The organism is Blautia sp. DFI.9.10 (assembly GCF_024461705.1).
Classification (GTDB): Bacteria; Bacillota; Clostridia; order Lachnospirales; family Lachnospiraceae; genus Blautia_A; species Blautia_A fusiformis.
On record NZ_JANGAA010000012.1, the window covers coordinates 1 to 57,671 of the forward strand.

Here is a 57,671-nt window from a genome sequence, read left to right on the forward strand (position 1 = left end):
TTTTTACCATACATTGCAATCTTTTGGAATACTATGTTCTAACTAAATGGCATTGGCCCGTTTCCCCTCCCCACACCCCACCCCTCCGGGCACGCCGCTGTGCTACGCCTTGGAGTGTGTTAATTTATCGGCTTAGTCCTGTATGCTGCTGTATTGGCAGTGTCAGGCTGAGCCGATTTTTATTTCGTCGGACGGGAAAGCGGCCCGCGCAGCGGGCCTGTTCCCTGTTGTTAACGGGAGCGGGTTTATGCCAGTGATGCGACAACAGACGGAAGCGGGTGAGCGTCGGCAATACAACAACAGACAGAAGTAGGTCTATGCCAGTGATGCGACAACAGACGTGAGCAAGTGAGCGCCGGCAATACAGCAACAGGCAGAAGTAGGTCTATGCCAGTGATGCGACAGACGGGAGCAAGTGAGCGCCGTCAATACAGCGACAGGCAGGAGCAGGTCAGCACCAGCAATACAATAGGCAGGAGCAGATTAGCACCAGCAATACAACAGGCAGGAGCAGATTAGCGCCAGCAATAGAACAACAGGCAGGAGCAGATTAGCGCCAGCAATACAACAACCACCAGGAACAGGTCTGCTGCGCAGACCGCCTTCCGTCCGGCGGAACAAAAAAATCGGCTCAGCCTGACGCTACCAATACAGCAGCATACAGGCATTTACCAATACACTACCCCATACCACAGCGTAGAACAGCGACGTGCCCGGAAAGGGGGAGCGCGAGGGGGAAAAGCGGGCTTCGTAACTCCGAGCGCCTTTCCCCCTCGCAAACCTGCCCACGCCAAAGTGTCCCTCCGAAAGGGAAAGAGCTCCACTGCCCAAAGTGTCCCCCCCCCTGGAAAGAAACTATCCGTCAGAAGACACAGGCTCTCCGCCCAGGAGCGTCCGTCAGACGCCCGACATTGTACAATATCTGGTACAATTTTCTCATTATTTTTATCAATAATACAATTACATGTATATTATAAAGAACATACTTCCAAGCTGTTGACTTTAAATTCGGAATCTGTTATCTTATGGTCGTCATGAGAAATGTTATATATTGCTAACTGCGCGGACAGTGAACGAAATATTGAGACAACAGGAAAGGATGTGTAACAAATTGGCAAAAGTTGATTTTGAACAGTGGAATGGTTTTAAGGGTGATCGTTGGAAAGAGAAGATCGATGTTCGTAATTTCATCAGTATGAACTATACACCATATGATGGAGATGCTTCCTTCCTGGAAGCACCAACAGAGGCAACAGATAAACTCTGGGGCAAGCTTCAGGAGCTTCAGAAAGAAGAGCGTGCTAAAGGCGGCGTTCTTGATATGGAGACAGAGGTAGTAACAGGAATTACAGCATACGGTCCTGGATATATCGATGAGGAACTCAAAGACCTGGAGCAGGTTGTAGGTCTTCAGACAGACAAACCTCTGAAACGTGCTTTCATGCCATACGGCGGAATCAAAATGGCAGAGCAGGCATGTGAGACTTACGGATACCATGTAAGCGACAAGATCAAAGATGTTTTCAACAACTATGAGTTCAAAACACACAACCAGGGTGTATTCGATATCTACACACCGGAGATGAAGAGAGCACGTCACAACAAGATCCTTACAGGACTTCCGGATACTTACGGACGTGGACGTATCGTAGGTGATTACAGACGAGTAGCTCTTTACGGAATCGATCATCTGATCGCATGCAAGGAGAGAGATTTCGCAGCATGCGACCGTCAGGGTATGAGACGTTATGACTTCCAGCTTCGTGAGGAGATCGCAGATCAGATCCGTGCTCTGAAGAAGATGAAAGAAATGGCTCAGATCTATGGCTTTGATATTTCCCAGCCGGCTAAGAATGCAAAGGAAGCATTCCAGTGGCTGTACTTTGGATATCTTGCAGCAATCAAAACTCAGAACGGAGCTGCAATGAGTGTTGGACGTATCTCCACATTCCTTGATATCTATATTGAGAGAGACCTTGAGAACGGAACTCTTACAGAGAAAGAGGCACAGGAGCTTGTTGACCATATCGTAATGAAATTCCGTATGGTTAAATTCGCTCGTATCCCGTCTTACAACCAGCTCTTCTCCGGTGACCCGGTATGGGCAACTCTGGAAGTAGCAGGTATGGGACAGGACGGACGTTCCATGGTAACAAAGAACGACTATCGTTTCCTTCATACACTTGAGGATATGGGACCGGCTCCGGAGCCGAACCTTACAGTTCTCTACTCTTCAAGACTGCCTGAGAACTTCAAGAAATATGCAGCAGACATCTCTGTTACAACAAGTTCCATCCAGTATGAGAACGATGATGTTATGCGTCCGGTATGGGGCGATGACTACAGCATCTGCTGCTGTGTATCTGCTACAGAGACAGGTAAAGAGATGCAGTTCTTCGGTGCTCGTGCAAACCTTGCAAAATGCCTTCTTTACGCGATCAACGGTGGTGTTGATGAGAAAACAAAACAGCAGGTAGGACCGCAGTATCAGCCGATCACTTCCGAGTACCTTGACTATGATGAGGTAATCGCAAAATATGATCAGATGATGGACTGGCTTGCACATCTGTATGTTGGAACACTGAACATGATCCACTACATGCATGATAAATACTACTATGAGGCAGCTGAGATGGCACTTATCGATACAAAGGTTGACCGTTCCTTCGCAACAGGTATCGCCGGATTCTCACACGTAGTAGATTCCCTTTCCGCTATCAAATATGCAAAAGTAAAAGCAATCCGTGACGAGGACGGAATCACAACAGACTTCCAGGTTGAGGGTGACTTCCCACGTTATGGTAACGATGATGACAGAGCAGACGAGATCGCAACAACTCTGCTTTCCACATTCCTTGAGAAACTGAAACACATCCATACCTATCGTGATTCCAAGCCAACCACATCCATCCTTACCATCACATCCAACGTTGTTTATGGTAAAGCTACAGGATCTCTTCCGGACGGAAGAAAAGCCGGCGAGCCTCTGGCACCGGGAGCAAACCCGTCTTACGGCGCAGAGCAGAACGGACTTCTTGCTTCCCTGAACTCTGTTGCAAAGCTTGACTATGAGGATGCCCTTGACGGAATCTCCAATACTCAGACGATCAACCCGGATGCACTTGGCCATTCTGAGGAAGAGCGTACAGAGAATCTTGTAAATGTACTTGACGGATACTTTGATCGTGGTGCACATCACCTCAATGTAAACGTATTCGGTAAAGAGAAACTTATCGATGCTATGGAGCATCCGGAAAAAGAGGAGTATGCAAACTTCACGATCCGTGTTTCCGGATACGCTGTTAAGTTCATCGACCTTACAAGAGAGCAGCAGCTTGACGTTATCGCAAGAACCTGCCACGAAAGGATGTAATAAAAAATATGGACGACCAGAAAAAAATCACTGGCTACGTCCACTCACTGGAGAGCTTCGGCTCTGTTGACGGACCAGGAGTCCGGTATGTGATCTTTTTGAGCGGCTGCGCCATGCGCTGTCAGTTCTGCCACAATCCGGACACCTGGCAAATGAAAACAGGGACGGAGTACACAGCAGATGAGCTGCTTGAAAAAGCCTGTCGATACCGCTCTTACTGGGGAAGTAAGGGCGGTATTACTGTGAGTGGAGGCGAGCCACTGTTACAGATCGATTTCCTCACTGAGCTGTTCAGAAAAGCAAAAAAACTTGGGATCCACACAACACTTGATACCAGCGGCAACCCTTACACAGAAGAGGGTCCGTGGTATGAAAAATGGGAAGAGCTGATGAAGTACACAGATCTTGTCATGCTGGATATCAAGCACATTGATGAGGAACAGCATAAGATCCTCACAGGATGTACCAATAAAAATATCCTTGCCATGTCCCGGAAGCTTTCCGATATGGGCGTATCCATGTGGATCCGTCACGTACTGGTTCCAGAACGCAATGACCGGGATGACTATCTCCACCGGCTGGCTGACTTTATTGCAACACTGAAGACAGTTGAGAGAGTGGAGGTTCTTCCATATCACACACTCGGAACCTTTAAATGGGAAAATCTGCATATTGATTATCCGCTGAAGGGAATCAATCCGCCAACGAAAGAACGCATCGAAAATGCGGAAAAAATCCTGGGAGCAGGTACACAGTAATAAAAAAACCATATCTTATGTCGAAAAACAGACATAGATATGGTTTTTTTGATGTTCACACCAGTTCTTTGTTTTTGATCAGCATTTCTTTGATGATATCCTGTGTATAGGAACCTAAGCGGCGCTGAGTATCCCGGTCAAGCTCTGAAGGAATGATAGGCTTGCCATATTCGATCACTACGTGTGTAGGTGTCATCTTCGGGAAATTGGCCTCCCAGATATTGGCAGAGTTGCTGATCGCAATAGGAATGATCGGGCTTTTGGCTCTGGCTGCGATCTTGAAGCTACCGTCATGGAAAGGTAGCATTTCTGTTTCATCAGCATTCTTATTTCTGGTTCCTTCCGGGAAGATACATACGGAAATGCCGGATTTCACATAGTCTGCGGCCTGAAGGATCGTTTTCAGACCCTGCTTGATATCCTCTCTGTCGAGAAAGAGACAGTAGAGATTGCGCATCCAGTTGGAGAGCAGCGGATAATGCTCCATTTCCTTCTTGGCAACATAGCCGGTGCGGATCGGACAGCGGCTGTAGGTGAGCAGGATGTCGAAATAGCTCCGGTGGTTTGCTACATAGAGAACAGCCTGATCCTTTGGAACGTTTTCTTCGCCGATGACGGTGACTTTGGCGCCTGTGATCCACAGGATGAATTTGAATATGGCCTGTACCATGCGCAGAGAGCTGATATCCTTAGTCATGGGAGAAAATTTCCCGATGATCCATTCTACAAGGAGAACCGGAATGGTCAGCACCAGATAGGCGATCACCACGATACAGACAAGTATGAATCGAATCATGTCTTTTGTCCTTTCTGTTATAGATACTTGCGGAGAGTTCCGCAGTAAGATGGTATTTTTATATTATACGAAGAAAATCCGATAGTTGCAATAAATCTTTCCCTGCTCACATAGAATAAATACTGAATAATGGTTACTGTTTACTGGTGATCTTCCGCAAAGCGTGTTACTGAGAACGGAGTGAACAGTAACGAATCATGCAGGTGGCTTATATTATGAAAAAAGCAGTATTTCTGCGGATCGTGCTGACAGCTGCCGTGCTGGCACTGCTGCTTTCCGGGTGTCGATTTGTCCGGGTGGAGGAAGAAGAACGAAAACCGGTAGATTACACCGTTGTGGAACGCCGGGATATCCCGGAGGAGCTTTCCAGGCTTATGGAAGAAAAAAAGGAAAAGGAATTTCAGCTGAGTTATGAAACCGGAGAGGATCTTTACCTGGCCAAAGGGTACGGGCGGCAGATGAGTGGCGGATACAGCATCCAGGTAGAGGAGCTTGGAGAATCCTCGAATGGGATATTTTTTGTTACAAAACTTCTTGGACCGGAGGATCTTAAGGAGGCAGGAGTTCCGTCCTATCCCTGCATTGTGATAAAAACCCGGAAACAGGAAAAGCCGGTAACGTTCCGGGAAAGCAGCAGTCCGGTGAAAAAAGAGTCGGAGAAAGGGGAATAGACTGTGGAATTAAAAAAAGAAAGCATGCAGATATTAAAGGAAAAAAGCAGGGCAAAAAGTCAGATCACTTTTGATGAGGATTTTAATGTACCGGATGCAAAACCGGATGCAGGAAGACTGATCCAGAATAAGGGCAGGATCATTATGGATGATGTCCGTCTTACTGACGGGAAAGGTATTCTTACGGGAAATCTGCAGGTAGATATCCTTTATGTGGGGGAAGAAAGAGGGATCGTCAGCAGTCTTACTGCAAAACTTCCATTTGAGGAAACCTTGAACCTGAAGAATATCATAAACGGGGATAAAATGTGTCTGAAGTGGGAAATTGAAGATCTTACGATCCGCCTGATACATTCCAGAAAGCTCAATATCAAAGCTTTGGTAACTTTTTGTGCGACTGTGGATGAAACGGAACAGATCCGCCTGCCGGTGGCGCTGGATGCAGAAGAGGTATCCGTCAGAAAAAAAACAGTCCGTTTTCTTGGACTTACCGTACATAAAAAAGATACACTCCGGATCAAGGATGAGTATACCATTGCCTCCAATCGTCCGGATATCGCCAGCCTGATCTGGTATACTATGGATGTACGGGGACTGGATCTGAAGCCGGAGGAAAATGTGGTAAAGGCAAGGGGAGAGCTGTCTGTTTTTGTGCTGTACGGAGCAGAAGATACAGAAGCCCCGGTGCAGTGGCTGGAATATTCGCTGCCTTTTTCCGGAGAAGTGGAATGTCCGGACTGCACGGAGGAACTGATCCCGCTGATTGAAGCTTCGGTGATGCATCAGAGTCTGGAGGCCAAACCGGATGTCGATGGGGAAGAACGGATCCTTGTTTCGGATGTTGTGCTGGAGCTGGATATGAAATTTTTCAGGGAAGAGGAATATGATCTCATTACCGATGTGTATACACCGATTCGTGAATGTGTTCCGGAAGGAAAGAATGAGGTACTGGAACGGCTTCTGGTACGTAATTTTTCCAGATGCAGGATCAGTGACAGGATCCAGGTAAAGGAGACTCAGGGAAAAGTCCTCCAGCTGTGTCACAGTCAGGGAAAAGTGAAGATCGATAAGACCAGGATCGTAGAGAACGGTGTGCAGGCAGATGGCGTGGTCATGCTGAAGATCCTGTACATTATTGGAAATGATGATATGCCGTTTTATTCCATGGAGGCAATGATACCGTTTTCCCATATGGTGGAAGCAAGAGGGATCCGACAGGACAGCTGTTATCAGTTAAAAGCAAAGCTGGAGCAGCTTTCCGCAGCCATGGCAGATGGAAATGAGATCGAGATCCGGGCAACTGTAGGACTGGAGCTTCTGGCAGTTGCCAGAGAGCCGGTATTTATCATTGAGAAAGTAGAGGAAAAACCACTGGATATGAAAAAACTCCAGGCTATGCCGGGAATCCTGGTTTATATGGTAAAACCGGGAGATGAATTGTGGGATATCGCAAGGAAATATCACACATCTATCCAGGAGATCCGGACGATCAATGCTCTCAAGGAAAATCAGGAACCCTCTCCGGGAACTCCGCTTCTTGTTGTGAAAAAAGTGGAAGGTCAGATCAAATAAAAAGTGAAATATTTTGCTGTTGAAAAGAATGTAAAAATCATATAAAATACATGTATAAATACTGTATACAAAGTACAAATGGAGGGGCTTATGCGTTTAAAAGCAATGGCAAAGATCAATCTCGGACTTGATGTTCTGGGAAAGAGAGAGGACGGTTATCATGAGGTACGCATGATCATGCAGACCATCCGTATGTATGATATCCTGGATATCAGAAAGACCAGACGGCCGGGGATCGTACTGACGACCAATCTTCCGTTTATTCCTACAGATCAGAGAAATCTTGTATATAAGGCAGCACAGATGCTGATGGAGGAGTTCGATGTTGAAGAGGGACTTTCCATCAAGCTTCGTAAATTTATCCCGGTGGCAGCAGGCATGGCAGGAGGCAGCTCCGATGCAGCGGCCGCATTTGTGGGTGTGAACCGGATGTTCCATTTAGGGCTTACTGAAGAACAGCTGATGGAACGTGCAGTAAAGGTCGGAGCAGATGTTCCGTATTGTATCATGCGGGGAACAGCTCTTGCGGAGGGAATCGGAGAGAAGCTGACCAGACTTCCGGAAGTTCCGAAATGTTATGTTCTGATAGGAAAACCGGGAATCAATGTTTCCACAAAAACAGCCTATGAGAATCTGAATCTGGAAGGGATCGGAAAACATCCGGACATCGATGGACTCATCGGAGCTATCAGAAATAATGATCTGTATGCCATGGCATCCAGAATGGAGAATGTATTTGAACCGGGGATCATCCGACAGTATCCTGTGATCGGCAATATCAAGAACCTTATGGAAGAAAAAGGTGCGCTGAAAGCCGTGATGAGCGGAAGCGGTCCTACTGTGTTTGGAATCTTTGATAACAGGGATAAGATGGCCGCGGCAGCCAGAAGCCTCAGAAAGAGCGGGCTTGCAAAGACTGTATTTGCCACGGATATTTACAATAGAGATGGAGGAGTTACAAATGACAAGTGATTTTTCTGTGGATATGAATGAATATCTGCCGCTTCGGGATGTTGTTTTTAACACCTTGCGGCAGGCAATCCTGAAGGGAGAGCTGAAGCCGGGCGAAAGACTTCTGGAGATCGCCCTTGCAGAGCGTCTTGGCGTGAGCAGAACACCGGTGCGTGAGGCTATGCGCAAGCTGGAGCAGGAAGGTCTTGTAGTGATGATCCCACGCAGAGGTGCACAGGTAGCCAGCATCACAGAAAAGGATCTGAACGATGTTCTGGAGGTGCGTATCGCCCTCGAAAATGTTGCCATAGAAAAAGCGTGCAAGCTGATCACAGAGGATGAGCTGGGAAGGCTCTGGGTGGCAGCCAAGGAATTTGAAAAAACAAAAGCAGAGGGAAATCTGGTCCGTCTGGCGGAAACCGATGTGGCTTTCCACGAGATCATATATCAGGCTTCTGATAATAAGCGTCTGAATCAGGTCCTGAATAATCTCCGTGAGCAGATGTATCGTTATCGTGTAGAGTATCTGAAGGAGGAGCAGACAAGAAATCTTCTGGTTAGTGAGCATGAAGAGCTGGTAAAAGCCATCCGTGAAGGAGATGTGCAAAAGGCGCAGGATATTTCTTTCCATCATCTGGAGAATCAACGAAAAGCGATCATCCGTACTATCCGCGCGGAGAATGAGGCCAAAGAGGCCGAGAAAAAAGAATAAGAACCGGATATGCGGGAATATTAAGAGAGATGTCATTGGGGCATCTCTTTTTTTAACCGAATCAAGTAAGTCCCCTGTTTCAATTGCGAAAAGCAATAAGCAGTGGGGGAACTTGCTGTAAAGGATGGTGACTTTATGGAAACAAGGAAGATATCGATATCTCTTCATGAAAATGAATCGTATATCCGGAAACGGTGTGAAAACTGCGATGATATCCTGATCAGGCCCATGCGCCTTGGTGAGGGACATAAGGCGGACTGTCTGATGGTCTATATTGAGGTTGCGGTTTCAAACATGATGCTGGATGATTCTGCTATCGGAAAAATGATCAATCATTTCTGGGAGATCCCGGAGGAAAAGATCCGGGAATTTATCCGCCGAAACAGTCTTGGAATTGCAGATGTGAAGGAGCTGTCTTCCATGGAGGAGGTATTTGGTGCCATTCTTTCGGGAAATGCAGTTTTCTTTCTGGATGGATACGACAAAGCAATGAAAATTTCCAGTAAAGGATATCCGGGGCTGGCTGTATCAGAGGTGAAAACGGAAAAGGTCCTCAGAGGCTCCAAGGAGGGGTTCTGTGACAGTGTAAAAACCAATACGGCCCTTGTGAGAAAGCGGATCCGGGATACCAGGCTGAAGGTGGAACAGAGCAGCATCGGTGTACGCTCCAATACGGTGGTACAGCTTCTTTATGTGGAGGATCTGGTCCATGAGGAGCTTCTGACTGCTGTGAAAGAGCGCCTGGAATCTTTTGCAGTGGACGGGATCCTGGACAGCGGGATGCTGGAACAGCTGACAGAAGAAGCATGGTATTCTCCCTTTCCTCAGTTTCAGACAACGGAGCGGCCGGACCGGGCTGCCCAGGAGCTGCTGAATGGAAAAGCAGTTCTGCTCTGCGACAATTCGCCGGTGGCACTGGTGGTTCCCGGAGCATTCAACAGTTTTATGGAAAGCAGTGAAGACTGGTACAACCGTTTTGAGATGGCATCTTTCCTGCGGGTGCTCCGGTATCTGGCCATGGCTGTGGCAACGCTGCTCCCCGGACTTTATCTGGCTGTGATCCGGTTTCATACACAGATCCTTCCGGCGAATCTGATCCTTTCCTTTGCACAGGCAAGAGATGGCGTTCCATTTTCCAGTGTAGTGGAGCTGGTGTTCCTGGAACTGTCTTTTGAGCTGATACGGGAGGCTGGTGTGCGGATCCCGGGAGCTCTTGGAAATGCCATTGGGATCGTAGGAGGACTGATCATCGGACAGGCTGCGGTGGAGGCCAATCTTGTCAGCCCGGTGGTAGTGATCATCGTGGCACTGACAGCACTGGGATCACTGGCTATACCTAATGAGGAATTTGCTTCTGCATTCCGGCTTCTGAAGTACGCTTTTCTGTTTCTGGGAGGATTTCTAGGTATATTCGGAATCGTGTTGGGACTGTATCTCACCATGGCGCATCTGGCAGGACTTTTAAGCTTCGGTGTCCCATATCTTGTACCTTTTGTAGAGAAGAACAGTGAGGCGGAAACCGGTGGAAGGATTTTGCGACAGCCCTTCCGGAAGCGGAAATTCCGTCCACTGTATGCCAGAAATGCCCAGAAACGCAGGCTTCGGACAAGGCCATGGAGCCGGAAAGGATAAAGGTTATGAGATTTGCGGAGAATAACAGGATTTCCCACAGACAGCTTTTTCGGCAGATCATACTGGTGTTTCCGGCGCCGTTTCTGCTGTGCCTGTTTAAAAATGGAGCGATGTTGGGCATCAGTGCCATGGCAGGGACAGCTGCTGCGGCCGTAGTGCTCTCTTTTTATGTGATCTGGCTGATACGTCTGACACCTGCATATGGAGAGCTTTCCAAAAGGACAGGAAGTTTTACTGTACGATTTATTGGCCTGTTCTTTTTGGTATATGTGATCGCAAGTTCGGCATTTCTTTCGGGCCTTCTGGGGGAGGTGATCCCGGAAAGTCTGATCAGCGGGATTTCCGGAAAATGGCTGTCTCTTCTTGCAGTTGCAGCCTGTAGTCTGGGAACGCATCGCGGAATGCAGAGAAGAGGGCGGATCGCTGAGGTGTCCGGAAGGATTTTTCTGGCAGGGATTCTTCTTCTGATGCTTTTATGTGCAGGGCAGGGAAAAACAGAGTACTTTATGGAAGTGATGAAAGATCCGGAAACAGGATTTACAGGAGAGCGATGGCTCCGTGATCTGTATACACTTTTGTGTGCTTTTTCAGGAGCAGGACTTCTTCCTTTCGGGCTGGAGTATGCAAAAAAACAGGGAAGTGCCAGAAAACCTGTGATCCTGGCTTTTCTTACAGTTTGCGGGATCATTTTTGGAATGCAGCTCCTTCTTCCGGCAGTCTTTGGAGGTGCACGCCTTAAAAACGAGATCTGTCCGGTACTGCCTCTTTTGGAGGGTGCAGATCTTCCGGGAAACGTACTGGCGAGATTTGATGTGATATGGATGGGGTTTCTGGTATTCGGACTTTTGTTTTCTCTGGGAAGTTTGTTTCATTACGGAAATCAGATCGCGGAAAAAACCGGATTCGGGACCGGTCGGTACTGGATCCCGGCAGCAGGCTGGCTGCTTTCCCTGTATGAGAGAAACGGGATGGGGATCCGGGAGTATTATGGCTGGTATCTGGGGTACATCTTTGTACCGTTTCTGCTTGTGATACAGCTTTTTCTCAGTACGGAAAACCGGGGAAGACGGAAGAAAAAAGTAACTGTGGCAGGACTTGTCCTGGTCATCACTTTGACGGGATCAGGCTGTGCGGCAGTAGAACCGGAAAAAAGAGCTTATCCGCTGGCACTGGGGGCCGGTGTTTCAGAGAATGGCTTTGTGCTGAAATATGCAATGCCGGATATGAGTACAGCTACCGGACAGGAAAAACCGGACGAAGATCCGATTTCTGTGCTGACTCTTTCCGGCCGAGACTTTCAGGAGATCGAGGCAGTTTACAACCGGTCTCAGGAAAAATTTCTGGATCTGGGTCATCTTGAAGTGCTGATCCTGGATGAACAGATCCTGGAAGAGGGATCCCGGGAAGCACTGATCGGATATCTGAAGCAGGAAGAGCATATCGGAGAGGATGTCTACGTGTTCCGGACGGATATGCTGGGAGATGTTTTTCACTGGAAGGGAGCTCGGGAAAGCTCCATAGGGGAATACCTTCAGGGAATCCAGGAGAACCGCACATCCGGGCAGCAGAAGAAGGGTGTGACTCTGCGGGAGGTATATCATCAGTTCTGTCAGGATGGAACGCTGCCCTGGCTTCCGGAGATATGGGTGGAAGGTGATCTTCTGGAAGTGGATTACGGCAGTAATGAATAGATGGGAGCCGGACTGTTAATAATACAGATGATGATCAGTACGATAAATCGTACAGTATATCTCTGGATAAGATCATCAGAAGATTTTTGACAGGAGGGCTTGCTCATGGAGCATATAAAAACGAAGAAGCATGTATTAAAAAAAGCAGGAGGGTTCCTTTTGCTCACGGCAGTGATCCTTGCAGGGAGTACCTGGGAGAGAAGAACTGCCGGTGATCGGCAGCCACAGTTTTATGCCTGGTGGGGAACGATCTACCCGGAATTCTGCTTTGAAAAAGCAGAGGACAACGGGGAAAATAAGCCGGTGAAGATATCCTTCTGGCTTGCGCAAGCCCTAGATTGGTGATACAATATTTCAACGGACCAATCACGTTCGATTAATTATTTCAGGAGATAAGATCAATGAATATAGACAGAAACGCACCGGTGGGTGTGTTTGATTCCGGTATCGGAGGACTAACAGTAGCCCGGGAGATCATGCGCAATCTCCCATCGGAAAAAATCGTATATTTCGGAGACACAGCCAGAGTTCCCTATGGAAGCAAATCCAGAGAAACGGTGATCCGTTATTCCCGCCAGATCATTCATTTTCTGCAGGAACAGAAGGTGAAGGCCATTGTGGTGGCCTGTAATACAGCCAGTGCATTTGCTCTGGATGCGGTGAAGGATGAACTGGATATCCCGATCCTTGGAGTGATCGAGGCTGGTGCCAAAGTTGCTGCCCAGGAAACCAGAAATAAACGGGTGGGCATTATCGGAACGGTGGGCACGGTAGGAAGCGGTATCCATGCCTCTTATCTGAAGGAACTGGATCCGGAGATCACCGTGATCGGAAAAGCGTGCCCGCTGTTTGTTCCGCTGGTAGAAGAGGGCTGGTATCATGATCCGGTCACCGAGGAAGTTGCCAGAAGATATCTGAAGGAGCTGCAGGAGCAGGAGATCGATACACTGATCCTCGGATGTACGCACTATCCTCTTTTAAGATCTACCATCCGCAAGATCATGGGTGAGGAGGTCTGCCTTGTGAATCCTGCATATGAGACGGCGCTGGAGCTTAAAAAGCTGCTCTCCAGACTGGATCTTGCCAGCAATGAGGTAGCACAGGAGGAATTCCCGTATCGCTTTTATGTAAGTGATCTTGCAGAGAAGTTTAAGGATTTTGCCAATTCCATCCTGCCGTATAACGTAGAAAAAACACAGAAGATCGATATCGAAAAATATTAAACAGATCTGTACATAAATGATAGGAGAAAAGAATGCAGAAAGAAGTTTTGATCCATGTAAGAGGGCTTCAGATGATGGATGCACAGGGGGATCAGGAACCTATAGAGATCATTGTTCCGGGACAGTATTATTTCCGCAATGGTTCTCATTATCTCAGATATGAGGAACTGCTGGATGAAACAGCAGAACCCACCATCAATTACATAAAAGTATCCGGAAAGGGTCTGGAGGTCAGCAAGAAGGGACTGGTCAATGTACACATGGTATTTGAACAGGGCAAAAAAAACATGACCTATTATACTACCCCTTACGGAACACTTCAGATGGGAATCTCAGCTACGAATCTGGAGCTGACGGAAAGCGAAGAGAACCTTCAGATCAAAGCAGATTATGCGCTGGATATGAATGAAGAACATGTGGCAGACTGCTATCTGGCGATCCAGGTACAGCCAAGAGACTGCAAGGATTTTGTTTTATAGATCCTGCAGAAAATAAAAGATATATAATTACACTACATAAGAACAGCCGTCATGCATCAGGGGAATTCCTGAAAGCATGGCGGCTGTTTTGGATTCTGATCATTTACGGAATCTTGCGAGGAAGCCTTTTTTCTTCTTCTGTGGTGCTTCGAGAGAACCACGGATTCCTTTTACGCCAACGATGTAAAGGCCGCTGACTTCAGCTTTGATCTCTTTTTTGACCGGGATCAGATCAAAAACTTTTTCATCTGCAATAAGGATGTTGATCTTCGGACCGACTTTGGCTTTTACGATCGGAAGCTTGGACCGGCGCATAAGCTTAGGTGTCTGGTCGATGACCATCTGTGGAAGTCCGGAATCTTTCAGCGGCATCCGTTTTTTATCGATGACCAGCATGGAAACTGTCTGCTTGTTAGCCTGGATCTGAGCCTGCTGTTCGTCCTGTTTTTTCTGAGCTTTTTTTCCGAAGAAATAGAGTGCGATCACTGCTGCGATCAGAATAACGAGGATGACCAGAAGAACGATGGTAACTGTACTCATTTGAGAATCCCCCTGTATATATATTTGTTTCGCAATCGGTTACATTACGCAAACAACATTTTAGCATTGTTTCGTCAAAAAGGCAATTAAAAAAGTGAAAAAGACAGGTGGAACGGTGGAAATTTCAGCAGTTACCAGTTATAATGATTACGATGCAGTTCATCTGTGTATGCTGCAGAGAATACAGGACATAACTATCTTTGAGCTAACATATGTAATGGATAAACCAGAGATGGAGGAAATATTATATGAAAGAGAAAAAGCCCGGGGGAACCCGACCGGAAATGGGGACTCCTGAGTACGAAGAATGGCGGAAAGAGGTATTGAAACGCCGCAGAAAGCGCCAGCTGAAGGAACGCAGAAAACGTCTGGCCATCATAACAGCGGCAATGATCGTCGCAGTCGGGGCATCAGTAGGAGTCGGTGCGCTGAAGGGCAGAAGTGAGAAGGCTTCAAAAGAGAAGATGGTTTCTTCTGACAAACAGAAAGAACAGACTGTTTCCGGAGAAAAAGCTTTAGAAGCAGGTACTAAAAATACAGAGACCGCTTCCAAAGATACTCTCGCAGAGGCAGAGCTTCTGGCCAGTCAGTATAACTATGACAAAGCTATCGATCTTCTGAAAAAGGCTCCGTCCTATGATTCGGATAAGAAGATGCAGGCAGCTGCAAAAAAATACGAAGACATAAAAGCAACCTGTACGGCATGGCCCCTTGAAAAGGTGACACATGTCTTTTATCATATTCTGATCAAGGATCCATCCAAAGCGTTTGACGGAGACTACAAAGAAGCAGATTATAATCAGGTCATGACAACCATTGATGAGTTTAACAAGATCACGCAGACCATGTATGACAAGGGCTATGTGATGGTAAGCATCAAGGACATGGCAAAGGCAGACGACAACGGGAATATCACAGAGGGAGAGATCCTTCTTCCGCCTGGGAAAACGCCGTTTGTCCTCTCACAGGATGATGTATGCTATTATCATTACATGGACGGTGACGGCTATGCCACGAAGCTGATCGTGGATGATAAAGGAAAGATCCGCAATGAATATGTGGAAGATGACGGAAGTGTCTCCGTGGGAGATTATGACATGGTTCCGTTGATCGACCGTTTTGTGGAAAAGCATCCGGATTTCTCATACCGCGGTGCAAAAGGAATCCTGGCACTTACCGGATACAACGGGATCCTGGGATACCGGACCGACGAAAGCTATGAGACCCGTCCGGCAGATCTGGATGAAAATAAAGTACAGTGGCTGGATGCACATCCGGATTTCAGCCTGGAAAAAGAACGGGCAGCCGCAAAAAAGGTTGCCGATGCCATGAAGGCAGAAGGCTGGGAATTTGCGAGCCATACCTGGGGACATCAGAATGTGGGACAGGTCACACTGGAGAAGCTTCAGGCAGATACCGAACGTTTCAAGAAAAATGTAGATCCGCTGATCGGGGGAACGGATGTTATCATTTTTGCTTTTGGAACCGACATTACCAATGACCAGGAGTATTCCGGGGATAAATTCGAATATCTGAAGGGGCAGGGATATAATTATTACTGCAACGTGGATTCCAGCCAGTATTATGTACAGATCCGGGATCGGTACTTCCGTCAGGGAAGACGAAATCTGGATGGATACCGTATGTATTATAACCCGGAACTGTTATCCGATCTTTTTGACGTAAAAGATGTTTTTGATCCGGCAAGACCGACACCGGTACCGCCGATGTAACGGTCATATCCGGAGATACGAGGGGACTTTTAGAAAGGGGCATATATATTATTATGAAGAAAAAAATTGCAGGTGTACTGACAACAGTGCTTGCGGCGTCACTTCTTGTGGGCGGAAACCATCCGGTCACTGTTCAGGTGGACAATATGATCTCCGGGACACAGGATGACGAGGATACACAGTCTGATGAAGCGGAAGCAGAAGCTGCGGAAGCCGAAGAAGAACAGTCCGAAGAAGCCAAAGTAGCAGCGGATCCGGAGGACCAGCCGGTAGCTACCGAGACACCGAAGGAAGAAAAAAAGGCAGAAAAAGAAACACAGAAAAGGGAAGCAGCCGAGAACAGCTCCGACAGTACTTCCTCAGACGAAAAAACACTTCTCAAAAAAGCCAAAAAACTGGCACAGCAGTATGATTATACCGGCGCGATCTCCGTGCTGAAAAACAACTGGAAATTTGCTACCAGTGACAAGATGCAGGAAGCAGCAGCAGCCTACATGAAAAAAAGAGATGCCTGTGTGGAATATCCACTTGAGAATATCACCCATGTATTTTTTCATTCCCTGATCGTGAATACCTCACTGGCCTTTGACGGAGATTCCGATGAGGCCGGATATAATCAGATGATGACCACAGTCAGCGAGTTCAAAAAAATGCTCCAGATCATGTATGATAAGGGTTACGTACTGGTGAGTCCTCATGATATGGCTGTGATCAATGATGACGGAACCATGAGCAGGGGAAAGATCATGCTGCCGGAAGGCAAGATTCCTTTTGTTCTTTCAGAGGATGACGTCAGCTACTATCATTATATGGACGGAGACGGATTTGCCACAAAGCTGGTGATCGACGACAACGGAGATATCAAATGCGAGTATAAGAAGGCAGACGGTACAGTTGTGACCGGAGATTACGATGTGGTGCCGATCCTGGATTCCTTTATCAAAGAACATCCGGATTTTTCCTATCATGGAAGAAAGGGTATTCTGGCAATGACCGGTTATAATGGTGTTCTGGGCTACCGTACAGATGGGGCATATAAGACCAAGAAGAATCTTCAGGATGACCAGAAGGCTTTTCTCAAGGCCAATCCGGATTTTGACTATGATAAAGAAGTAAAAGCAGCCAAAAAAGTGGCGAAGGCCATGAAAAAGGACGGGTGGGAATTTGCAAGCCATACCTGGGGTCACAGAAACGCTACAAGCTCCACAGCAGCGGAGTTGAAGACCGATAATAAAAAATGGGAAAAATATGTGGCACCCATCCTCGGAAAAACCGATATGATCATTTTTGCCTTTGGTGCGGATATCGGCGATTGGGAAGGATACACCTCGGATAATGAGAAGTATGAGTATTACAAAAGCCGTGGCTACCGCTATTTCTGCAATGTAGATTCCAGTCAGTATTTTGTGCAGATCACAAGTGAATATTTCCGTCAGGGAAGACGGAATCTGGATGGATACAGAATGTATTACAATCCGGATATGCTCAGTGACCTGTTTGATGTATCGGAGGTGTGGGATTCTTCCAGACCGACACCGGTACCGGAAATGTAAGACAGCAAACACACTTTACAAATCTGTATAAAAAAAGATTATAATCGAACCGACAGTACTTGATGAAGGGAGTAGGTTATGAAGAAAAAAGCATATCTCATGGTTCTTGCACTGTGTGCGGCACTGGCGATCACTGCATGTGGCACATCAACAGACCAGAAAGATGACAAAAAACCTGCAGCAGAAGTGCAGGATACAACAGATAAAGAAGATTCCGGATCTGCAGATTCCAAAGAGTCAGAAGAAACGGATTCCAATAAAGACAGCGAAGAGGCAGCCTCCGGAGACACAAGGCTTGTTTCCGTGGATGATGTGAGCAAATATGTGACCATCGGAGAATATAAGGGGCTGACTCTTGATAACACAGTAGAAGCCGTAACCGATGATATGGTTGACGGAAGGATCAAGGAAGAGCTTCAGAACAAGGCTGAGGAAGTAACGGAAGGCAGTGTTCAGAACGGAGATGTGGTTACCATTAATTATGTGGGAACCAAGGACGGAGTGGCTTTTGACGGCGGTACTGCAAATAATTATGAGCTGACCATAGGCTCCGGAACATTTATCGACGGATTTGAGGACGGGATCATCGGAATGAAAAAAGGTGAGACCAAGAATCTCGATCTGACTTTCCCGAAGGAATACTCTTCGGAAGAGCTGGCCGGACAGGAAGTGGTATTTAAGGTCACTCTGCAGAGCTTTAAGCGTGCACCTGAGCTTACCGATACCTGGGTAGCCAAGAATACAGACTGTAAGAGTGTGGATGATTACAAGAAGGAAATCCGTACCACGCTGGAGGATGAAGCGAAGACAAGTGCACAGAACACATTGCGTGAAACTGCATGGAACACAGTGCTCTCAGCATCTGAAGTGAAGGAATATCCACAGGAGGATCTGGATACAGCCAAGACAGAGTTTCGCAGTCTGTATGAGAATTATGCAAAACAGGGCGATATGACGCTGGAGGATTTTGTAAAAGCTCAGGGAATCTCCATGGATGATTTTGAGGAGCAGAGCGGTCAGTATGCGGAGTTTAAAGTAAAGCAGAACCTGATCGTACAGGGGATCATGGATAAGGAGAATATGACACTTGAAGATAAAAAATCTCTCAGTATCCAGGATGAACTGATCAAAGCATACAGTGTGAAGGATCTGGCTGCGCTGGTAGATAAATACGGACAGGCAGCCGTGGATGAATCCATCGGGCTTCTCAGAGTGGAAGATTTTATCCTGGACAATGCAACGGTTGAGGAGAAGGTTTCTGCCGGTGATACCCAGGGAGTAAACGGAGATGATCCTTCCTCGGACGGAAGCAGTGCGGAAGGTACCGTGGATGAAGAGCTGGAAGCGGCAGAGGCTACAGATATGGTGCCGGAAGACGGCGAGGCGGATCAGGATGCAGACAGCAGCACATCGGATGCAGCGGGTCAGGAGTGATCTGACAGTATCAGCAGCTAAAAAAGTGTGGTGCCCGGAATGTGTTCCGGGTGCCATTTTTTTTACATGTGCATCGCGAAGTGTGTTACTGAGAACGGAGTGAACAGTAACAAATTAAGAGATTCTTTCGGGAATTTCCATTGTATTTAAGCGTTAAATGCGGTATGATTAAAGACAGACATTAAATATCAAAGAAAGATATGAGTATATAAACGGGGATGTAAAAAATGGACAAAAGAGTTTTGCGTGAGAGGATGCGCAGAAAACAGCAGCAGTTAAGACGGCGGCGGATGATGAAGCGGATAACCTGTGTAGTTGCGGCGATTCTTCTGCTGGTTTTTGTTGTTCGAGGGGTAATTCTTCCCATCGTCAACCATGCAGGCGGCGGAAGCAATAAGGATGCGGAGACAGTAAATGTCCAGGCAAATACCGCCGGAGCTTCCACAGACAGCAGTACGAAGGACGGTACGGCATCGACGGATACGGCTGCTTCGGATACAGACAGCGCGGATTCCGGTACGGATGCAACGGTGATGCCGGTAAAGGGCAGTGCAGCAGGCGAAAGGCTTTCTGTTATGACTCCGGGATGGCATGAGGATTCTACAGGAAAGTGGTATCAGAATCCGGATGGTACATATTATGTAAATGGTTTTGCGGATATTGACGGAACAACATACAGCTTTGATAAAAAGGGATACATGCAGACCGGATGGGTGGAGAAAGGTGTGAAGGACTATTATTTTAATGAGGATGGCTCTTATGATCCTTCCAAGAAGCGCCCGATGATCGCTCTGACCTTTGATGATGGTCCTGGAGAGTATACAGAGACACTTCTTGATACTGTTGAGAAATACAATATCCATGTTACGTTCTTTATGCTGGGACAGAATGTGGAGGGCCGTGAATCTACCATACAGCGAATGGTAAAGCTTGGCTGCGAGATCGGTAACCATACCTGGGATCATCCGGAACAGACACTGCCGAATATGGATCTGGATTCTGTTATGCAGGAGTTCCAGAAGACGGATGATGCACTGGTAAAAGCCTGTGGGCAGGCATCAACGGTATGTCGTGCACCGTATGGCGCGATCACAGATGAGCAGATGAGTGCAGTTGGCAAGCCTTTCTTCATGTGGTCTACGGATTCTCTGGACTGGAAGCTGATGGATGCGGATGCAGATTATAACCAGATCATGAATGATTCCTCACTGGGAGACGGTTCTATCATCCTGATGCATGATATTCATGAACCATCTGTGAAGTGTGCCACAGAGAAGCTGATCCCGGCACTGATCGACCAGGGATATAAGCTTGTAACAGTCAGCGAGCTTGCAGAAGCGAAGGATGTTACGTTACAGAGTGCTTCCTATTCTGACTTCTGGGACAGCTCTCTTCAGGCTGGTCGTGTTGCAGGATATGCAGGAAATTCCAGCGATTCAGAGGATTCCTCTGAGGATGGCTCCGATGGAAGCGATTCTTCTGACGGATCGGATGTCAGTGACGGATCTTCTGATGAAGGGGACTATTCCGATGGTTCTGACGAAAGTGATTATTCGGATGGATCTTCCGATGATGGAAGCTATGATGATGGTTCCTACGACGAATCTTATGACGATGGAAGCGAAGAATATTAAAAAATGACAGGAGAGACCTGAATGACAAAATGTGCGTCATTCAGGTCTCTTTTTTGACTTTATCTGACACTGTCGGATAATAGACACATATTAGCCGGAGAGGGTTTTTCCTTGACTGAAAATATGGGGATTGGTATAATTATAGAATAAAAAATTCCACTTAAAATTGGGGAATGGACGGTGGCAGAACTATAAAGGGAGGTACCTGAAAATGGGAAAGAAATTACAATTTACGGAGCTTGACCAGTATCTGTTTGGTCAGGGCACGAATTATGATATTTACAGGAAGCTGGGAGCACATCCAGATACGCAGAACCGGAAAAAAGGGGTTTATTTTGCAGTGTGGGCACCTAATGCACAGGCGGTTTCTGTTATAGGTGAATTTAACGAATGGGATACGGAGAAGAATCCCATGAAAAAAGTTGGACCCATTGGCGTCTATGAGACATTTGTACCGGGAGCGAAGATCGGACAGCTGTATAAATTTTACATTACAGGTGCACATGGTGAGGAGCTTTACAAGGCAGATCCATATGCCAATGCCGCTGAAATGCGTCCCGGAACAGCCTCTCGTATTACAGATATCACCAACTATAAATGGAAAGATGATACCTGGATGAAAAATCGCGAGAACTTTGATCCGGACACAAGTGCCATGTCTATCTATGAAGTGCATCCGGGTTCCTGGATGAAGCATCCGCAGACAGCAGAGGATGAGGATGGTTTCTATTCCTACAGAGAACTGGCGCCGAAGCTTGCACAGTATGTCAAAAAAATGGGATACACCCATGTGGAGCTTATGGGTATTGCAGAGCATCCTTTTGACGGTTCCTGGGGCTATCAGGTAACCGGCTATTACGCACCGACTTCCCGCTACGGAACACCGCAGGATTTCAAATATCTGGTGGATTATCTTCACCGTCAGAAAATCGGTATCATTCTTGACTGGGTACCGGCACATTTTCCGAAGGATGCACACGGACTGGTTAACTTTGACGGAACTGCTGTATATGAGCATGCAGATCCGAGACAGGGTGAGCATCCGGATTGGGGAACCAAGATCTACAATTACGGACGTCCGGAGGTGAAGAATTTCCTGATCGCAAACGCTCTTTACTGGGTAGAGGAATGCCACGTTGATGGTCTTCGTGTAGATGCGGTTGCATCCATGCTCTACCTGGATTACGGTAAGAAAGACGGTGAGTGGATCGCCAATAAATACGGCGGAAACAAGAATCTGGAGGCTATTGAATTTTTTAAGCATCTGAATACCGTTGTTCTCGGAAGAAATCATGGAACTGTCATGATCGCAGAGGAATCTACCGCATGGCCGATGGTAACAGGTAAGGCAGAAGACGACGGGCTTGGATTCTCTCTGAAGTGGAATATGGGCTGGATGAACGACTTCCTGGAATACATGAAGCTAGATCCATATTTCCGTAAATTTAATCATAATAAGATGACATTTTCTATGACTTATGCATACAGTGAGAAATATGTTCTGGTTCTGTCTCATGATGAGGTAGTACATCTGAAGTGTTCTATGCTGGAGAAGATGCCAGGAGAGCTGGATGATAAATTCAAGAACCTGAAGGCCGGATATACTTTTATGTTCGGGCATCCGGGTAAAAAGCTTCTGTTTATGGGACAGGATTTCGGACAGCTGCGTGAGTGGAGTGAGGCCAGAGAGCTTGACTGGTATCTTCTTGGCGAGGAAAATCATCAGAAGCTGCAGCAGTATGTCAGTGATCTTCTGCATATCTACCGCAAATATCCGGCACTTTACGGTGCAGATAATGATCCATCTGCATTTGAGTGGATCAATGCCAACGATGGCGACAGAAGTATCTTCAGCTTTGTGAGAAAATCTCCTACAAGACGTAATAATATCTTGATAGTATGCAACTTTACACCGGTAGCACGTCCGGATTACCGTGTAGGCGTTCCGAAGAAAAAACAGTACAAGCTGATCATGGATGAGCAGGGGCTTCTTCCGAAGGGTAAGGTATTTAAAGCCGAAAAGAAAAATTGTGACAACCGGGAATTTTCTTTTGCATATCCTTTGGAAGCTTATGGAGTTGGTATATTTACATACTGATATTCTGTATAGCGAAATCTTTGAAAGAAAATATAAAAGATAAAATAAAAATACCGGAGATCTGTGTACCTTTGAAGTGTTGGCTTCAGAGGTGCCGGATCTCCGGTATTTTATGGATCTGGGTATAAACTGGTTACGAAAAGTTATCGCTATTCTTCGCTATCATCGTAGGAACCATCATCGTAGGAACCATCATCGTAGGAACCATCATCGTAGGAACCGTCGTCGTAGGAACCATCGTCGTAGGAACCATCATCGTAGGAACCGTCGTCAGAGTAACTGTCGTCGTAGGAACCGTCATCCGAGGAGTCGTCTGTGCTGCCTGAGTTATTATCAGCAGAGTTAAAGTCTTCGGAAGTGATGTCAATGCCTTTATCTGCGTAATATTTTTCTGCTGTGATGGAGTCGGTATCTTCTACGACATTTCCGGATGCATCGATCATGTTCAGGTCTGTGTCAATGGTCACATCCAGGAGGTTGGTTCCTGTGGATGGAGTGACATTCATGGACATAATCTCGTTGAACTTCTTTTTCAGGTTGTCAAGAGTGAATACACCGGAGCCAATGTATGACTGTACACCGTTCTGAGATGCAAGTTCTTCTGTGTAATCGGAAAGCATATATGGTCCGAATTCACCGGCATCGCTGTTGTAATGCATGACCAGAGGTTCCACTGTAGGGGTCAGGATCTCAATTGAGGTCTTGCCGTCCTGTACGGTTTTCTGAATGGTGAATTTTGCCATTCCGCCGAGAAGTTCTTCCAGCTTCTGCTGGGTGGATACGAAATTTCCCAGAGAGTAGAAGACTACAGTTTCATTGCCTTTGTCATCAGTAAGGCGGCCATATGGCTGGAGTACATGTGGATGTCCGCCGATGATGACATTTACGCCCTGCTCCATAAGGTAGGCTGCCCACTGTTTTTCGTATTCGTTTGGCATGGTTTCGTCTTCGGTACCCCAGTGTGCTACAAAGATGATGCAGTCGGCCTGCTGTTTTGCTTTCTGGATCATGGCTGTGATCTTGTCTTTGCGGATCATGTCGATCATGTAGTCTTTTCCTTCAATGCCGCCTACGTTTGTGCCGTAGGTGTAATCCAGAAATGCGATCTTGATACCGTTTACTTCACGGATCTTGACGGTGTCGGCATCTTCCTGGGAGTCGTGGATCCCCAGAAGTGTGACATCCGGATATTTGGTTTTCCAGAAGTTCAGTGTGTCTGTGAGGAAGCCTTCTCCGAAGTCATCGATGTGGTTGTTGGCGGATTCTACTACGTTGAATCCTGCTTTTATAATGGCGTCTCCTACTTCTGTGGGTGTTGCAAAGGATGGGTAGGAGCTTACGCTGTCATGGTCGGTTGTGAAGACGGTTTCCTGATCGATCATTTTGATGTCTGCGTCCTTGATGGTGTCCTGGATGTGGGTGTAGATCTTGTCGTAGTTCCAGTTGCTGTCAGAGGATGCGCCTGCGTCGATGAGACTCTGGTGATAGAGGTTGTCGCCTACTGCGATGACGGAGGCAGTGGTAGTTTCGGCAGTGGTGTCGGCTGCTTCCTGCTCGGCCTTGGCTTTGACTGCCGCGGCTTTTTTCTGGGCGTCTATGGCTGGTTTGCGGATGAGGCGGTAGTCCAGCTGATTGAAGAAGAGGACCAGGATTGCAAGGACGATGACGGATGCCATAAGACTTACGCGGGCATTGCTGCGTTCGCGGAAGTTCAGGGGGATGTTGTCCTTGGGGTTGCGCCGGGTTTCTCTGAGGGGCTCCGGGGTGGAGCTTTTTTTGAAGACTCCTTTGAGGGAGTCGAGGATTTTGATGTTGGGTGGAAATTTCATTTATGTTTTACCTTGTCTTTCTTTGGATTTTGAATGCGATTGATTGGTGATTGTTCGCTTTGTTATTTTTGATTTTTGTTGTGTGGTTGTATTATAGCAGATTTTTATTTTGGTGGGAAGAGGGTGGTGGGGGTGAACGTACGCCCGAGTCGGGGATGCTGTCTGGTCTGCGGCTTCGTCGGGGGCTGGCTTCTAGGCTGCCGGGAATCTGCTAAAAGCGTTTTCCAAAAGTCCGAACTCGCGTCTTGCAGCCGCTCAGACAGCGGACTTTTGAAAAACAACGCAGATTTCCGCCAGCCAAGAATCAGCTCCCCTCCTGCAGAGGCAGACCAGACAGCATCCCCGGCTCGGGCTGTGAGGTTCAAGGCGGTAGGGTTAGGGGGGCTGGGCGGGAGTTTGATTTAAAGTGTGAGGTTGAGTGGTTTCACGGGAATTGGATGAGCCGTCAGCGCTGCGCTGGACGGCGTGGAGGAAAGGCTGAGTTTCCTTGTGGTTTGATGGGAAGGGGGTGGGCCGAGGCGCTTCGCTGTCGGCTGGGAGTGTGTCGAGGCGCTTCGTTGTCGGCTGGGAGTGTGTCGAGGCGCTTCGTTGTCGGCTGGGAGTGTGTCGAGGCGCTTCGTTGTCGGCTGGGAGTGTGTCGAATTGTGGTGGGATTTTTGGATGGGTTTTGCGTGATTTTTTCTCTGGTGTATGGTATGGTTGGTATATCTTATAAGATCTTTTGTCTGTATGGACATTCTTGGAGCTTCGGATTCTGAAGCATTTTCCATTTTTGTTACTGTGAAGGTTATGAAAATCCGTTTTATGTGGTTTTTATGTTTTCTTTGTGTGGTATAATTTATATATCAGTAGGAGTGTTAATGAATAACAATACTATATTTGACGATGTTTTCCGGACAATGGTGGAGAAGATGACTTACCTGCTCGTTCCGCTTATCAACGAGGTGTTTCATACCTCATATCCGAAGGATGTGAAGATCGTGCATCTTCGGAATGAGCATCAGCTGGAGGACGGGGAACTGATCACGGATGCCCAGCTTTCATTTTTGAGAAGAATTTACTGATGTTGCTTCCGTTTTATGTAATGAGAAACGAGGATGAGGATGTTGATCAATCGTTTGATCGTGGATGGTCGAATGGATGAGATTGGGAAAATCATAGACAGTGCGGAGGCTTGCAGGGAGTTGTATAAAGAGTATGGTTTGTGAGAAATAAAGAGGATATTTTGTTACTGGTGACAAATGTCAGATTTTTACAGAAGAGAGGATATAAACATGGGTGTTTACAGGCGTAAGGCACAGTATCATGAGACGGATCAGATGGGGATCATCCATCATTCCAATTATGTGAAATGGATGGAAGAGGCCCGGATCGATTTCATGAAGGAGTTGGGCTTTGGTTATGGTGAGGTGGAGAAGCGGGGGATTGTTTCTCCGGTTGCAGAGGTTTCAGTTTCTTATAAGAAGCCGGTGCTTTTTGATGATGTAGTTGGGATTTCGGTTTCGGTGAAGAAGTACAGTGGTGTGGTTCTGGAGCTGGCTTATGAGTTTTTTAATGTGACCAGAAGTGAGGTTTGTACAGAGGCTTCCTCGAAGCATTGTTTTACCAGGAATGGGGAGCTGGTTTCTCTGAAAAAAGAGATTCCGGAACTGGATGTGCTGTTCAGAAGCTGTGTGAAGGGGGATTGAGTCTGATGGAAGTTGTGGAGATGCTTGATAATCTGAAGGAAAAGGCCCGCAGGGACCCGGCGCTTCGGGAGATGTTGCTTGCTACCCGCAGGGAGAAAGAGCCGCTGGCTGCTTTCTGTAAGAAGTGCCGGGAGCTTGGGGTTCCGGTTTATGAGATGGATCTGATCGCAGCTGGTGAGGAATTTTATGCAGCGATGAAGAGGAGTACCAATGGCGGCGGAGAGAATTCTCCGATGCTTGAGGGTGAGGATGATTTTTATGAACTGTTTTTTGCTGGGTTGGAGTGAAAAAATAGTTTCAAAATTCCGCATCAATATACTTCTCCAGCACCGGGAACTGTACACCACCGATCTTCAGTACCTGGCTGTGGAAAGCTTTCAGATCAAAGTCCTGGCCAAGGCGGTTCTGTTCGGAAGTGCGTAAGTCCAGAAGGCTTAAGTAGCCCCAGTAGTATTTCAGATAATTTCCCGGGGTTTCCAGGATATACTGGTAGATCTCGGAGACAACGGCGCTGTCTTCGATACCAAAGGCTTTCAGAAAGCTGGCGGCTTCGGCCTGAGTCCAGCCGTTGTAATGGATCTCAATGTCCAGAAGGGAGTACATGCATAAATTGATGCTTCGGTTCAGCCAGGAGATCCTGGCAAGCTCTGTGGCAGAAGGATCCTGAATATAATCGGCGGCGTACTGGTAGGCATAGGGTTCGATGTAGGTGGCCCATCCTTCTGCAAAGCCGGAGGTGCAGAGAAGATTTCGGATGTTGGAGGATTTTTGGCGTTGGAAGGTGACAGTCTGGTAAAGATGCCCCGGGAATCCTTCATGTGCCAGTGTGGTAAAAAGCTCCAGGCCCTGGTAGCCGGCAGCCGGATTTATGTAGATCACATTGGGGGTTCCGGTATCCATAGGTGGGGTGAGATAAAAGGCGGGGCTTAGATATTCTTTCATGGAATCGTGGACTGTGCGGAGCTCAAAGGTGACATCTGTGAGAGGTGGGAAGTCTGTTTGGATCTTCTGCTGCAAGGCATTCAGCATCTGGGCAGGCTTTATTTCTCTGAAAGTGATTCCCCGGCTGAGAGTAGTCAGAAGCTCCGGGTTTTGTCGAAGTATGGTTCCTGCGATGCCAATCTCGTCGGAAAGCTGTCCGGAGAGTCGTTTTTCCATTTGCTTTACAGGAACGTAAGAGCCGGTCTGACTCTGAAGAAGATAGAGATAGTAGGCTTTTCCTCCCTTGAAATAAGTCAGGCCACGATCATTTTTTCCTGTGCCACGCAAAGCCTCCAGACCGGTCATAAGTTCCTGATAGGCTGGGATGACTTCTGTTTTCATAAGATTTTGGTGGGTCAGGACCAGAGCGTTCTGCTCTGAGAAAGGAAGTTTTCCATATTCGGATAGCTTTTTCTGGAAAATTTCCAGCATATAATTGTTGTCGGGATTCTGGATAAAAGCACTGCATTGTGCAAGGACCCGGTCCAGGGTAGTATCGCTCATAAAGAAACCAGCTTCGGATTTCTTTTTTTCAAATTCCAGGATGCTCCGAAAGTATGGGCGGATGGTGGTGAGAAGAGTGAGATAGTCGGTGATATCACGATCTTCATAAAAGGCATATTCCGCCAGAAGAACCGGAAGCTGAGCCTGAATACCAAGACTTGGGCCAAGAGGCTCCTGAAGCAGATAATTGTCGCCCAGTGATTTTTCCGTGTGGTAATAGAGGAGCATGGAGTCCAGCGTCAGCTGATTTTCCGTGGAAAGGCGGCTGTAGCGGAAGGATTTCAGCTTTTTTTCGTACTGGCTGCAGATCTGGTATGTATTTTTCATATCTGTGGGGACAGTGCCAAGAGAAGCTTTTTTTCGCCGGATACCCTGTTTTTCCGGATGTGCCAGGGTATAATGGAGGGTAAGGGTGCTGCCGGAAACTTCATTTTGAAAAACTTTTCCGGAAAAGGCTTCGAATTTTCCGTTTTCTGTGATCCCGTGAGTGGAAAAATAACCGGCAGTAAGGCCGGTGAGAAGTGCCAGGATAAGAAGCAGAGTGATGAAAATAGGAGATTTATTTTTCCTGATTTTAAGAGACATAAGACAGTCTTTCATTACTGTTTACAGACATATACCATGTGGAGAGTGCTGATGGTCTCGAAGCAAACAGTAACGTCCTTTCAGAGTGGCGCTTTGTTCTATCATATTGGAAAATTACGGAATCTATGATATTATGTGAGCGGAAATATACAAAAATGGAGAAATAACATGAGTGATATTTATGATCTTGCAATTTTAGGCGGAGGTCCGGCAGGGATCACGGCAGCGATCTATGCGTCCAGGGCCAGGTTAAATACCATATGGATCGATAAAAACTTTGCACCGGGCGGTCAGGTCACAGCTACCTATGCGGTGGATAATTATCCGGGAATGCCGGGGATATCGGGCATGGATCTCGGAGAAGCCTTTGGGGCGCATGCCCGGAAACTGGGATTGGAACCGCAGCGAGAGAAGATACTTTCCCTGGAAAATATTTCCGGAGAGATCAAGACGATTCGTACAAAAAAGCATGAATATCAGGCGAAAGCCCTGATCCTTGCATTTGGGGCAGAGCACCGGAAGCTGGATATCCCGGGAGAGGATGATCTGAGCGGCCTTGGTGTTTCCTACTGCGCTACCTGTGACGGAGCTTTTTATAAGGATCGGACCGCAGTGGTAGTGGGGGGAGGAAACGTGGCAGCAGAGGATGCAGTTTTTCTTTCCGGCCTCTGTGAAAGGGTATATCTTGTTCATCGCCGTGATGCGCTTCGAGCAGATCAGGCACTTCAGGAGAAAGTCTTTGCCTGTGAGAATATAGAAATGGTGTGGGACAGTGTTCCCCTTGAGATCCTGGGACAGGATGAAGTGACCGGTCTTAAAATCCGTAATATAAAAACAAATGAAGAGAGGGAATTGACCGCAGAAGGTGTTTTCATTGCTGTGGGGATCGTTCCTAATACGACACTTGTAAAGGACCAGCTGAAGCTGGATGAAAATGGATATATCTGTGCAGGAGAAGAGGGTGTTACCAACGCACCTGGGGTTTTTGCAGCGGGGGATATTCGTACCAAGGCACTTCGCCAGATAGTAACTGCTGTTTCAGACGGAGCCAATGCAGTGGCTTCCGCACAGAAATATCTCTGGAGGAAAGATAATGGCAACGATTAAGGAAATCGCGCAAAGAGCAGGCGTGAGTACAACAACTGTTTCCAACGTCATACATGGAAAAACAAAAAAAGTATCTCCTGTCAATATTCAGAAGATCGAGAATCTTATCCGAGAGATGGGTTATGTCCAGAAAATGGGACTGAGAGTTCTGAATAAAGAAAAATCCCAGCTGATCGCAGTTGTGATCAATTATCATAAAGACTTCAAGGATTCTATCATCGGAGATCCTTTTTATGGAAAGATCATCGGTTTTATCGAGAAATACGTGCAGGAACTGGGATATTATCTGATGCTGTATTCTGCAAAGGATACAGATAAGATATTCCAGATGGTCATGGGCTGGGATGTAGATGGTGTTATTGCCATTTCCTTCAGCAAAAGCAACTGCGAAAAAATCTATCAGCTGATCAACAAACCGATCGTTTCTATTGATGCATATGGTGAGCTTGATGCAGGCCAGGAAAACCATGTCCTGAATATCGGACTGGACGACGAAAGTGGCGGCTATCTTATGACAAAATATCTTCTGGAATGCGGCTATGAGCATATCCAGGTTTGCGCAGGCCGTGATAATGGTGTGGATCATCTTCGTTATATGGGCGCTCAGCGGGCGGCGAAGGATTTTGCAAAGAAAAAGCAGAAGGTGCAGTTTACTGCTCTTGGAATGAACTACGCCAAACGAAAAGAAAGCTATGCGTGGCTGCTCCAGCGGAAAAAACCAAAGGCCGCACTGTTTTTCCTGTCGGACCTCTATGCATTGGAGGCTATCAGCTTTTTCAGCAGTCGTGGAGTAAAGATTCCGGAGGAGATCGGAATTGCAGGATACGATAACATCAGCTATGCGGAATTTTCCGTGCCTCGTCTGACTACTATCAGCCAGAATGTGGAGCAGAAGGCGTCTCTTGCAGTGGAAATTCTGATGGAACGGATCAATGGAGTGGAAAAAGAGCGTGAAAATGAGATCATGCTTCCGGTCACGCTGATCCCCAGGAGATCTGTACAGCCGCAGCATGAGGAAAAGTAAGTCTGCAGAGAATGTACCTGATCTGATCAGGGGGTAGATACGAGAAGTCACTGCAGAACTGTGAAAAATAGAAAATCGGGACTTTCAATATAGTAAGAGTACAGAGAATCTGATATATAAAGATATCAAAAGCCGAAATATACGGGAACTGTCAGTGTCTGACAGTCAGAGTATTTTCGGCTTTTTGTAAATTTACCTGAAATCGTAAAAGAGTTATCCTGTGTAGGTTCGTGCTGAAGATGTGGATAATAAGCATTTGCTGTTCTATGTGAAACCTGCACAAAACCATGATTTTGAACTTGTTACAATGATAGGTTATGTACATAACCTATTTACACAGCCTAATTTTGATGCTATAGTGTGAACATAAAGGTTAGGTACATAACCAAAGGGAAAGAGTACAGAAGGAGTGAATACCAGATGAAACAGATTCTGATCGCCACACATGGAAAAATGGCCTCCGGCATTCGTTATACAGCAGAGCTGATCGTTGGAAAAATGGATGAGATCACAACCATCGACGCTTATGTGACACCGGAAGACAATGTGGAGAAAAAGTTTGAAGAATATTTCGCACAGCATGAAAACGACAGGATTTTCGTTTTCACAGATCTGATGGGAGGAAGCGTAAATCAGAAGCTTCTGAGATACAGCCAGAAAGAAAATGTCACACTGATCACAGGAACCAACCTTCCGGTCCTGATGCAGGTCATGATGGCAGATGACGATGTGACAGAGGAGGAGATCCAGGAGTTCATCGATGATGCCAGAGAAGAGCTTCAGATGGTAGACCTTGGCGGTGGAAAGAAATCCACATCTGAAAAAAACGCTGAAGAAGATACTGCACAGGGTATCGAAAATACTGCGCAGATTTCAGAAGGTGCTGCATCGTATGCAAAAAAATCCGCACCGAAAAAAGCTCTGGCTCCCCAGTCCTATGACAATTCCACAGCAAAGATCACCGCACTTCGTGTAGATGACCGTCTGATCCACGGACAGGTTGCCATGACCTGGACCAAACAGCTGGCTGTACAGGGAATCGTGGTAGCTAATGACGAGGCAGCTAACGATAACACCCAGAAGATGGCATTGAAAATGGCCGTACCGGGCGGAATCAAATCGCTGATCAAACCGGTGGATGAAGCCATTCGTATCTTAAACAATCCGAAGGCATCCAGGATGCGTATTCTGGTTCTGACAAGAACGGTAAAGGATGCTCTGAAGATAAGACAAAGTGTTGGTGAGATCGGATTCCTCAATGTAGGAAATACGGGACGTTTTGATGGGATCGATGTTTCCGAGAAGCTTGTCCTGGCCCCGACTATCATGCTGACAAAAGTAGAACAGCAGGCACTGAAAGAGCTGGTGGCTCTTGATCCGAAGGCCTGTATGCAGCAGGTACCCAATGATGAGCAGAAGCTTGTGAAGGATGTACTGGACAAGCTTGACTGACATCCACTGAATAAATAAAACGTAGCACAAAAAGGGAGGAAAGAAAAAAATGTTAAACGCATTTCTTGTAGCACTTGCCGTATTTATTTGTGTCGGCGGTGCAGAGCTGATCGGATTTACCATGCTGAACCGTCCGATCGTCATCGGACCGCTGGTAGGTCTGTTTCTTGGAGATCTTCATACAGGAGTGATCATCGGAGCTTCACTGGAAGCCGTATTTATGGGAGTTGTAAACATCGGAGGTGCTTCCGCGGCAGAACCCGGAATCGCCACAGCCGTAGGAACTGCTTTTGCCATCATGCTGGGCAAAGGTTCTGAGGTAGCCCTGACACTGGCACTTCCAATTGGTATCCTTGGTCTTCAGATTAAGACCGTTCTCTACATCTTTATTGTAGGTATGTTTGCAAAAACTTTCGACCGTCTGGCAGCAGAGGGCAAGGAGAAACAGATTATCGCCCTTCATTACGGACTCTGGGCTGTAAACTGGTTTTTGTATTCCCTGTTCGCATTCTTCGGAATCCTGTTCGGATCTGACGCAGTCAGCGCACTTCTGGATGCGATCCCGGATGTTGTTATGAATGGTCTGACAGTTTGCGGCGGACTTCTTCCGGCAGTAGGTATGGCAATGTTGATGAAGATGCTCTGGGATAACAAGATCTGTATGTTTTATTTCCTGGGCTTTGTCCTTGCAGCATACTTAAACCTTCCGCTGATCGCCCTTGCCGTGATCGGTGTGATCATTGCCATTTCCATTGGTATGAACGATTACAAGCTGAATCAGCTTGCAGCACAGAGAGTAGCAGTTTCACCGGCCGGTAGCGCTGACGAATATCTTGACGAAGAAGAGGAGGAATTTTTCTCATGAGTAATTTAACGAAATCCATTCCTGCAGATGAAAGAAAAATGCTGAGAAAAGCGTTCTGGCGTTCCTTTACTCTGTATGCGGCAGTAAGCCCGGCAAAACAGGGAGCTTCCGGCTTCTGCTATTCCCTGATGCCTTTTATCAATAAATTTTACAAAAACGATGAGGAAGGCAAAAAAGCTGCCCTCACAAGAAGTATGTCTTACTTCAATACAACCATCACCTTATCTACATTCATCATGGGTCTTGTGGCATCCATGGAGAAGAAAAACAGCGAGCAGAAGGATTTTGATGCAAGCTCCATCAATGCGGTGAAATCTTCCCTGATGGGACCTCTGGCCGGTATCGGTGATTCCATTTTCTGGGGCGTTCTCCGTGTAATCGCAGCCGGAATCGCAGTAGGACTTGGTGCATCCGGAAACGTTCTGGCACCGATCGTGTTCCTGCTTCTTTTCAACATTCCGTCTATTCTTGTGAAATATTACGGAACATTCCTGGGCTACAAGCTTGGTTCCGAATACATCCAGAAGGTTTATGCAAGCGGTCTTATGAACATCCTGACAAAGGCTGCCAGCATTGTAGGTCTGATCATGGTCGGCGGTATGACTGCCAGCATGGTAACCTTTAACTCCACTTATGAACTCACCATGAAGGGTGAATCTGTTCTGAATCTACAGAACATGTTGGGCCAGATCTTTATCGGCATTGTTCCCCTTGGACTGACTCTTCTGTGTTACTATCTGCTGAAAAAGAAAAATGTCAGCATCACAGTTCTGATCATCGGTGTTATCATCCTGAGCATCCTTCTCTCTCTTCTTGGAATTGCATAAGCCTTAAGGATAAGGAATAAAGATCAGAATTATGAAAAGGCGGGCCGTATAGGGTCCGCCTATAAAAAAGCCTAAAAAAAGTTATATCGAAATAACTGACCGCAAAAAGGGCAGTTGAAGAACACCTGACCGGATATAAATAAGCAGCAAATACGGATTATAAATATCTGCTCAATGCAAAATAAAGGAGACATAAGAAATGAAAGATTGGTGGAAGAATTCCGTTGTATATCAGATTTATCCAAGAAGCTTTAAGGACTCCAACGGAGATGGCTTCGGCGATCTCAGGGGTATTATTGAAAAGCTCCCCTACCTTCAGAACCTTGGAATCGATGTGATCTGGCTTAGTCCTGTTTTTGACTCCCCACAGGACGACAACGGTTACGATATCAGTGATTACCGGAAGATCTACGCAGGTTTCGGAAGTAACGAGGACATGGATGAGCTGATCCAAAAAGCTCATGAGCATGGTATCAAGATCGTTCTGGATCTTGTTGTCAACCATACTTCCGATGAGCATGCATGGTTTGTGGAAAGCCGGAAGTCAAAAGACAGCAAATACAGTGATTATTATATCTGGAAGGATCCGAAAGCAGACGGCAGTGAGCCGAACAACTGGGGTTCCAGCTTCTGCGGAAGTGCCTGGGAATATGACGAAGAGCGTGGCCAGTATTACCTTCATTTCTACAGCAGAAAGCAGCCGGATCTCAACTGGGAAAATGAAACTGTCCGTAAGGAAATCTATGATCTGATGAAGTTCTGGATGGATAAAGGTGCTGATGGATGGCGCATGGATGTGATCGCGTCTATCTCCAAGGATCAGTCCTTCCCGGATTACCCGAAGACTGATGACCGCAAGTATTATACAGGAAAATATCACAGCAACGGACCAAGACTTCATGAGTTTATCCATGAGATGAACCGGGAGGTGCTTTCAAAATATGACTGTATGACGGTAGGTGAGGCGCCGGGCTCCACACCGGAGGTTGCAAGACTGTTTACAGATCCGGAGCGTGAGGAGCTGAATATGATCTTTACATTTGAGCATATGAACATCGACCGTATTCCAGGCTCTGTAAACCGCAAGTGGGCACTGAAGCCTTTTGATCTCCGTGATCTGAAACGTGTTATGTCTGAGTGGCAGAACAAGCTTTACAATAAAGGCTGGAATGCTCTGTACTTCGAAAATCATGACCAGCCACGTGTGATCTCCAGATGGGGAAATGACACTACTTACCGCGAGGAATGTGCAAAGGCTTATGCTACCGTTCTCCATGGTATGCAGGGAACTCCTTATGTATATCAGGGAGAGGAGATCGGTATGACAAACGTTCAGTTCCCACTGGAGGAGTACGAGGATATCGAGGTTCGTAATGCATATCAGGATCTTGTCGTTAAGAACAAAACCATTTCTGAGGATGATTTCCGCAAGGCAGTATGGAACAAGAGTCGTGACAATGCCAGGGTTCCGATGCAGTGGGATGACAGCGAAAATGCAGGATTTACGACCGGTAAGCCATGGTTCCGCCTTTCTGATCGTTACCAGGAGATCAATGTAAAAAAAGCTCTGGAAAAAAATGATTCCGTGTTTTATTATTATAAGGATCTGATCTGTCTTCGTCATGAGGAAGAGCTTCTCACAGAAGGTGACTATCAGCTCCTTCTTCCAGAAGACGAGAAGATCTTTGCATATTTAAGAACTTCCGACAAAGAGCAGTGGATCGTGGTGGCAAACCTTTCTGAGGATACGGTAAGTACAGAAGGTCTTGCGAAATATGTGTCCGATAAAGAGGATATTAAGATTGCAAACTATAAGGACAGAACAGGAATCAAAGCGGACTTAAGACCGTACGAGGCGTTTATGATGAGGATCCGGTAATTCCTGAGCTGTTGTATATGTAGTAAAGTGGAAGAAAAGTCTCTGCTTTACAGAGAGCAGGTATGAGTATTTGTGCGTATCTGTACTGCCAAAGGATATCCGGGTGCAGTGCAGATGCGCTTTTTGCCTGTGAGGAGAAGACAAACAGGAGGAATTTATGGAAAAATATATCATTGCAGTGGATATGGACGGAACTCTTCTGAACAGTGAGAATAAGATTTCTGAAAGGAACAGAAATGTTCTGCAGCGTCTGATCGATGACGGACATTATGTGGTACCGGCAACCGGAAGGACCAGAGAGCTGATCCCCCGGGAGTTTTCTGTGCTTCGGGGTGTGAAATGGGGAATCGTGGAAAACGGCTGTGTTGTCTGGGATTACGATAAAAATGAGATGATCTGGCGAAAAACCATGCCAAAAGGAATGGTAAGTAAGATCCTGAAGGATGTGGAAAACAGCGGCGCAAAAGGCTGGATCGCAGAGGCTTATGCAAACGGAATCGCCTATTCTGATGCGAATGCCAGAGATTATGTGGCATCTGTAGCGGATAAAGATCTGCTGGAAAAAACTTTTGTAGATTATTTTCTCAGCAGACATGTATATGTTAAGGATTTTTATCATCAGAAAGATATTCTGGATCAGGCAGAGAAGATCAATATTTATTTTGATGATATGGAGACCAGCAGGGCACTTCGTGAGAAATGGAAGGATCTGGATGATGTGGCAGTGACTACTTCCATCAGCGGCAATGCGGAGTTTAATGCAGCAGGCGTGGACAAGGGTGTGGGTCTTGCCATGCTTCGCACAAAGCTTGGTATTGACCGGATGCATGTGATCGCTTTCGGAGATAATGAGAATGATCTGGAAATGCTGGAGGGTGCAGGTATCGGTGTTGCTATGGGCAATTCCAAACAGTATGTAAAGGATGCAGCGAATGAGGTGACCGGAGATAACGATCATGATGGTGTGGCGGAATTTCTGGAGAGGTTTTTCGGGCTGTAAGCTGTGGTTGATCGTGATCGTTGATATAAGGGACAGGGAAATGTATTTTTCTCTGTCTTTTTTTATTTGCATTTTTGGTGATATAAGGTATGATAAACGAAGAGGATGCGGGGATTGCTGGTTTTGACTGGTAGTTACCGGTGAAAATTATTTGAGGAGATCAGGAGGATATTTTTTAATGAAAAATCTGATACCAAAGCGTGTGATGGAGTATATCATTATCACATTTGCTGTTGTTCTGATGGATGTGGGGATTTATGTATTTAAGTTTCCGAATAATTTTTCCTTTGGTGGTGTTTCGGGTATGGCGGTTGTGTTTTCGCATTTTATTCCGATGACGTCTGCGCAGATCAACCTGGTGATCAATCTGATTTTGCTGGTGATCGGGTTTATTGTTCTTGGCCGGGATTTTGGAGTGAAGACGGCTTATGTTACGGTTGTTTCTTCTTTGCTTCTGAATGTGTTTGAGAAGGTTTTTCCTATGGACAGGGCGCTGACGGGGAATATTATGCTGGAGCTTTGCTTTGCGATCATTTTGCCGGCGCTGGCTGCGGCGCTGCTGTTTTTTGAGAATGCTTCGGGTGGTGGCACGGATATTGTGGCGATGATTATTAAGAAGTATTCTACGATGAATATTTCGGGTGCATTGTTTGCGGTGGATTGTGTGATCGTTGTTGTTTCGTTTATGGTGTTTGATCTTACTACGGGGCTTTGTTCTGTACTGGGGCTTATGGCTAAGACGTTGCTGATCGATAAGTCTATTGAGAGGATGAAGCTGAATAAGTATTTTACGATCATTTCCAGTAAGCCGGATGAGATCTGTGAGTTTATTATGAATGGGCTGGATCGGAGTGCTACGGTTTATCATGGGGAGGGGGTTTATTCGCATAAGGATAAGAAGATTATTCTGACGGTTGTGGATGTGAGACAGGCGGTGCTTCTGCAGAGGTTTATTGATGAGGTGGATCCGCAGGCGTTTTTGATGGTTACTAAGAGTAGTGAGGTTGTTGGGAAGGGGTTTATGAGTTATATTTGATGCGATCGTATGGGATTGTATGCTGATCGTAGGTGATTGTGTATGATTGTAAGCTGATGGAAATTAGGAGAGCGTTCTTTGCGGGCTGGATGGGCTGCGGGGCGCTCTTTTTTGTGGTGGATGGTGGATGGCGGATGGCGGATGCCGGACGCCTGGGAGACGGGTGCCGGTTGGCTCCGGGCTTCGTCGGGGGCTGGCTTCTAGGCTGCCGGAATTCTGCTAAAACCGTTTTTAAAAAGTCCGAACTCGCGGCTTGCTGCCGCTCAGACAGCGGACTTTTTAAAAACAACGCAGATTTCCGCCAGCCAAGAATCAGCTCCCCTCCTGCAGAGTCGTAGCAAACCGGCACCCGTCTCCCAGGCTGTTCGGTTCCGGGCGGGAGGTAGTGGTGGGGGTGTGGGGCGACTGGCGGAAGTGGGGATTGATGAGGGCTGGAGGATTGAGTGGATTCCCGGGAGTTGGATGAGCCATCAGCGCTGCGCTGGATGGCTGGGAGGAAAGGCTGAGTTTCTTGTGGAAGCCATCGTCGCTGTGCTAGATGGCTGATTGGTGTGTGAAGGTTTTGTGAAAGGGGTTTGACAGGTGGGGGTTTTTATGGTAGGATACACACTTGCGTAACAAATTTAATAAAAATGTAACAAAATGGCGAATGAGGAGCGTGGCGAAGTGGATTGTGAATGTCTGCCTGAATGGGTGGGTGCTGCTGCGTGGTTTTCTGAGAGGAGTTTTATTGTTTATGTTTTATAAGAAATTTGCTGCTGTTGTTCTGAGTGCTGTTCTTGTGGGTGTGGTTCCTTCTGCTGTTTTTGCGGATGTGGATGGTGTCAGTGCTGTGTCTGATGGAGATGTGGAGGAGCTTTCTATTGAGGATGATTTTTCGGATGGTGTGGATTCTATTTCTGCTTTTGCCAGTGCTCTGGCGGATAAGACGGTTTCTGAGGTTCAGGGGTATCAGGAGGCGAAGGCTGAGGCTGAGGTGATCGCACAGGAGAGGCTTGAGGCTGAAGCGGCTGCTGAGGCTGCGCGTAAGGCGGAAGAGGAGCGGAAGGCTGCTGAGGAGGCGCGCCTGGAGAAGCGGCAGGGGATTGTGGATTTTGCGCTGCAGTTTGTGGGGAATCCTTATGTTTATGGTGGTACGAGTCTGACTAACGGGGCGGATTGTTCGGGGTTTGTGATGTCTGTGTTTGCGGAGTTTGGGTATGAGCTTCCTCGTGTTGCTGCAGCTCAGTGTTCGGCTTCTGAGAAGAAGAGTGTTGCGGATATTGAGGCTGGTGATCTGGTTTTTTATGGTGAGGGTTGTATTGATCATGTGGCTCTTTATATTGGTGATGGCAAGATCGTTCACGCCAGTACAGCGGCTACAGGGATCAAGGTTTCTGACTATGATTACCGGGCTCCGGCTGCGGTTGGTTCGTTTGTGGAGTAGGATAAAGATACGATTGATCTATAGATGTGAAATATAAACTGTCTGCGGAGATTTTTTGGCCGGGTAGGCTGAAAAATAGCTGCAGGCAGTTTTTTTGCAGAAAAATAGTGTATAATTTAACCGAATCAAGTAAGTCTCCTGCGGGTTGCGAAAAGCAATAAGCAGTGGGTGGGGACTCGAAAAAAATTCAGAAAGGTTGTGGGGTTATGAATACGAAGGAAATCAGTGGCAGGCGGCAGATGGAGTTTTTGACGGGGTTTGATTTTGTCAGAGAAGCGGGTACTGCGGGGGAAGTGAAGGCGGCGAAGATGATCCGGGATACTTTGGACAGCTTCGGAGTGAAGAATCGGATGGAGGAGTTTTCTTTTTGGGGTTTTCGGATCAATAGAGCGGTGCTTAAGGTTGTGGAGCCTTATCAGAAGGAGTATGTGGTGACCGGGTATGGAAGATGTGGAAATACTGGGGCAGAAGGTCTGAAAGCGGATTTTTTGTATGTGGAGAATGGGGATGCTGTCAGTCTTTCCCGGGCGAAGGGCAAGATCGTTATGGTGAATGGTCGGGTGAGTGGTGATGTGTATCAGAGACTGGTGAGCGCCGGAGCTGTTGGTTTTATCAGTGTGGAGGGTTCTCCGCTGGATGAAGGAGTGGACAGGGTTCCCTGTCAGCGCAGCCTGCCGATGATCTTTCCGGGGGATGCAGCAGAAGTGATAGAAGGATTGTCGGAGTCTGCAGAGGATATTCACGAGATGCAGGAAAAATATAGTGGCAGGATTCCGGGGGCGAATCTTCATTATAAGGATGCAGTGGAGCTGGTGACGGAGGGTGCGTCTGAGGTGTGCCTGGTTGTGGAACAGGATGTGACGGCGTGTAGATCCCGTAATGTAGTGGCGAGGATCGAAGGTACGGATAAGAAAGATGAGATCTTGACGATTACGGCGCATTATGATTCGGTGCCGGAGGGACCGGGGGCCTATGATAATATGGCTGGGGCAGCGATCATCATGGAGCTTTGCAGATATTTTCAGCAGTATAGACCGCGCAGGACTATGGAATTTGTGTGGTTTGGTGCTGAGGAGAAGGGCTTGCTGGGCAGCCGGGATTATATCAGAGTTCATGAGAGTGAGCTTGGAGCGCATCGTTTTAATATGAATGTAGATCTGGCCGGGCAGCTGATCGGAGGAAATGTTCTGGGAGTGACGGGAGAGGCTTCTGTTTGTGATAAGCTTCTTGAGATCGCTGACGGAGCAGGGATCGGAGCGTCTGTGAAGAATCAGATCTGGGGAAGTGATTCCAATTCTTTTGCATGGAAGGGAATTCCGGCCATGACTCTGAACCGGGATGGTTTTGGCATGCATACCCGTTATGATACTATTGATCTGCTGTCTGCCTGGTCGCTGGAGAGAAGTGCGATCCTTCTGGGATGTATTGCGGATGCGCTTGGGAATACGGAGGTTTTCCCGTTTGAGAGAAAGATGCCGGAGAAATTTATCGGAGAGCTGGATGAATATATGTGCAGATAGTAAAAAGCTGATTTTATCTGCTCATAACTGGATATTTGTTATGGAACTGTGGGGACTTGTCTGTTTCGGGAAGAGTACAGACAAGTCCTCATAAGTTATTCAATATTTTCAATGTTTATTGAACTTTATAATTCCGCAAGGGAACATGTGGCTTTGGGTCAGGGGGATATTTGCAGCTTTGTAAGGGATTCCCGGAACAGGGGGCAAGCGGAGGTTCGCAATTGAATCAGCGGAATTACTTGATTTGATCAAAATACGATAAAACAATAAAAAATAATACAAAATAATTGACAGTAAGATATTGAACTGTTATACTGAAATCACAGGCTTTCCAGGGATCAATGCGCCGGATATTGTTTTGCGGAGTATTGATTTCTGGAACTTTTATCACAGAAAAATCAGGAATGAGGAGATAGGACCATGTTTACAGAAGAACGACAGAATGCAATAGAGAAATGTCTCCGCGAAAAAGGAAAAGTCAGGGTCAAAGAATTAAGCGAGATGTTTCAGGTTACGGAGGACTGTATCCGCAAGGATCTCAAGATCCTTGAAAATGCAGGCAGATTAAAGAGGACTTACGGCGGAGCGATCTTGTCACAGGAGTATCCTCTGGAGAGAAATGTAGTAGACAGGCGTATGTACAATCTTGATAAGAAGAAAGTGATCGCTGCGAAAGCCTTCAAGCTGATCAAAAATAACGAAACGATCTTTCTGGATGTTTCCACTACAAATATAGAGCTGGCAAGGCTTATCGCTTCGTCGGGTATGCATGTTGTGGTTGTCAGCAATATGATCGATATCCTGCAGATCCTTGCTGCGAATCCGTCCATCACGGCCATAGGCACAGGGGGAACTATGTACCGTTCGGTGAACGGATTTATGGGAGCTGCGGCCATTGAGGTGATCAAGCAGTACAGCTTTGACCGGGCATTTTTGGGAAGCTGTGGCGTGGATATGACAGATTTTGCAGTTACTACATCCGGAGTGGAGGATGGATTGACCAAGAAGGCGGCAGTGCAGAGTAGCAGACATAAATATGTGGTTATGGAGAGAGAGAAGTTTTATTTTAACGAATCTTATAAATATACACATTTTGATGATATCAGCGGGATCATTACCGATGAATTTCCGGATGATACCATTGTGAACATACTGAGGAATACCGGAGTGAAATTACTCTGAGCAGACAGTAACAAAGGGGGATTTTTACATGAAAGACTATATTCTGGAAACCTGTGTGGATTCTGTGGAATCCGCCATGGCAGCAGCCGAGGGTGGTGCGGACAGATTGGAGCTTTGCAGTAATCTGATCATCGGGGGAACAACTCCCGGCCCATGGCTTTTTGAGGAAATAAGGAAGCGTTCGGATATCCGGATCCATGCGCTGATCCGTCCGCGGTTTGGAGATTTCTGTTATACAGATGCGGAATTTTCCATGATAAGGAATGCAGTAAAGGATTTCCGCAAAATGGGAGCGGAGGGTGTCGTGGTAGGTATCCTGAAACCGGATGGCACCTTGAATATGGAACAGATGAAAGAACTGATGGATGCTGCGGGAGATATGTCTGTTACGCTGCACAGGGCTTTTGATGTGTGCGCAGATCCGATCGAGGCTATGGAACAGGCAATCTCGCTGGGAATCGATACGATCCTTACCTCCGGACAGAAGAATACCTGCCTTCAGGGTGCGGAGCTTCTGAAGGAACTGGAAACCAGGAGTCAGGGACGTATCACCATCCAGGCGGGGAGTGGCGTCGGTGCGGAAGTGATCCGCCAGCTTTATCCCCTTACCGGGATTAAGGCTTATCATATGAGCGGCAAGGTTGTAACGGACAGTGCGATGCAGTTTCGCAAGGAAGGTGTCAATATGGGACTTCCGACATTCAGTGAATATGAGATATGGCGTACAGATATTGAAAATGTTCGTGCTGCAAAGAAAGTTCTGGAGGAATTATAATGGCTGAGGGGAAGATTTTTCTGAAAGAAAACCGTGATCGGATCGAAAAAAAATATCGGGAGCAGATGATGGGGTTACCGCAGGTTTTTGCGGAGATTGATAAAAAGCTTGCGGAATGCACAGACGAAGTGGCTCTGGCGTGCAAATATTTATATGCGTTCATGCCGTACAGTGATATCGGAAATTACGCGTTTGAAGTATTCCTGGATTATGCGGAGAATGGCGTATATTTATGGAAGGAAAACTCCGGGGTGGCAGAGCTGCCGGAGGAAATCTTTTTGAATTATGTGCTGTTTCATAGAGTAAATGAGGAGGAGATCGCACCCTGCCGTACATTTTTCCGCAGGGAGATCGGAGAGAGAACTGAGGGAATGAGCTTCCGGGAAGCTGCCCTGGAGGTGAACTACTGGTGTGCACAGGAGGCTACCTATCATTGTACAGATGATCGTACCCTGTCTGCACTTGCCGTATACCGCAGAGGAAACGGAAGATGCGGAGAGGAATCTGTATTTACCGTTAATGCACTGAGAAGTGTTGGTGTACCTGCCCGTCAGGTATATGCACCAAAGTGGTCTCATTGTGATGACAATCATGCGTGGGTGGAAATCTGGTGCGATGGAAGCTGGTATTTTCTGGGAGCCTGTGAGCCGGAGGAGATCCTGAATAAGGGATGGTTTACCAACGCTTCCTCAAGGGCCATGATGGTCCATTCAAGAGTTTTTGATACCATGATCCCGGAGGGAGAAGTGATCGGCAAAGATGGTATGGTGACTATGCTCAACGAGCTGAAACGATATGCACTGACAAAAGAGATCACTGTGTCCGTAAAGGATTCACATGGAAAACCGGCAGAAGGTGCAGAAGTTTCTTTTGAGGTGCTGAATTATTCGGAATATGCCCCGATCGCAGAACTGAAAACCGACAGTCTGGGAAAAGTCAGCCTGACAACAGGGCTTGGAAGTATCCATATTTCTGCAAGGATGTATGCAGATGGAGAATGGCTGCATGCAGAAAACAGCATGGATACAAAAACAGAGGATTGTTGTGAGATCTGCCTGATGCCCGTAGGAAAGGAAAAGGGTATTTTTTATGAGGAGTGGACGGAGATCGATATGATTGCACCTCATGATGCACCTGTAAATAAAGATATGCCAACACTGGAGCAGAAGGAAAGGGGCAGCAAACGTCTGGCAGAGGCAAACGCTTACAGGGAACAGAAGGTAAGAAACCTGAGCAATCCGGAGTGTCGGAAATTCCTGGAAAAAGAAACTGGAGATTCTTCAATGAGAAAAAAACTCCTTGAAGTCCTCACAGAGAAAGACAGAACAGACTGTATCAGCCAGGTTCTGGAGGAGCACCTGAAATCTGCATTACCGTATGAAAAAAACATGGATGCAGATATTTTTGTACCATATGTACTGAACCCGAGAGTTGACGATGAAGTTTTGCAGAAATACAGAAAAACGATTCTTGAGCAACTGTCGGAAGAAGAAAAAAATATGCTGCAAAAGGAACCGGCGAAGATCTGGAAGTGGATTGAGGATAAGATCGTTTCCAGCCCGGAGAAAGAACGCAGCAGTGTGATCACCACGCCGTCCGGATGTCTGAAAACGGGAACAGGAAGTCTTCTGTCAAAGAAGATCCTTTTTGTGGCAATGGCGAGAACGCTGGGAATTCCGGCACGCCTGAACCCTCATGACCGTTCTATGGAGTATATGAAAAACGGAAAATTCATCCCGGTATCTGCGGAAACGGAGAAAAAGGCATCGATCCTTCTGAAGGCAAGTGCGGATACACAGTGGAAATATTTCCAGAACTGGAGCATCGCAAAACTGGAAGCCGGAAAATATATCACACGGAAGCTGGAAGCCGAAAATTTCAGAGATCAGGTGATGAAGCTGCCGCTGGAAGCGGGAAATTACAGGATCCTTACCTCAAACAGATTGCCAAATGGAAATATATTTGCAGCGGAGTATTATTTTGAGGTTCAGATCGGAGAAATGAAGAGGGTGGAGCTGGCATTTCGGAATGCAAACCTGGAAGACATGCTGGAGAATATCTCCATACCGGAATTTACTCTCAGAAAAGAAGATGGAAGCACCGTGAAGGCGTCAGAACTGACGGCAGATGGGAAGCATATCCTGGCGTTTCTGGAAGAGGAGAAAGAACCGACGGAGCATATCTTAAATGAGATGATGGAGCAGGAAGAAGCTTTTTCCCGATATGCGAAGAGGATCATTTTTGTAGTAAAAAGCAAAAAAGCGCTGGAGACCCCTACCCTTTCAAGAACACTGGGCAAGCTTGGAAATATTCAGATCTTATATGATGATTTTTCAGAGCTCATCAATACACTGGGAAGAAGAATGTACGTAGATCCGGATAAGCTTCCGCTGATCATTGTGACAAACGGAAGCCTGAATGGGATCTATGCAACCAGCGGATACAATGTGGGAACCGGAGATATGCTGCTGAGACTGCTGTGACAGATATAACGGATATATACAGAAGGAACACAGACCGTATCATCGACTGTGTCGGTGACGGTCTGTGCCTTTTGTAAAAGCTGTGAAATTATTGCAGTGGTTCAGATGCTCAGAATATGCGGGCAGATCGGAATGAAAATGCCTGTTGTGCTTCCCGAAATTGCCGTAATAAAAGTTGCTTTGCATTACTTAGCGTCAGAAAAGAGATCACGCACGGAATCCCGGTAGATACATTCTGGCTTCAGGCGTATCGTCCTTGGAAAATCACTGTAGTCTCCGTTCATTCTGCGAAGCAGCAGATCACAGGCCTGCTCTGCCAGACCGGTCAGCGGCTGACGGACAGCGGTCAGCTGAGGAGAAAGCAGCATGGACAGTTCAAAATCATCAAAGGAGACAACAGACAGGTCTTCCGGGATCCGGATGCCAAGGCTGTAGATCGCTTCATAAATACCGAGGCATAGTGTATAGTTCGCAGAAAATACGGCAGTCGGACGTTCCGGAAGATTCCATAATTTCTGCATTGCCTGATATCCAAAGTCGTTTGTGTAATTTTCAGCGATGATATAATCGGGGTTAACAGGAATATCGTAGTCTTCCAGTGCCCGGAGATAGCCTTTTTTTCGTTCACATGCAGTATAGGATGCAGGGGAACCGGTGACAAGGGCGATCTTCTGATGCCCCATTTTTATCAGATGCTCCACGATCTCGTAGGCTCCGGAGGTACAGCTGGTCTGTACACAGTCTGTACGGTGGAAATGGCTGTGTTCTTCCAGCTCCACAACAGGGATTTTGGCGTGTTCCACAGCAGAACAGATGTCCTGGTTCAGACTGAAAGAGGTAATGATAAGGCCGTCGATCCCGGAGCGGAGCATGTGAGGGACGAATTTATTGACATGATCCTTATATTTGTCGCCGCTCATAAATGTGAGAGAATAACCGTGAGCGCGCATGGTGTTTTCTATTTTGCTCAGAAGAAAAGCATTATGCGGAGTATTGGGAGGACCGGATACCAGACCGATACGGTAAGTCTTGGAGGAACGAAGTCCCCGGGCCGTGTTTCGTGGAACGTAATTCAGTTTCCGGATCGCTTCGTCGATCTGCTTTTTGTTTTGCGGCCGTACAGTTCCGCCGTTGATATATTTTGAAATGGTGGCCAATGCCAGACCGGTTTCTCTGGCAATGTCCTTGATGGTTGCACTCATAAATCAATCCTTTCCGGATGCTGTACTGTTGTGTTCGGACAGGTCTTTTACGGAGCGCCGCGGGTGGAATACAACATCCAGCATGTCTATTTTGGGAAAATCCGTATAGTCTCCATGGATCCTTTTTAAAAGTAATTCCACAGCATGTTTCCCCATGCTTGTCAGATCCTGTGAGACGCAGGTCATAGTCGCGCTCATGGTCTTGAAAAGCGGATCATCATCAAAGCACACAAAGGAAATATCCTGAGGAACGGAAATTCGTGCCTGGCTGGCAGCGCTTAAACCGCCCATTGCGGAGAGATAGCAGTCAAAAAAAACAGCAGTAGGGGGATCGGAAGAATCAATAAGCTTCTGGAAATGCAGGTTGCTCTGGGTGATCGTTTCTGCAGTGGAACCAAAAGAAACAGGGGGAAAAGAATCCTGCTGTTTCAGAAGGTCAATGCCATTTTTCTGATATACATCCACAAAGCCCTGGATCCGCTGCTCGATGGTGTAGGAGTCCAGATACTGTTCCATGATCCAGACCTTTGTGTGGCCTTTTTCCAAAAGGTGCTCTGCCAGCAGTGCACCGCCTCTGTAATTATCAGAAATAACACAGTCTACAGGAAAATGTCTCATGGAAGCAGGAATCTGATCGAGCATTACAACCGGTATGCCGGCATTCTGTAAGAGCTGGTACAGGTCATCATGCCAGCAGGATGGGAGCATGATGACTCCGTCAAAGTGCTGGGAGATAATATCCTGTATCGTATCGATCTCCTTCTGATGTTCAAAAAAGAAAGAACAGACAATAACTGTATAGCCATGATCCGTGAAATGCTTGATAATGGAGTTGACAAGCTCGCCCCAGAAATAATTACCAAGATCTGAGATCAGGATACCGATGGTATGTGTGTTTTTGGCACGGAGAAGCTGGGCATTCCGGTTTGGGGTATATCCAAGCTCCTGAATTGCCTTTTCTATAAGGATACGATTTTCTTCCCGTATTTTTTTGTGGTTTATATATTTGGAGATCGTTGCGGTGGACAGGCCTGTCGCACGGGCGATATCATTGATCGTAACGTTCATGTAAAACCTCCGGTTCTGATACATTTACAGATAATAGAGTATTTTCATATTATATCATGAAAAAGAAAATGCCTCAATACACATGGCATTTTTTACACATAAAGTATCAGAAAAAACGAGCATATTGTACAGAAAATTGATAAAAATGAAACGTTTAACAAAACCTGATACGAAAAAGTACACAAAAACAAGACGAAATAATTGTAAAAAATAGGAAAAATGATTTTTACCCTATGATTTTACTTGAAAAGCTGCTTCGGATGCGGTAAGATAGTCTTAACAAAAAACGAAACGTTTTACGTAACAAGAAAATCAGCTATACGAAACAAGGAGAAGGAAAAAGATTATGATCATTTATACAGGAAAAGATTACTATGACGTAAGCAGAAAAGCAGCGAATATCATGTCTGCACAGATCATCATGAAGCCAAATGCCGTTCTCGGACTTGCTACAGGCTCCACACCGGTGGGAATGTACAAGCAGCTGATCGAGTGGTACAAAAAAGGAGATCTGGACTTTTCGCAGATCACATCCGTAAATCTTGATGAATACAAAGGACTTTCCGGAGATAACGATCAGAGCTATCGTTATTTTATGAACACAAATCTGTTTGACCATGTAAATATCGATAAGGCAAGAACCTATGTGCCAAACGGACTGGAAGAGGACAGTGAGAAAGCCTGCGCGGATTACAATGAGATCATCCGCAGCGTGGGTGGTATCGATATGCAGCTGCTTGGAATCGGCGGAAATGGCCACATCGGCTTCAACGAGCCGGGTGCAGCATTTGAGAAGGAGACTCACTGCGTAGACCTTACGGAGAGCACCATCAAGGCAAATGCAAGATTCTTTGAGACTATGGATGATGTGCCGAAGCAGGCATATACCATGGGTATCAAAAACATCATGACTGCAAAGAAAATCCTTCTGGTCGCTACCGGAGAGGCAAAGGCAGATGCCCTTTACAAATCTCTCTACGGACCGATCACGCCCAACGTGCCGGCATCTATCCTGCAGCTTCACCCGGATGTGACGGTAGTGGCCGATGAAGGCGCTTTAAAGCTGATCCGTGAGAAGGGACTGCTGTAAGAGATACAGAGGAAATTTCCGCGAATTAAATGAACGCAGATCACGGATATCCGTTTGAGTCAAGAGGAGATCAGGGATCATTCATGGGATTTTCCTGATTTGGTTAATAAAGAAAGCTTCGATCTAACTCTCATCGATGAGCGATGTGCTCAGAGAGTGGATCGAAGCTTTTTGTGCTTTCGGGACGTAAACCTGCAGGTGGCTGCAAACAGGCCAGTGGGCCGGACATTTGCAGTCTTAGGCTTTTTTCAACGTTTTGTGATAAATCATGACAGAAACGATGGCTGTAAACACCTCTGTGATCCAGAATGCGTTCCACACGCCATCAGGACCCATAAAATGGGACAGAAGATATGCGGTGGGCATGATAACGACCACATAGCGGAAAAGGGAAATTACAAGGGACTGCGTGCCTTTTCCAAGGCCTTCCATGGCACCGGAAGTGGTAACGGATACAGCAGAAACAAGAAAGCCGGCGCTGATGATCTTCAGTGCTCTGGAGCCAGCGGCAATGGTTTCCGGGGTAGTTGTGAAAAGTCCCATAAGCTGTCCGGATGCCAGGAGGCAGATAACGGTTCCAAAGAGCATGATCACACAGCTGGATTCCAGGGTGAGCCGGAAGATTTTTTTCACACGCTTCATCTCACGGGCACCGAAGTTATAACCGATCAGCGGGCGCATTCCCTGGATGATTCCGTTGGCCGGGAGATACAGGAAGGTCTGCAGTTTGTAATAAATGCCAAGGATCACCACATAGCTGTCCGAGTAAGCGGCCAGCACGGAGTTCAGAAAAGAGATCAGAAACGATGGCAGTGCAAGGTTCAGGATCGCGGGAACACCGATGGCATACAGGCTCAGATCCGTTACTTTGCTTGTTTTCAGGGTTTTGGGCGTTACATGTACAGGAATAGGCTTCAGGATATAAAAGACCATATAGACCGCAATGGTGAGCACCTGGCCGATGCCAGTAGCCAGAGCTGCGCCCCGGATACCCAGCTTCGGGAAAAAGCCGATTCCCCAGATCAGGAACGGGTCCAGGATGATGTTGCTGATACATCCCACAAGCAGGGCGAGCATGGATACTTTCATCCGTCCTACAGCCTGGAAAAGTTTTTCGAAGAAAAGGCTGATGGCAATTACTGTGGAAAACAGGAAAACGATGGTAGAATACTCCAGCCCCATCCGGATCACGGTTTCATCCTGGGTGTACATCTGAAGGAATACGGGCATAACAGCGATGCTGATCACGGTCATCAGGATCCCGTGGATCACAGACAGAAAAAATCCGTGGGTTGCGGCAGTGTCTGCCATTTTTTTGTCGCCTGCGCCAAGGTGATAGGAAACTCTGGCGTTGATTCCGATTCCGAAGCCAATGGCAACGGCGTTGATCATGTTCTGGACCGGATAGACAAGGGACAGGGCGGTCATGGCCTGCTCGCTGATCTGTGCCACGAAGAAGCTGTCCACAATGTTGTATAGTGAGTTTACAAGCATGGAAAAGACCATAGGCAGCGCCATGGATGCCAGCAGCGGGCCGACAGGCTTTTCCTTCATAAATGTGCTGTTCATGAAAAATCCCCCTTTATATCAGAATCGTAAGAATATCAGGTGCGGAAAACAGAGCGTGTTTTTTGTGCATAATAAAAGCCACACAATCTGTCTTCTCGAATCGGACAGATTGTGTGGCGAAAAAAGTTCAAAACTGAAAAATCCACACGTTGTTTTAGTGTTTTCACATTAACAAAAAACAGTGCTGATGTCAAGACCGCACGCAGGAGAAACACCATAAAAAGCTGCAAAAAGAAAGGCTTGATATAAAATCGGAGAGGATTGGCAACATTAGACAGGTGCGTGCGGATACGGGCAATATCAGCCCTGAAAAGGTCGTTCTGGCAATATGCACAAAACTTGTCGAACCATGGTGGATAAGTGAAAAACTTTCCAAAAAGTTTTCCACATGACAAAAATCCGCAAATCCGCCAATAATCAAGTTATGCACAAATTTATCCACATTATCCACAAGGATAACCATGTGGATGACCTGATTTACATAAATAAATTTAAACATATGTTTTGTGTAAAATGATAAAATTGTAAAAAATGGGAAAAAAGTTTTTAAAACTATTGACATTTTTAAATTCTAAATATCATAAAATTTATTGTAAAAAAGACATAATATAAAAGAATAAAAACAAATAATCAGATAATAGTAAATGAATTCTTGAAAAACCAATCTATTTAAAAAGGGGACTATCGGATGTATGGAAATGAGGATAAAAAAGAACAGTGCCCAGTTAAAACGATCACTGCAAGGTGTTGAAAAGTCATTTTCAGGTGTGGATAAATGTGGATAACCAAAAAATCCTCCGCAGAACCGGAAAGATCTGCGGAGGATTTTTTTAACTATTTTGTTTCATACGTTTGATCACCTTCAGACGTGTAAACTCTTCACGCTCTTTTTCTTCCAGAGCATTGGTGATATCTCGGGTGAGAGTTTCGTATCTGGGGATGGTGATGTTTTTCAGCGCATTGGCACGCTTCTGGGTTTTTTTGATGTTGGTGGCAAGACGGATGGCGGCGTTTTCGATCATGGAGAGTTGGATGGACAGCTCCTTTACACGCTCGAAGGCTGCCTTGGCCTCGTCCAGGGACAGCTTGGTGCTGTAGTAGGCGTAGGTCGGCGTGTTGCCTGCTTTTTTGTCATATTCCACAAGAGGGATCTCGGTTCCCATGACACTCCTGGTTTTGATCCGGATGGAATCTTCCACAGGAACGGTATGAGAGATCTGGTCTACGAAAGCGATTCCAATTTCCATATTTGCCTTCTGAAGAGCCGCATAAGCGGTACGGAAGGTCTCATCGATCTGTGACTGGATATCCTTTGCCTGATCGATCAGCTCCATCATTTCACGGATCAGGATATTACGCTTTTTGTCCATAAGCTCATAGCCCTGTTTGGAAAGAGCCAGAGAGTTTTTTGCAAGTATGAGATTTCCCTTGGTGGGAAAGGTATTCGGATCCATAAAATCACCTCACTAACGGACGGTTTCTCTGTAATACTGATCCAGAACTTTGGTATCGATACGGTCGAGCTCTTCTCTTGGAAGAAGGCCAAGAAGCTCCCAGCCCTTATCCAGAGTTTCGATGATGCTTCGATTCTCTGTTTCTGACTGTCCTACAAACTCTGCCTCGAAGGCTTTTCCGAATACAAGGTACTGCTTATCCAGCGGAGAAAGCTCATCCTCACCGATAACGGATGCCAGAGCTCTTGCATCGCCTACCTTTGCGTAGCAGGAGAAGAGCTGGTTGGCAACATCCTGATGATCAGCACGTGTGAAGCCTTCACCGATACCGTCCTTCATCAGACGGGACAGGGATGGCAGAACATTGATCGGCGGATAGATCGCCTGACCGTGAAGCTGGCGGTCCAGTACGATCTGGCCTTCTGTGATATATCCGGTAAGGTCGGGGATCGGGTGTGTGATGTCGTCGTTTGGCATGGTCAGGATTGGGATCTGGGTTACAGAACCGGTGCCGCCACGGACGATTCCCGCACGCTCGTAAAGGGTTGCAAGCTCACTGTACAGATATCCGGGATAACCCTTTCGGGAAGGGATCTCACCCTTGGAGGAGGAAACCTCTCGCATGGCCTCACAGAAGGAGGTGATATCAGTCAGGATTACCAGGATATGCATGCCTTTTTCAAAAGCAAGATACTCAGCGGCAGTGAGGGCGATCTTCGGTGTCAGAAGACGCTCTACAACCGGATCGTTTGCAAGGTTCAAAAACATCACAACATGGTCGGACGCACCGCTTTCTTCGAAGGTCCTGCGGAAGAATTCCGCTACGTCGTATTTCACACCCATTGCCGCAAAAACAATGGCGAATTTTTCATCGGAGTCTGCTCCCAGGGAAGCCTGCTGAACGATCTGTGCAGCCAGCTTATCATGTGGAAGACCGTTACCGGAAAAGATCGGCAGCTTCTGGCCGCGGATCAGTGTGGTCAGTCCGTCAATAGCGGAGATACCGGTGTTGATATAGTTTCGTGGATATTCACGGGTTACCGGATTCAGCGGAAGCCCGTTAATGTTCAGGTTGACCTCCGGTGTGATCTCGCCAAGCCCGTCAATGGGCTGGCCGATACCGTTAAAGGTACGTCCCAGGATCTCAGGAGAAAGCCCGATCTCCATAGGATGTCCGGTAAGACGTGTGTGTGTATTGCCGAGGGACATATTGTCAGTTCCCTCAAAAACCTGGATAACGGCCTTGTCCTCATAGATTTCCACGATACGGCCGATCTTTTGAGTGCCGTCCTCCATGTGGAATTCCACGATCTCCTCGTAAGATGCGTTTTTTACACCCTCAAGGACAACAAGAGGGCCGTTTATTTCACTCAGGCCAAGATATTCGATTGCCATAAACTGATCCCTCCTTTAACCGTTTCTTTCCAGTACATTGTCGTAGAAGCGGTCGATATCTTTATGATATTCATCAAAACGCTCCGGCTCTTTATTTGGAACCTCGTATTTGATGGCGATGATACGTTCAAAGATCTTATCCTCCTTCAGCACGGAAACCGGCATGCCACGGTTTATAAGGGCACGGCACTTTTCGTAGAGATAGAGGATGGTTTCCATCATCAGGAACTGCTTTTCCATAGGAACACTGGTGTCCTCCTGGTGAAAAGCGTTCTGCTGCAGGAAGCCCAGACGGATAACCCTGGCGATCTCCAGCGTCAGCTTCTGATCATCCGGAAGAACATCGCTTCCGATCAGCTTGACGATCTCCATAAGAGAGCTTTCCTGGTTGAGGATAGCCATGATCTGGTTTCTGTCATAAACGAATTTCGGGGAGACATGCTCTCTGTACCAGGGAGTCAGGTCCTCCAGATATTCGCTGTAGCTGGTCAGCCACTGGATGGCAGGGAAGTGACGGGCATAGGCAAGAGCCTTGTCCAGTCCCCAGAAACAGCGGACAAAACGTTTGGTATTCTGTGTGACCGGCTCGGAGAAATCACCACCCTGAGGGGAAACTGCACCGATAATGGATACGGAACCCTCTGTTCCGTTCAGGTTCTGCATCATTCCCGCACGCTCATAGAAGGCGGAAAGCTTACTTGCCAGATATGCAGGGAAGCCTTCCTCTGCAGGCATCTCCTCCAGACGTCCGGAAAGCTCACGGAGAGCCTCGGCCCATCGGGATGTGGAGTCTGCCATGATCGCTACATCATAACCCATATCACGGTAATATTCCGCAAGTGTAACACCTGTGTAGATGGAAGCCTCACGGGCTGCAACCGGCATGTTGGAGGTGTTGGCGATCAGTGTGGTACGGTCCATCATCAGGTTTCCGGATTTCGGGTCGATCAGCTTGCTGAAGTCCTCAAGAACCTGTGTCATCTCGTTTCCACGCTCGCCACAGCCGATGTAGATGATGATATCTGCGTCAGACCACTTGGCGATCTGGTGCTGTGTCATGGTTTTTCCTGTTCCGAATCCGCCGGGAACTGCGGCAGTGCCTCCCTTGGCAATAGGGAAAAGGGTATCCAGGATTCGCTGGCCGGTAAGGAGCGGAACGCTGGCCGGGAAACGCTTGTAGGTCGGTCGTGGAACACGGATCGGCCATTTCTGGGCAAGTGCCAGTTCTTTTTCAGTTCCGTCATCAAGGCGGATGGTAACAATGGGCTCCAGAACGGTATAGGCACCGTCAGGAACTGCATGGATAACGGTTCCGTGTGTGATCGTGGGCGGAACCATGGATTTGTGAAGGATGGAGGCGGTTTCCTGTGTCTCGGCAATAACCGTGCCTGCACCGATGACGTCACCTTCCTTTACGGTAATGTGGGTTTCCCATTTTTTTTCTGTGTCAAGAGAGTCAACGCTGACACCACGGGAAATATATTTTCCAGAGGCCTGGGCAATCTCTGCCAGAGGTCTCTGGATACCATCAAAAATATTGTGGATGATTCCCGGACCAAGGAGAACGGAAATAGCGTCTCCTGTTCCGATAACAGTTTCTCCGGGTTTCAGCCCTGTAGTTTCCTCAAAAACCTGTATGGTCGTCATATGTTTCTTGAGACCGATGACTTCTCCAACCAGTTTTTCGGGGCCTACATAGACCATCTCGGAGATCTTGAAGCCGGTGTCGCCCTTGAGGTAGATAACAGGACCGTTAACACCGTAGATAATACCTGTTTTACTCATGTGCTGGACCTCCGTCAAATTTGAATTCTCTGTAAGCTGCCTGATAGCCTTCCTCAAAGGAATTGTCGATGAGGATATTTTTTTCAGGGATTATCGCCTTGATCCCGCCGATAAAGGATTCATCGGAAACCTTCAGCGGGAAACCGGTCTTTACAGTGAGAGACTTCAGACGGGGTTCATCTTCTTTTGAAAGATAGATCTGGATCTCATCGTGTTCCGCGAAGCAGACAGCTTCCTCGATCTTTGTACAAAGATATTCTTCATAGCGGGGAGATTCCATGAATTTCAGGATCTGTACCCGGACATCTGCAAAAAGTTTTTCTTTTAAGCGGCTCTGTCTGGCAGTCCAGTTTCGCCGGATGTGAAGCTGCTCTGCGGAAAGTGCCTTGTTGATCTCACGCTTTGCGTTTGCGATCTCGGCTTTGCGGGAACTGGCAGCATTTCCCAGAGACATTTTTTTATGTTCCTCCAGTGCGGCATCCAGGGATTCCTTGTGTTCCCGGACATCTTTTTCCGCCTGACGGCGTGCTTCGTCCACGGAGGTGTCATAGAAGTGTTTAAGCTTCTCTTCAATTGTCATAATATCACCTGCCTATAATTTTAATCCGATGGCCTCATTTACATAAGATGTAATGAAATCAGGTCTGCGGCCGGTACCATGTCTGTCAGGAATTTCAATGATGAGAGGTGTTTTGTGATGAAGCTTGACATCATCAATGATCTCAGGAAACTCCCGACCGAATTTTTCGGTCAGGAGTATGATTCCGATCTCTTTGTCTGCGATGGTGCGCTCCAGAGCTTCCTTCAGCTCGTCGTGCTCATGAACGATCACACCCTCTACACCGGCCAGTCTCATTCCTGTCAGAGTATCAATATTGTCACTGATCAGATACATTTTCATATCAAAGTTTACCCAGGATCATGAAGGAGATGATCAGTCCATAAAGAGCAACACCTTCGGCAAGACCTACGAAGATAAGAGATTTACCAAGGATGCTCTGATCCTCACTGATCGCTCCGAGTGCTGCGCTTGCCGCACTGGCAACGGCAATACCACCACCGATACAGGAAAGTCCGGTAACAAGTGCTGCTGCGATGTAACCCATACCTGTTGCAAGGCCTGCGTCAGCGCCTGTAGCAGCTTGTACGGAAGCTCCGCCTGCAAATGTTACTGCAATGGCAACAAGCATGATCCCGAAGAAGAAAAAGGCGTTGACACCAAGAGCTGTTTTGTAGCGGCCGCGGCTTTTTTCGCCGAGAAGATAATAACCAAATGGAAGAATGATGCTGAGTACAAGTGCAACTGCGATTGTGATCTGTGTAATGACTGTCATGATGATGACCTCCTTAATATTCGTTTAATTGAATGCCCGGATCAGAATGCGTTCCGACTCTGGCATTTTATTTGTTTTTTGAACAGAACGGCTCGAATTTCCGTCCGCTACCCTTGTAAAAACGGCTGAACATTTCGTAATATTCCAGACGGAGTACCTGGATACCTACGATCAGGCCCTCCATAGCGCATACGAACAGGTTTCCGAGAATGATGACGATCCAGTTCGGACTGCCGTTCTCCGCGCCTGCAAGCATAAGTACAACCTCCATCATAGCTGCGTGGCTGACTGCAAAAGCACCGATACGCACGAAGGAGAGTGTATTGGAAAAGTAGCTCAGGATAACCTCGAACAGTTCAAAGATACCCTGTACGATAAACATGCCTTTTTCTTTTGGCATAACCTCGGCCTTTTTTTCTACCAGGTTTGTAAGAGGCTCCTTGAAGAAAATAAGAAGCAGCGGTAAACCAAACATAATGGCAAGGACTGCACCACCCGGAACTGCATGCCCGGATACAAAGAGTCCGATGCAGAGAACTGCGGAGCCATAAAATACAAGTCCTGCTACAGCGTTGGTGTCAAACCAGGTTTTTTCAACATCATGCGTTTTAAAGGAATTGATGATGTTGAAAACCATACACAGGAGGATGATTCCCATGCCGAAGCCGATGGCAACGATAAATACGGTATTCAGTTTTCCGATAAAAGGTATGGTCGTCATACTGTCCACAGGCCGTAGCCACAGAGCAGGTATGACATCCTCAAATCCAAAGATACTTCCGAACATCAGACCGAAAAATGTGGAAAAGACTCCGGCGCAGCTGATGATTCCGGCAAGATCGATATGCTTCAGCTTGTACAGGAGCAATCCTCCGATAAAGAGCAGGAGTCCCTGTCCTGCATCACCGAACATGGCTCCGAAAATAAAGGAGTAGGTGATGGCAACAAACCAGGTAGGGTCCATCTCGCCATAGGCGGGAAGTCCGTACATTTTTACATACATTTCAAAAGGCTTGAAAAGCTTCGGGTTTTTCAGCTTGGTCGGCGGCTGATGGTTCTGGTCGTGCTCCGGCGTATTGGTATCTTCTCCGTCTACCAGGCAGAAGATTTTTTCGTCGGATGAGATATCGGCTTGAAAAGCTCTGGTGTCGGCTTCTGTCATCCATCCGCAGAGAATATAGAAATTTTCATGCTTTCCGGTGCAGGCTGCCGCTTTCCGGACATCGAAATTTCTGGAAAACTGAAGAAGTGTGTTTCTGGCGGTAACGATGGTTTCTGCCTGATCCGCAAGAAATCTCTGGTATTTCTGTTTCTGTGCTTCCAGATGCTTCAGGGCATCCTCGTATTGTTTGCTTACGCTTGAAAATGCCTGCTGGGCAGTTCCGGTATAATTATCCGGCACAAAGATCTTTTCAAAGTGCATAGAAGAGTAGGCGGCATCAATTTTGTGCGCATCATGCTTCGGTACGAAGTAAACGCCCCAGATGTATTGGTCATCTTCATCGCATTTAAGGAAGATCGTGTTCAGATTGTCGTAAATATATTTCTTGAATTTCTCATAATACTGTTTCTCGATACGTCCGAAATGAAAATGGATATACTTCAGATGAAGTATGGATGAAATATCATAATCAATATTTCGGAAGGGACGTATGATCCGCAGTGATTCTTCCAGAGAGGAACATTTTTCTTCCAGTTCGGACTGTTCCTTCTGGAGCTGATCCGCCTGGGAGCGGATCTCCTTTACTGTGGAAAGTGCTG

The 57,671-nt window shown here is 46.9% G+C and carries 48 protein-coding genes (1 of these 48 running past the window's edge); 34 read left to right on the forward strand and 14 right to left on the reverse strand.

Features of this window, described 5'->3' with window-relative positions:
• Positions 1-1,099 precede the first annotated feature (1,099 nt).
• Both pflB and pflA read left to right on the forward strand, forming a co-directional pair.
• Positions 1,100-3,373, forward strand: a complete 2,274-nt coding sequence (gene pflB / locus NE671_RS08765; protein WP_114001931.1) for a formate C-acetyltransferase — start codon at positions 1,100-1,102, stop codon at positions 3,371-3,373.
• 8 nt (positions 3,374-3,381) lie between these two features.
• Positions 3,382-4,131, forward strand: coding sequence for a pyruvate formate-lyase-activating protein (gene pflA / locus NE671_RS08770; protein ID WP_173740328.1), 750 nt, complete (start codon positions 3,382-3,384; stop codon positions 4,129-4,131).
• Between the two features lie 55 nt (positions 4,132-4,186).
• Here pflA and NE671_RS08775 read toward each other — a convergent pair whose 3' ends face one another.
• Positions 4,187-4,927: a lysophospholipid acyltransferase family protein gene (locus NE671_RS08775; protein WP_015525341.1), complete on the reverse strand. Its 741-nt coding sequence runs from the start codon at positions 4,925-4,927 to the stop codon at positions 4,187-4,189.
• A 215-nt stretch (positions 4,928-5,142) separates the two neighbouring features.
• Between NE671_RS08775 and NE671_RS08780 the strand changes: the two genes are divergently transcribed.
• The 9 genes from NE671_RS08780 to NE671_RS08820 all read left to right on the forward strand — a co-directional run bounded on the left by NE671_RS08780 (position 5,143) and on the right by NE671_RS08820 (position 13,858).
• Positions 5,143-5,598: a protease complex subunit PrcB family protein gene (locus NE671_RS08780; protein WP_114001930.1), complete on the forward strand. Its 456-nt coding sequence runs from the start codon at positions 5,143-5,145 to the stop codon at positions 5,596-5,598.
• Positions 5,599-5,601: 3 nt separating this feature from the next.
• Positions 5,602-7,170 (forward strand): DUF3794 and LysM peptidoglycan-binding domain-containing protein, encoded by a 1,569-nt coding sequence (locus tag NE671_RS08785; protein WP_021653079.1) that lies wholly within the window; start codon positions 5,602-5,604, stop codon positions 7,168-7,170.
• A 90-nt stretch (positions 7,171-7,260) separates the two neighbouring features.
• Positions 7,261-8,142, forward strand: a complete 882-nt coding sequence (ispE, locus tag NE671_RS08790; RefSeq protein ID WP_015525345.1) for a 4-(cytidine 5'-diphospho)-2-C-methyl-D-erythritol kinase — start codon at positions 7,261-7,263, stop codon at positions 8,140-8,142.
• Positions 8,132-8,833 carry a GntR family transcriptional regulator gene (locus tag NE671_RS08795; protein WP_022427303.1) on the forward strand — a complete coding sequence of 234 codons (702 nt, stop codon included), beginning with the start codon at positions 8,132-8,134 and terminating at the stop codon, positions 8,831-8,833. Before ispE ends, NE671_RS08795 begins: the two co-directional genes overlap by 11 nt.
• A gap of 135 nt (positions 8,834-8,968) precedes the next feature.
• The gene (locus NE671_RS08800) at positions 8,969-10,465 is read left to right on the forward strand and encodes a spore germination protein (RefSeq protein ID WP_173740329.1); all 1,497 of its coding nucleotides are present in this window, start codon (positions 8,969-8,971) and stop codon (positions 10,463-10,465) included.
• A 5-nt stretch (positions 10,466-10,470) separates the two neighbouring features.
• On the forward strand, positions 10,471-12,156 hold the full coding sequence (locus tag NE671_RS08805; protein WP_173740330.1) for a GerAB/ArcD/ProY family transporter: 1,686 nt from the start codon (positions 10,471-10,473) through the stop codon (positions 12,154-12,156).
• 105 nt (positions 12,157-12,261) lie between these two features.
• The gene (locus NE671_RS08810) at positions 12,262-12,501 is read left to right on the forward strand and encodes a hypothetical protein (protein WP_015525350.1); all 240 of its coding nucleotides are present in this window, start codon (positions 12,262-12,264) and stop codon (positions 12,499-12,501) included.
• A gap of 56 nt (positions 12,502-12,557) precedes the next feature.
• On the forward strand, positions 12,558-13,379 hold the full coding sequence (gene murI / locus NE671_RS08815) for a glutamate racemase (RefSeq protein WP_021653072.1): 822 nt from the start codon (positions 12,558-12,560) through the stop codon (positions 13,377-13,379).
• A 32-nt stretch (positions 13,380-13,411) separates the two neighbouring features.
• Positions 13,412-13,858 carry a DUF1934 domain-containing protein gene (locus NE671_RS08820; protein ID WP_021653071.1) on the forward strand — a complete coding sequence of 149 codons (447 nt, stop codon included), beginning with the start codon at positions 13,412-13,414 and terminating at the stop codon, positions 13,856-13,858.
• A 99-nt stretch (positions 13,859-13,957) separates the two neighbouring features.
• Here the strand turns inward: NE671_RS08820 and NE671_RS08825 are convergent, their stop codons facing one another.
• On the reverse strand, positions 13,958-14,398 hold the full coding sequence (locus NE671_RS08825; protein ID WP_021653070.1) for a type IV pilin: 441 nt from the start codon (positions 14,396-14,398) through the stop codon (positions 13,958-13,960).
• A 94-nt stretch (positions 14,399-14,492) separates the two neighbouring features.
• On the opposite strand from NE671_RS08825, the gene NE671_RS08830 reads away from it, so the two are divergent.
• From NE671_RS08830 to glgB, 6 genes are all read left to right on the forward strand, one after another.
• A complete protein-coding gene (locus NE671_RS08830; protein WP_021653069.1) occupies positions 14,493-14,696 on the forward strand; it encodes a hypothetical protein in 204 nt (67 codons plus the stop codon).
• Positions 14,647-16,131: a polysaccharide deacetylase family protein gene (locus NE671_RS08835; RefSeq protein ID WP_330383021.1), complete on the forward strand. Its 1,485-nt coding sequence runs from the start codon at positions 14,647-14,649 to the stop codon at positions 16,129-16,131. Before NE671_RS08830 ends, NE671_RS08835 begins: the two co-directional genes overlap by 50 nt.
• A 53-nt stretch (positions 16,132-16,184) precedes the next feature.
• A complete protein-coding gene (locus NE671_RS08840; protein WP_256163893.1) occupies positions 16,185-17,684 on the forward strand; it encodes a polysaccharide deacetylase family protein in 1,500 nt (499 codons plus the stop codon).
• 78 nt (positions 17,685-17,762) lie between these two features.
• The gene (tig, locus tag NE671_RS08845; RefSeq protein ID WP_256163894.1) at positions 17,763-19,118 is read left to right on the forward strand and encodes a trigger factor; all 1,356 of its coding nucleotides are present in this window, start codon (positions 17,763-17,765) and stop codon (positions 19,116-19,118) included.
• Positions 19,119-19,345: 227 nt separating this feature from the next.
• The gene (locus tag NE671_RS08850; RefSeq protein ID WP_021653064.1) at positions 19,346-20,752 is read left to right on the forward strand and encodes a polysaccharide deacetylase family protein; all 1,407 of its coding nucleotides are present in this window, start codon (positions 19,346-19,348) and stop codon (positions 20,750-20,752) included.
• A gap of 211 nt (positions 20,753-20,963) precedes the next feature.
• Positions 20,964-22,850 (forward strand): 1,4-alpha-glucan branching protein GlgB, encoded by a 1,887-nt coding sequence (glgB, locus tag NE671_RS08855; protein WP_021653063.1) that lies wholly within the window; start codon positions 20,964-20,966, stop codon positions 22,848-22,850.
• A 149-nt stretch (positions 22,851-22,999) separates the two neighbouring features.
• Here glgB and NE671_RS08860 read toward each other — a convergent pair whose 3' ends face one another.
• Complete coding sequence (locus NE671_RS08860; RefSeq protein ID WP_244095935.1) at positions 23,000-24,679, reverse strand: CapA family protein; 1,680 nt, start codon at positions 24,677-24,679, stop codon at positions 23,000-23,002.
• Positions 24,680-25,539: 860 nt separating this feature from the next.
• Between NE671_RS08860 and NE671_RS08865 the strand changes: the two genes are divergently transcribed.
• The 3 genes from NE671_RS08865 (at position 25,540) to NE671_RS08875 (ending at position 26,654) form a co-directional block, all read left to right on the forward strand.
• A complete protein-coding gene (locus NE671_RS08865; protein WP_173740332.1) occupies positions 25,540-25,743 on the forward strand; it encodes a hypothetical protein in 204 nt (67 codons plus the stop codon).
• Between the two features lie 210 nt (positions 25,744-25,953).
• A complete protein-coding gene (locus NE671_RS08870) occupies positions 25,954-26,367 on the forward strand; it encodes an acyl-CoA thioesterase (RefSeq protein WP_242981939.1) in 414 nt (137 codons plus the stop codon).
• A 5-nt stretch (positions 26,368-26,372) separates the two neighbouring features.
• Entirely contained in the window at positions 26,373-26,654 is a 282-nt protein-coding gene (locus NE671_RS08875; RefSeq protein WP_015525365.1) for a hypothetical protein, read from the forward strand.
• Positions 26,655-26,664: 10 nt separating this feature from the next.
• Here the strand turns inward: NE671_RS08875 and NE671_RS08880 are convergent, their stop codons facing one another.
• Positions 26,665-28,437 (reverse strand): DUF885 domain-containing protein, encoded by a 1,773-nt coding sequence (locus tag NE671_RS08880; RefSeq protein WP_244095936.1) that lies wholly within the window; start codon positions 28,435-28,437, stop codon positions 26,665-26,667.
• Positions 28,438-28,605: 168 nt separating this feature from the next.
• On the opposite strand from NE671_RS08880, the gene trxB reads away from it, so the two are divergent.
• The 13 genes from trxB to NE671_RS08945 all read left to right on the forward strand — a co-directional run bounded on the left by trxB (position 28,606) and on the right by NE671_RS08945 (position 45,013).
• On the forward strand, positions 28,606-29,544 hold the full coding sequence (gene trxB, locus NE671_RS08885) for a thioredoxin-disulfide reductase (RefSeq protein WP_173740333.1): 939 nt from the start codon (positions 28,606-28,608) through the stop codon (positions 29,542-29,544).
• Positions 29,531-30,568, forward strand: a complete 1,038-nt coding sequence (locus tag NE671_RS08890; RefSeq protein WP_244095937.1) for a LacI family DNA-binding transcriptional regulator — start codon at positions 29,531-29,533, stop codon at positions 30,566-30,568. Before trxB ends, NE671_RS08890 begins: the two co-directional genes overlap by 14 nt.
• A gap of 420 nt (positions 30,569-30,988) precedes the next feature.
• Positions 30,989-32,020 (forward strand): PTS mannose/fructose/sorbose transporter subunit IIAB, encoded by a 1,032-nt coding sequence (locus NE671_RS08895; RefSeq protein ID WP_256163896.1) that lies wholly within the window; start codon positions 30,989-30,991, stop codon positions 32,018-32,020.
• 49 nt (positions 32,021-32,069) lie between these two features.
• Positions 32,070-32,885, forward strand: coding sequence for a PTS mannose/fructose/sorbose/N-acetylgalactosamine transporter subunit IIC (locus NE671_RS08900; protein ID WP_021976997.1), 816 nt, complete (start codon positions 32,070-32,072; stop codon positions 32,883-32,885).
• Positions 32,882-33,712 (forward strand): PTS system mannose/fructose/sorbose family transporter subunit IID, encoded by an 831-nt coding sequence (locus tag NE671_RS08905; protein ID WP_173740336.1) that lies wholly within the window; start codon positions 32,882-32,884, stop codon positions 33,710-33,712. The genes NE671_RS08900 and NE671_RS08905 overlap by 4 nt, the downstream gene beginning before the upstream one ends.
• Positions 33,713-33,911: 199 nt before the next feature.
• Positions 33,912-35,591, forward strand: coding sequence for a glycoside hydrolase family 13 protein (locus tag NE671_RS08910; protein WP_256163898.1), 1,680 nt, complete (start codon positions 33,912-33,914; stop codon positions 35,589-35,591).
• Positions 35,592-35,748: 157 nt separating this feature from the next.
• Positions 35,749-36,591 (forward strand): Cof-type HAD-IIB family hydrolase, encoded by an 843-nt coding sequence (locus NE671_RS08915; protein ID WP_195273769.1) that lies wholly within the window; start codon positions 35,749-35,751, stop codon positions 36,589-36,591.
• A 178-nt stretch (positions 36,592-36,769) separates the two neighbouring features.
• On the forward strand, positions 36,770-37,627 hold the full coding sequence (locus NE671_RS08920) for a YitT family protein (protein ID WP_022426920.1): 858 nt from the start codon (positions 36,770-36,772) through the stop codon (positions 37,625-37,627).
• Positions 37,628-38,363: 736 nt separating this feature from the next.
• On the forward strand, positions 38,364-39,053 hold the full coding sequence (locus tag NE671_RS08925) for a C40 family peptidase (RefSeq protein WP_195635251.1): 690 nt from the start codon (positions 38,364-38,366) through the stop codon (positions 39,051-39,053).
• Positions 39,054-39,259: 206 nt separating this feature from the next.
• Positions 39,260-40,573, forward strand: coding sequence for a M28 family metallopeptidase (locus NE671_RS08930; protein ID WP_256163900.1), 1,314 nt, complete (start codon positions 39,260-39,262; stop codon positions 40,571-40,573).
• A 420-nt stretch (positions 40,574-40,993) separates the two neighbouring features.
• The gene (locus tag NE671_RS08935; protein ID WP_015525379.1) at positions 40,994-41,755 is read left to right on the forward strand and encodes a DeoR/GlpR family DNA-binding transcription regulator; all 762 of its coding nucleotides are present in this window, start codon (positions 40,994-40,996) and stop codon (positions 41,753-41,755) included.
• A 28-nt stretch (positions 41,756-41,783) separates the two neighbouring features.
• Positions 41,784-42,530: a copper homeostasis protein CutC gene (locus tag NE671_RS08940; protein WP_015525380.1), complete on the forward strand. Its 747-nt coding sequence runs from the start codon at positions 41,784-41,786 to the stop codon at positions 42,528-42,530.
• Complete coding sequence (locus tag NE671_RS08945) at positions 42,530-45,013, forward strand: transglutaminase domain-containing protein (protein ID WP_256163901.1); 2,484 nt, start codon at positions 42,530-42,532, stop codon at positions 45,011-45,013. The genes NE671_RS08940 and NE671_RS08945 overlap by 1 nt, the downstream gene beginning before the upstream one ends.
• A gap of 185 nt (positions 45,014-45,198) precedes the next feature.
• Here NE671_RS08945 and NE671_RS08950 read toward each other — a convergent pair whose 3' ends face one another.
• Positions 45,199-46,215 carry a LacI family DNA-binding transcriptional regulator gene (locus NE671_RS08950; protein WP_015525383.1) on the reverse strand — a complete coding sequence of 339 codons (1,017 nt, stop codon included), beginning with the start codon at positions 46,213-46,215 and terminating at the stop codon, positions 45,199-45,201.
• A gap of 3 nt (positions 46,216-46,218) precedes the next feature.
• Complete coding sequence (locus tag NE671_RS08955; RefSeq protein ID WP_021977201.1) at positions 46,219-47,283, reverse strand: LacI family DNA-binding transcriptional regulator; 1,065 nt, start codon at positions 47,281-47,283, stop codon at positions 46,219-46,221.
• Positions 47,284-47,629: 346 nt separating this feature from the next.
• On the opposite strand from NE671_RS08955, the gene nagB reads away from it, so the two are divergent.
• Positions 47,630-48,373, forward strand: coding sequence for a glucosamine-6-phosphate deaminase (gene nagB, locus NE671_RS08960; protein ID WP_015525385.1), 744 nt, complete (start codon positions 47,630-47,632; stop codon positions 48,371-48,373).
• Between the two features lie 237 nt (positions 48,374-48,610).
• On the opposite strand, the gene NE671_RS08965 is transcribed toward nagB, so the two are convergent.
• From NE671_RS08965 to NE671_RS09000, 8 genes are all read right to left on the reverse strand, one after another.
• On the reverse strand, positions 48,611-49,942 hold the full coding sequence (locus NE671_RS08965; protein WP_256163902.1) for an MATE family efflux transporter: 1,332 nt from the start codon (positions 49,940-49,942) through the stop codon (positions 48,611-48,613).
• 830 nt (positions 49,943-50,772) lie between these two features.
• A complete protein-coding gene (locus NE671_RS08970) occupies positions 50,773-51,396 on the reverse strand; it encodes a V-type ATP synthase subunit D (RefSeq protein ID WP_059086266.1) in 624 nt (207 codons plus the stop codon).
• Positions 51,397-51,408: 12 nt separating this feature from the next.
• Entirely contained in the window at positions 51,409-52,791 is a 1,383-nt protein-coding gene (locus NE671_RS08975; protein ID WP_195566100.1) for a V-type ATP synthase subunit B, read from the reverse strand.
• Between the two features lie 15 nt (positions 52,792-52,806).
• Positions 52,807-54,576 carry a V-type ATP synthase subunit A gene (locus NE671_RS08980; RefSeq protein ID WP_256163903.1) on the reverse strand — a complete coding sequence of 590 codons (1,770 nt, stop codon included), beginning with the start codon at positions 54,574-54,576 and terminating at the stop codon, positions 52,807-52,809.
• Positions 54,569-55,156, reverse strand: a complete 588-nt coding sequence (locus NE671_RS08985; RefSeq protein ID WP_015525390.1) for a V-type ATP synthase subunit E — start codon at positions 55,154-55,156, stop codon at positions 54,569-54,571. Before NE671_RS08985 ends, NE671_RS08980 begins: the two co-directional genes overlap by 8 nt.
• A 12-nt stretch (positions 55,157-55,168) precedes the next feature.
• Positions 55,169-55,477, reverse strand: coding sequence for a V-type ATP synthase subunit F (locus tag NE671_RS08990; RefSeq protein WP_021653137.1), 309 nt, complete (start codon positions 55,475-55,477; stop codon positions 55,169-55,171).
• Position 55,478: 1 nt separating this feature from the next.
• A complete protein-coding gene (locus NE671_RS08995) occupies positions 55,479-55,910 on the reverse strand; it encodes an ATP synthase subunit C (protein WP_015525392.1) in 432 nt (143 codons plus the stop codon).
• Between the two features lie 67 nt (positions 55,911-55,977).
• Positions 55,978-57,671, reverse strand: the 3' portion of a protein-coding gene (locus tag NE671_RS09000) for a V-type ATP synthase subunit I (protein ID WP_256163904.1). Its footprint extends 247 nt past the window's final position; the window shows 1,694 of its 1,941 coding nt (coding positions 248-1,941); its start codon lies off the right edge, out of view; the stop codon is at positions 55,978-55,980.

What these genes read in the sequence shown, in the direction of transcription:
- NE671_RS08895 (WP_256163896.1), top strand. Translation starts at nt 30,989, where the DNA reads ATGAAACAGATTCTGATCGCCACACATGGAAAAATGGCCTCCGGCATT.
- nagB (WP_015525385.1), top strand. Translation starts at nt 47,630, where the DNA reads ATGATCATTTATACAGGAAAAGATTACTATGACGTAAGCAGAAAAGCA.
- pflA (WP_173740328.1), top strand. Translation starts at nt 3,382, where the DNA reads ATGGACGACCAGAAAAAAATCACTGGCTACGTCCACTCACTGGAGAGC.
- NE671_RS08860 (WP_244095935.1), bottom strand. Translation starts at nt 24,679, where the DNA reads ATGAAATTTCCACCCAACATCAAAATCCTCGACTCCCTCAAAGGAGTC.
- NE671_RS08880 (WP_244095936.1), bottom strand. Translation starts at nt 28,437, where the DNA reads ATGTCTCTTAAAATCAGGAAAAATAAATCTCCTATTTTCATCACTCTG.
- NE671_RS08990 (WP_021653137.1), bottom strand. Translation starts at nt 55,477, where the DNA reads ATGAAAATGTATCTGATCAGTGACAATATTGATACTCTGACAGGAATG.
- NE671_RS08930 (WP_256163900.1), top strand. Translation starts at nt 39,260, where the DNA reads ATGAATACGAAGGAAATCAGTGGCAGGCGGCAGATGGAGTTTTTGACG.
- NE671_RS08900 (WP_021976997.1), top strand. Translation starts at nt 32,070, where the DNA reads ATGTTAAACGCATTTCTTGTAGCACTTGCCGTATTTATTTGTGTCGGC.
- NE671_RS08820 (WP_021653071.1), top strand. Translation starts at nt 13,412, where the DNA reads ATGCAGAAAGAAGTTTTGATCCATGTAAGAGGGCTTCAGATGATGGAT.
- NE671_RS08920 (WP_022426920.1), top strand. Translation starts at nt 36,770, where the DNA reads ATGAAAAATCTGATACCAAAGCGTGTGATGGAGTATATCATTATCACA.
- NE671_RS08780 (WP_114001930.1), top strand. Translation starts at nt 5,143, where the DNA reads ATGAAAAAAGCAGTATTTCTGCGGATCGTGCTGACAGCTGCCGTGCTG.
- NE671_RS08995 (WP_015525392.1), bottom strand. Translation starts at nt 55,910, where the DNA reads ATGACAGTCATTACACAGATCACAATCGCAGTTGCACTTGTACTCAGC.
- NE671_RS08825 (WP_021653070.1), bottom strand. Translation starts at nt 14,398, where the DNA reads ATGAGTACAGTTACCATCGTTCTTCTGGTCATCCTCGTTATTCTGATC.
- NE671_RS08945 (WP_256163901.1), top strand. Translation starts at nt 42,530, where the DNA reads ATGGCTGAGGGGAAGATTTTTCTGAAAGAAAACCGTGATCGGATCGAA.
- pflB (WP_114001931.1), top strand. Translation starts at nt 1,100, where the DNA reads ATGTGTAACAAATTGGCAAAAGTTGATTTTGAACAGTGGAATGGTTTT.
- NE671_RS08775 (WP_015525341.1), bottom strand. Translation starts at nt 4,927, where the DNA reads ATGATTCGATTCATACTTGTCTGTATCGTGGTGATCGCCTATCTGGTG.
- NE671_RS08910 (WP_256163898.1), top strand. Translation starts at nt 33,912, where the DNA reads ATGAAAGATTGGTGGAAGAATTCCGTTGTATATCAGATTTATCCAAGA.
- NE671_RS08905 (WP_173740336.1), top strand. Translation starts at nt 32,882, where the DNA reads ATGAGTAATTTAACGAAATCCATTCCTGCAGATGAAAGAAAAATGCTG.
- NE671_RS08970 (WP_059086266.1), bottom strand. Translation starts at nt 51,396, where the DNA reads ATGGATCCGAATACCTTTCCCACCAAGGGAAATCTCATACTTGCAAAA.
- NE671_RS08915 (WP_195273769.1), top strand. Translation starts at nt 35,749, where the DNA reads ATGGAAAAATATATCATTGCAGTGGATATGGACGGAACTCTTCTGAAC.
- NE671_RS08850 (WP_021653064.1), top strand. Translation starts at nt 19,346, where the DNA reads ATGGACAAAAGAGTTTTGCGTGAGAGGATGCGCAGAAAACAGCAGCAG.
- glgB (WP_021653063.1), top strand. Translation starts at nt 20,964, where the DNA reads ATGGGAAAGAAATTACAATTTACGGAGCTTGACCAGTATCTGTTTGGT.
- trxB (WP_173740333.1), top strand. Translation starts at nt 28,606, where the DNA reads ATGAGTGATATTTATGATCTTGCAATTTTAGGCGGAGGTCCGGCAGGG.
- NE671_RS08835 (WP_330383021.1), top strand. Translation starts at nt 14,647, where the DNA reads ATGAAAGAGAAAAAGCCCGGGGGAACCCGACCGGAAATGGGGACTCCT.
- NE671_RS08985 (WP_015525390.1), bottom strand. Translation starts at nt 55,156, where the DNA reads ATGACAATTGAAGAGAAGCTTAAACACTTCTATGACACCTCCGTGGAC.
- NE671_RS08935 (WP_015525379.1), top strand. Translation starts at nt 40,994, where the DNA reads ATGTTTACAGAAGAACGACAGAATGCAATAGAGAAATGTCTCCGCGAA.
- murI (WP_021653072.1), top strand. Translation starts at nt 12,558, where the DNA reads ATGAATATAGACAGAAACGCACCGGTGGGTGTGTTTGATTCCGGTATC.
- NE671_RS08980 (WP_256163903.1), bottom strand. Translation starts at nt 54,576, where the DNA reads ATGAGTAAAACAGGTATTATCTACGGTGTTAACGGTCCTGTTATCTAC.
- NE671_RS08840 (WP_256163893.1), top strand. Translation starts at nt 16,185, where the DNA reads ATGAAGAAAAAAATTGCAGGTGTACTGACAACAGTGCTTGCGGCGTCA.
- NE671_RS08865 (WP_173740332.1), top strand. Translation starts at nt 25,540, where the DNA reads ATGAATAACAATACTATATTTGACGATGTTTTCCGGACAATGGTGGAG.
- NE671_RS08975 (WP_195566100.1), bottom strand. Translation starts at nt 52,791, where the DNA reads ATGGCAATCGAATATCTTGGCCTGAGTGAAATAAACGGCCCTCTTGTT.
- NE671_RS08890 (WP_244095937.1), top strand. Translation starts at nt 29,531, where the DNA reads ATGGCAACGATTAAGGAAATCGCGCAAAGAGCAGGCGTGAGTACAACA.
- NE671_RS08800 (WP_173740329.1), top strand. Translation starts at nt 8,969, where the DNA reads ATGGAAACAAGGAAGATATCGATATCTCTTCATGAAAATGAATCGTAT.
- ispE (WP_015525345.1), top strand. Translation starts at nt 7,261, where the DNA reads ATGCGTTTAAAAGCAATGGCAAAGATCAATCTCGGACTTGATGTTCTG.
- NE671_RS08810 (WP_015525350.1), top strand. Translation starts at nt 12,262, where the DNA reads ATGGAGCATATAAAAACGAAGAAGCATGTATTAAAAAAAGCAGGAGGG.
- NE671_RS08940 (WP_015525380.1), top strand. Translation starts at nt 41,784, where the DNA reads ATGAAAGACTATATTCTGGAAACCTGTGTGGATTCTGTGGAATCCGCC.
- NE671_RS08870 (WP_242981939.1), top strand. Translation starts at nt 25,954, where the DNA reads ATGGGTGTTTACAGGCGTAAGGCACAGTATCATGAGACGGATCAGATG.
- NE671_RS08955 (WP_021977201.1), bottom strand. Translation starts at nt 47,283, where the DNA reads ATGAACGTTACGATCAATGATATCGCCCGTGCGACAGGCCTGTCCACC.
- NE671_RS08805 (WP_173740330.1), top strand. Translation starts at nt 10,471, where the DNA reads ATGAGATTTGCGGAGAATAACAGGATTTCCCACAGACAGCTTTTTCGG.
- tig (WP_256163894.1), top strand. Translation starts at nt 17,763, where the DNA reads ATGAAGAAAAAAGCATATCTCATGGTTCTTGCACTGTGTGCGGCACTG.
- NE671_RS08950 (WP_015525383.1), bottom strand. Translation starts at nt 46,215, where the DNA reads ATGAGTGCAACCATCAAGGACATTGCCAGAGAAACCGGTCTGGCATTG.
- NE671_RS08965 (WP_256163902.1), bottom strand. Translation starts at nt 49,942, where the DNA reads ATGAACAGCACATTTATGAAGGAAAAGCCTGTCGGCCCGCTGCTGGCA.
- NE671_RS08875 (WP_015525365.1), top strand. Translation starts at nt 26,373, where the DNA reads ATGGAAGTTGTGGAGATGCTTGATAATCTGAAGGAAAAGGCCCGCAGG.
- NE671_RS08925 (WP_195635251.1), top strand. Translation starts at nt 38,364, where the DNA reads ATGTTTTATAAGAAATTTGCTGCTGTTGTTCTGAGTGCTGTTCTTGTG.
- NE671_RS08795 (WP_022427303.1), top strand. Translation starts at nt 8,132, where the DNA reads ATGACAAGTGATTTTTCTGTGGATATGAATGAATATCTGCCGCTTCGG.